We start from the raw sequence: 55,852 nt of genomic DNA, 5'->3' as shown, positions 1-55,852 counted from the left end.
CCTCTCCTTCGTCCTGGACTGCACGGACGGGCAGCTCGCCCGGTACTCCCTGCAGTACTCGACGATGGGGGCATGGCTCGACGCCACCTTTGACCGGGCCAAGGAGTACGCGTACTACGCGGGCCTCGCCCTGGGCGCCGCCCGCGGTGGCGACGACGTGTGGGTGCTGGCGCTCGGCGCGATGGTGCTCCAGGCGTGCCGCCATGTCGTCGACTTCTCGTTCAACGAGGCCAATCACGACGCCGTGTCCAACACCAGCCCGACCGCCGCGCTCTCCGACAGGCTGGACAGCGTCGGCTGGACGGTCTGGCTGCGCCGGATGATAGTGCTGCCCATCGGCGAACGATGGGCCATGATCGCCGTGCTGACCGCCGTGACCACGCCCCGCATCGTGTTCTACGCCTTGCTGATCGGCTGCGCGCTGGCCGCCTGCTACACCACGGCGGGCCGGCTCCTGCGTTCGCTGACCCGCAAGGCGCAGCGCACCGACCGCGCCGCCGGGGCGCTGGCCGACCTCGCCGACTCGGGGCCGCTCGCGCAGGGCGTGGCCGCTGTGCTCCGGCGCCCGCGCGGCGGCTTCACCGCCCCGCTGCTGGCGTTCGCCGGAGCCCTGGCCGTGGTCGCCGCCGCCCTCTTCGCCCCCTTCGGCGGCCCGCTGACCGTGGGTGCCGCGGGGGTCTACGCGATCCTCTCGGGCCTCGCGGTCTCCCGGCCGCTCAAGGGCGCGCTCGACTGGCTCGTACCCCCGGTCTTCCGGGCAGCCGAGTACTGCACCGTCCTCGTGCTGGCCGCCCGCAGCGACGTGCCGCACGCCGTTCCCGCGGCATTCGGCCTGGTTTCGGCGGTCGCCTACCATCACTACGACACGGTGTACCGCATTCGGGGCGGCACCGGCGCACCGCCCCGGTGGCTGGTGCGCACCATCGGCGGGCACGAGGGCCGGACCCTGGTCGTGGCCGTGCTCGCCGCCCTGCTGACCAGCGGTTCAGGTTTCACCACGGCGCTCACCGTGTTCGCGGTCGCCGTGGCCCTGGTGGTGCTCGTGGAATCCATCCGCTTCTGGGTGTCCTCCTCGGCCCCCGCCGTACACGACGAAGGAGAACTCGCATGATCGGCCTCGTACTGGCTGCCGGCGCCGGACGCCGTCTGCGTCCGTACACGGACACGCTGCCGAAGGCCCTGGTGCCTGTGGACGGTGAGAAGACGGTCCTCGACCTCACGCTGGCCAACTTCGCCGAGGTCGGGCTGACCGAGGTCGCGATCGTGGTGGGCTACCGCAAGGAGGCCGTCTACGCCCGCAAGGCCGAGTTCGAGGCGACGTACGGCGTGAAGCTGACGCTGATCGACAACGACAAGGCCGAGGAGTGGAACAACGCCTACTCCCTGTGGTGCGCGCGTGAGGTCCTGAAGCAGGGCGTCATCCTGGCCAACGGCGACACCGTGCACCCCGTCTCCGTCGAGAAGACCCTCCTGGAGGCCCGCGGCAAGGGCCAGAAGATCGTCCTCGCGCTCGACACGGTGAAGAACCTCGCCGACGAGGAGATGAAGGTCATCACCGACGGCGAGAAGGGTGTGCGCCGCATCACCAAGCTGATGGACCCGGCCACCGCGACCGGCGAGTACATCGGCGTGACGCTCATCGAGCCCGAGGCCGCCGAGGAACTCGCCGACGCACTGAAGGCGACCTTCGAGCGCGACCCCGACCTGTACTACGAGGACGGCTACCAGGAGCTCGTGAACCGCGGCTTCACGGTCGACGTCGCCCCCATCGGCGAGGTGACGTGGGTCGAGATCGACAACCACGACGACCTGGCCAGGGGCAGGGAGATCGCGTGCCGGTACTGACCCGCCTCATCCCGTCCCCCGTCGTCGTCGACATCCGGCGCGGCGCCATGGACGACCTGGCCGGTCTCCTCGCCGACCAGCGGATCTCCGCATCGGGCAAGCTCGCCATCGCGATCAGCGAGGGGTCCGGGCGCGCCCTGCGCGAGAGGCTCGCCCCGGTGCTGCCGGGGGCCGACTGGTACCCCGTCACCGACGGCACGATCGATTCCGCCGTGCGGCTCGCCGACGGCATCAAGGGCAACCGCTACGACGCGCTCGTCGGCCTCGGCGGCGGCAAGATCATCGACGTGGCGAAGTACGCCGCGGCGCGCGTGGGCATGCCCATGGTCGCCGTCGCGACGAACCTCTCCCACGACGGCCTCTGCTCCCCGGTCGCCACCCTGGACAACGACAACGGTCGGGGCTCCTACGGCGTCCCGACCCCGATCGCCGTCGTCATCGACCTCGACGTGATCCGTGAGGCCCCCGAACGCTTCGTGCGCTCCGGCATCGGGGACGCGGTCTCCAACATCTCCTGCGTCGCCGACTGGGAGCTCGCCCACGAGGTACAGGGCGAGGAGATCGACGGTCTCGCGGCGGCCATGGCCCGGCAGGCGGGCGAGGCCGTGCTCCGCCACCCCGGCGGGGTCGGCGACGACGCCTTCCTCAAGGTGCTGGCGGAGGGCCTCGTCCTGACGGGCATCTCGATGTCGGTCGCCGGTGACTCCCGGCCCGCGTCGGGCGGCTGCCACGAGATCAACCACGCCTTCGACCTGCTGTACCCGAAGCGTGCCGCCAGCCACGGCGAGCAGGTCGGCCTCGGCGCCTGCTTCGCGATGCACCTGAGGGGTGCCCGCGAGGAGTCGCGGCACATGGCGTCCGTCCTGCGTCGCCACGGGCTGCCCGTGCTGTCCGAGGAGATCGGTTTCACCGCCGACGAGTTCGTGCGGGCCGTCGAGTACGCGCCGCAGACGCGTCCGGGCCGCTTCACGATCCTGGAACACCTCAACCTGTCCACCGACCAGATCAGGGACGCGTACGCCGACTATGCAAAAGCCATCCATAGCTGAACTCCGCCCCGTCGTTCACCCTCCGGGCGTGAAGGACCGGCGCAGTGGCGAGCACTGGGCTGGTCGGCTCTACATGCGCGAGGTCTCGCTGCGCATCACCCGGCAGCTGGTGACGACCAAGGTCACGCCGAACCAGCTGACCTACGTGATGACCGTCGCCGGTGTGCTCGCGGCGCCCGCCCTGCTGCTCCCCGGCATCCCCGGAGCCCTGCTCGGCGTGCTCGCGGTCCAGCTCTACCTGCTGTTCGACTGCGTCGACGGCGAGGTCGCCCGCTGGAAGAAGCAGTACTCGCTGGGCGGGGTCTACCTGGACCGCGTGGCCGCGTATCTGTGTGACGCGGCGGTGCTGGTCGGCTTCGGCCTGCGCGCCGCCGACCTGTGGGGTCCCGGGCGCATCGACTGGCTGTGGGCCTTCCTGGGCACGCTCGCCGCGCTCGGCGCCATCCTGATCAAGGCCGAGACCGACCTCGTCGGTGTCGCCCGTCACCAGGGCGGCCTGCCGCCCGTCAAGGAAGCCGCGTCCGAACCGCGCTCCTCCGGCATGGCACTCGCCCGGCGGGCCGCCGGCGCGCTCAAGTTCCACCGGCTGATCCTCGGCATCGAGGCGTCGTTCGTCATCCTGGTCGCGGCCGTCCTCGACACGGTCAGGGACGACCTCTACTTCAGCCGTCTCGCGGTCGCGGTCATGGCGGGCATCGCCCTGCTCCAGACCGTCCTGCACCTGGTGTCGATCCTGGCGTCCAGCAGGCTGAAGTGAGCTCTCCCATGAAACTCGGCGCGGTCATCATCACCATGGGCAACCGCCCCGAGGAACTGCGTGCCCTTCTCGATTCGGTCGCCAAGCAGGACGGCGACCGGATCGAGGTGGTCGTCGTCGGGAACGGCGCCCCGGTCCCGGACGTGCCCCCGGGCGTGCGCACCGTCGAGCTGCCCGAGAACGTGGGCATCCCCGGCGGCCGTAACGTCGGCATCGAAGCCTTCGGGCCGTCCGGGGCCGACGTGGACGCGCTTCTCTTCCTCGACGACGACGGGCTGCTGCCGAACACGGACACCGCCGAGCTCTGCCGGCAGGCGTTCGAGGCGGACCCGAAGCTCGGAGTCGTCACCTTCCGCATCGCGGACCCGGACACCGGCGTCACCCAGCGGCGGCACGTGCCGAGGCTGCGCGCGTCGGACCCCATGCGTTCGTCCCGGGTCACGACCTTCCTGGGGGGCGCGAACGCCGTGCGCAGCCAGGTGATCGCGGAGGCGGGCCCGCTGCCCGGCGAATTCTTCTACGCCCACGAGGAGACCGACCTCGCCTGGCGTGCCCTGGACGCCGGCTGGATGATCGAGTACCGCGCCGACATGGTCCTCAACCACCCCACCACCGCGCCGTCGCGGCACGCGGTCTACCACCGCATGGTGGCCCGCAACCGGGTATGGCTGGCCCGCCGCAACCTGCCCGCGCCGCTCGTCCCCGTCTACACGGGCGTCTGGCTGCTTCTCACTCTTGTGCGCAAGCCCTCACTGCCTGCTCTGCGCGCATGGTTCGGTGGTTTCCGGGAAGGGTGGACGACGCCCTGCGGACCCCGGCGGCCCATGAAGTGGCGTACGGTGTGGCGGCTGACGAGACTGGGCCGCCCACCGGTGATCTGAGAGGCTCTTCCTCTGAGAGCATGAGCCGTATTCATTCGTACGGGGACCCTGTCCGCCTCGGCCGCGCCTGGCTGCGCATTGTGAAGACGAGAGTTCTTAACTGTGAGTGACACGACCCATGACGGCGGGATTGCGCTGAGCAGCCCACCGTCCGCCGACGCGGGACTCAGTCCGTCCCAGTTGGCCGAAAAATACGGCCTGACGGTGAGCGGCGCCCGGCCCGGGCTGTTCGCGTACGTACGTCAGCTCTGGGGCCGCCGGCATTTCATCCTGGCGTTCTCGCGGGCCAAGCTGACGGCGCAGTACAGCCAGGCCAAGCTCGGCCAGCTGTGGCAGGTGGCGACACCGCTGCTGAACGCGCTGGTCTACTTCCTGATCTTCGGGCTCATTCTCGGCACGTCGAAGGGAATGCCCCAGGAGGTCTTCATCCCGTTCCTGGTGACGGGTGTCTTCGTCTTCACCTTCACGCAGAGTTCGGTGATGGCCGGAGTGCGCTCCATCGCGGGCAACCTCGGCCTCGTCCGGGCGCTGCATTTCCCCCGGGCGTCGCTGCCCATCTCGTTCTCGCTCCAGCAGCTGCAGCAGCTGCTGTACTCGATGATCGTGCTGATCGCCGTGGCCGTGGCGTTCGGCAGCTATCCCAGTCTCTCCTGGCTGCTGGTCGTACCGGCTCTCGCCCTGCAGTTCTTCTTCAACACCGGCCTGGCGCTGATCATGGCCCGGCTGGGCAGCAAGACCCCCGACCTCGCCCAGCTGATGCCGTTCGTCATGCGTACCTGGATGTACGCCTCGGGCGTCATGTTCTCCATCCCCGTACAGCTCGCGGGCAAGCCGGCCTGGATCGCCGACGTGCTCCAGTACAACCCGGCGGCCATCTACATGGACCTGGTGCGCTTCGCGATGATCGACGGATACGGCTCGGAGAACCTGCCGCAGCACGTCTGGGTGGTCGGACTCGTCTGGTCGCTCCTGGTGGGCGGCGTGGGCTTCGTGTACTTCTGGAAGGCAGAGGAACGGTACGGCCGTGGCTGAGGAATCGTCCCAGGGGCACATCCCGACCGTGATCGCGGACGACGTGCACATCGTCTACCGCGTCAACGGCACGAGCGGCGGCAAGGGGAGCGCGACCGCCGCGCTGAGCCGCATGATGCGCCGCGGCAAGGGGGAACCGCGCGGTGTGCGCAAGGTCCACGCGGTGCGCGGTGTGTCCTTCACCGCCTACCGCGGTCAGGCCATCGGGCTCATCGGCACCAACGGCTCGGGCAAGTCCACGCTGCTGCGTGCCATCGCGGGCCTGCTCCCGACCGAGCACGGCAAGGTCTACACGGACGGCCAGCCGTCGCTGCTCGGTGTCAACGCGGCGCTGATGAGCGATCTCACCGGTGAGCGCAACGTCGTCCTCGGCGGTCTCGCGATGGGGATGAGCCGTGAGGAGATCCGCAGCCGGTACCAGGACATCGTGGACTTCTCCGGGATCAACGAGAAGGGCGACTTCATCACGCTGCCGATGAGGACGTACTCCTCCGGCATGGCGGCGCGGCTGCGCTTCTCGATCGCGGCCGCCAAGAACCACGACGTCCTCATGATCGACGAGGCGCTGGCCACCGGTGACCGCAAGTTCCGGGTGCGGTCCGAGGAGCGGATCCGCGAGCTGCGCAAGGAGGCGGGCACCGTCTTCCTGGTCAGCCACAACAACAAGACGATCCGGGACACGTGTGACCGGGTGCTGTGGCTGGAGAGAGGCGAGCTCCTGATGGACGGCCCGACCGAAGAGGTCCTCAAGGCCTACGAGCGGGAGACCGGCAAGTAGCCGTGGCGTGCGCGTGGCCCCCGCCGGGAGCATTCCGGCGGGGGCCACGCGCTGTGCCCCCACGGACATGTGCGGGCGCGAGGCGGGACCCGGGGTGATCTCCTCCCGGCGGATGACGTCAATCACCGCGCATCCGGGGAACGTTGGCGGCGGACGAAGTGTTGTATCAGGGCGCGCTGCACCCCGGCGCGGCCCTGTGAGCTGTACAACGTAAGCTGTACCGGTGCTGATTCGCGGCAATGTGGGGCGATACGCCCCCCGGCACATCACCCGTAGCGCGCATGTCGCACTCGGGAGGACTAACGGCGTGTCCGAAAAGGGATGTTTTGGGTCAGCAGTGTAGAACGGGAGATATGACGGCAACGATGGAAAATCTCCAGCTCCGACGGGGTTTCGCCGTCCCCGCGTCGGGTGGTACGCAGTGACCGGTACCCAGGAGGCGCGCGCCGATGCCGCCACGACCGGAACGCTCGCCAAGGCCGCGGACGAGAACTTCCCCGTGGCCCCCTTCTTCCTGCCGCGCGCCTGGCGCGACGACCTCATGGCGGTCTACGGATTCGCCCGCCTCGTCGACGACATCGGGGACGGCGATCTGCCGCCCGGCGGAGCCGACGCCCGCCTGCTCGGTCTGGAGTCCGGACAGCAAGCGGACCGGCCGGCCATGCTGGACGCCCTCGAAGCCGACCTGAACCGCGTCTTCGCGAGCGTCGGCGACGGCCCCCGCCACCCCCTGATGCGCGCCCTGCGTCCCACGGTGCGGCGCTGCGCGCTCACCCCCGAGCCCTTCCTCGGCCTCGTCGAAGCCAACCGGCAGGACCAGAAGATCCGCCGCTACGGGACCTACGGCGAGCTCCTCGCCTACTGCGAGCTCTCCGCCAACCCGGTCGGGCGGCTCGTCCTGCAGATCACCGGCACCGCGAGCCCCGAACGGATCCGCCGCTCCGACGCCGTCTGCACCGCACTGCAGATCGCCGAGCACCTCCAGGACGTCGCCGAGGACCTCGGTCGCGACCGCGTCTATCTGCCCGCCGAGGACATGGCCCGCTTCCACGTCGGTGAGTCCGAGCTGGCCGCCCCCTCCGCGGGCGCGGCGGTGCGTTCCCTGGTCGCCTTCGAGGCCGAGCGAGCCGGTCACCTGCTGGACGAGGGCATCCCCCTCGTGGCCGGCGTCCACGGCAGGCTCCGGCTGCTGCTCGCCGGATTCGTCGGCGGTGGACGCGCCGCGCTCGGTGCCGTCTCGGCCGCCGGTTTCGACGTACTGCCCGGACCGCCCAAGCCCACCGCGCCGAGGTTGCTGCGCGAGGTGGGAGCCGTCCTGCGAAGAGCGCACAGAGAGGGGTGAGCCGGACCGTGGAGGGACAGACGACGTACATGTCGGCACCGGTACAGGCCGCATACAGCTACTGCGAGGCCGTCACCGGACAGCAGGCCCGTAATTTCGCGTACGGCATCCGGCTGCTGCCGTACGAGAAGCGGCAGGCCATGTCGGCGCTGTACGCCTTCTCCCGTCGGGTCGACGACATCGGCGACGGCGAGCTGGATCCGGAGACCAAGCGCGTCCGGCTGGAAGGCACCCGCGAACTGCTCGACCGGATCCGTGACAAGGCGGTCGACGAGGACGACACCGACCCCGTCGCGGTGGCGCTCGCCGACGCCGCACGGCGCTTCCCGCTGCCGCTCGACGGCCTCGACGAGCTCATCGACGGCGTGCTCATGGACGTGCGCGGTGCGACCTACGAGACCTGGGACGACCTGAAGACGTACTGCCGGTGTGTCGCGGGTGCCATCGGCCGACTCAGCCTCGGTGTGTTCGGTACCGAGGAGGGCGCACCCGGCGCCGAGCGCGCGGCGGAGTACGCCGACACCCTCGGCCTCGCGCTCCAGCTCACCAACATCCTGCGCGACGTGCGCGAGGACGCCGGGAACGGGCGCACCTACCTGCCCGCCGACGACCTCGCCAAATTCGGCTGCTCCGCCGGATTCCACCGGGCCACACCGCCCCCCGGATCCGACTTCGCCGGACTGGTCCACTTCGAGGTCCGGCGCGCCCGGGCGCTCTTCGCGGAGGGCTACCGGCTGCTGCCGATGCTGGACCGGCGCAGCGGTGCCTGCGTGGCGGCGATGGCGGGCATCTACCGCCGCCTCCTCGACCGGATCGAGCGCGACCCGGAGGCCGTCCTGCGCGGCAGGGTCTCGCTCCCGGGCCACGAGAAGGCCTACGTCGCCGTGCGCGGCCTGTCGGGCCTCGACGCGCGCTACATCTCGCGCCGCACGACCAGGGGGCGCACCTGATGGCACATCCTGCGCGATACGCCGGCGCCGCGCGCGCAACCCGGCAGGGTTGCGGCGCGTCCCTGACTGCGACGACACGCCGAAGGGGGCAGCCATGAACGACCGGAGTGCACGCTCCTCCCGCGCGGTGGTCGTCGGCGGAGGCCTCGCGGGGGTCACCGCCGCGCTGCGTCTCGCCGACTCCGGGGTGGACGTGACCCTGCTCGAAGGCCGTCCCCGGCTCGGCGGGCTCGCCTTCTCCTTCCGGCGCGGCGATCTCTCCGTCGACAACGGCCAGCACGTGTACCTGCGCTGCTGCACGGCCTACCGGTGGTTCCTGGACCGCATCGAGGGTTCCCACCTCGCCCCGCTCCAGAACCGCCTCGACGTACCCGTACTCGACGTGGCCCGGCGCGCAGGGCCACGGCTCGGACGGCTGCGCCGTACCGGGCTGCCCGTGCCGCTGCACCTCGCAGGCGGGCTCGCCGCCTACCCGCACCTCTCGGTGGCCGAGAAGGCGGGCGTCGCCCGGGCGGCGCTCGCGCTGGGCCGGCTCGACCCCGCCGATCCCGCGCTCGACGGCATCGACTTCGCCACCTGGCTCCGCCGCCACGGCCAGTCCGCGCGGGCCATCGAAGCGCTCTGGGACCTGGTCGGCGTCGCCACACTCAACGCCACCGCCCCGAACGCCTCCATGGCCCTGGCCGCGATGGTCTTCAAGACCGGACTGCTCTCCGACCCGGGCGCCGCCGACATCGGCTGGGCCGCGGTGCCGCTCGGCGATCTCCACGACACCCTCGCCCGCAAGGCGCTCGAATCGGCGGGTGTCCGCATTCATGTGCGTACCAGGGCCGGATCGCTCACCCGCACCGAGGACGGACGCTGGGCCGTCGGGACGGACAGCGAGCGCTTCGAGGCGGACACCGTTGTGCTCGCCGTGCCGCAGGGCGAGACCCACCGGCTGCTGCCCGACGGGGCGCTGGACGACCCCGGCAGGCTGCTCGACCTCGAGGACGCGCCGATCCTCAACGTGCACGTCGTCTACGACCGCAAGGTGGTGCGGAGACCCTTCTTCGCCGCACTCGGCTCACCCGTGCAGTGGGTCTTCGACCGCACCGAATCCTCCGGCCTCCAGGGCGGCGGCCAGTACATCGCGGTGTCGCAGTCCGCGGCCGGGGACGAGATCGATCTGCCCGTCGCCGAGCTGCGCAGGCGCTACGTGCCCGAGCTGGAGAGGCTGCTGCCGGCCGCGCGCGGGGCAGGCATCCGCGACTTCTTCGTCACCAGGGAGCGCACGGCGACCTTCGCGCCCGCACCCGGGGTGGGCCGTCTTCGGCCCGGCACGAAAACCCGTGTCGCCGGGCTGCAGTTGGCGGGAGCATGGACCGCGACCGGCTGGCCCGCCACGATGGAGGGTGCCGTCCGCAGCGGTTTCAGTGCCGCGGACGCAGCGCTCCAGGCCCTCGGCCGGCCCCACGTACATCCGCTGCAGGAGGCGGCATGAGCAGTACCACCGGAACAAGAGGAGAGTCTGTGACCCCGGCGAATCCGGCTTCCGACACCGTGGCGGACACCACGGACGTCACCGCGCTTCTGGAGCGTGGAAGGGCCCTGTCAGCGCCGGTGCTGCGAGCTGCCGTGGACCGGCTGGCGCCGCCCATGGACACCGTCGCGGCCTACCACTTCGGCTGGATCGACGCCCAGGGCCGGCCCGCCGACGGCGACGGCGGCAAGGCCGTGCGCCCCGCGCTGGCGCTGCTGTCCGCGGAGGCCGCGGGCGCCCCGGCGGAAGCCGGCATCCCCGGCGCCGTGGCCGTCGAGCTCGTGCACAACTTCTCGCTGCTGCACGACGACCTGATGGACGGTGACGAGCAGCGCCGCCACCGCGACACCGTGTGGAAGGTACACGGTCCCGCCCAGGCTATCCTCGTCGGCGACGCGCTCTTCGCGCTGGCCAACGAGGTGCTGCTGGAGCTCGGCACCGTCGAGGCCGGCCGCGCCACCCGCAGACTGACCACCGCGAGCCGCAAGCTGATCGACGGTCAGGCCCAGGACATCTCCTACGAGCACCGCGAGCGGGTCACCGTCGAGGAGTGCCTGGAGATGGAGGGCAACAAGACGGGCGCCCTGCTCGCCTGCGCCGTCTCCATCGGCGCCGTGCTCGGCGGCGCCGACGACCGCACCGCCGACACCCTGGAGGCGTACGGCTACCACCTCGGCCTCGCCTTCCAGGCGGTCGACGACCTGCTCGGGATCTGGGGCGACCCGGAGTCCACGGGCAAGCAGACGTGGAGCGACCTGCGCCAGCGCAAGAAGTCCCTGCCCGTCGTGGCCGCGCTGGCCGCCGGCGGACCGGCGTCGGACCGGCTGGGTGAACTCCTCGCCGCCGACGCCAAGAGCACCGATTTCGACAGTTTCTCCGAAGAGGAGTTCGCCGCGCGCGCGGCGCTCATCGAGGAGGCGGGCGGCCGCGAGTGGACCGCCGGGGAAGCACGCCGCCAGCACGCCGTGGCCATCGAGGCGCTGCACGGTGTCGACATGCCCGAACGAGTGCGGGCACAGCTCACCGCGCTCGCCGACTTCGTTGTCGTTCGAAAGAGATGATCACCATCCAGATATGACTCGCAGTCGCCGGCGGGCGCCCGATACGGGCGCCCGCCGACGGAGACCCCAGCACAGCAGAGGACCAACTGCACGAAGGGGAAGCCATGACAGCGACGACCGACGGAAGCACCGGGGCCGCGCACCTCCGCGCAGTGCCGGCAAGCGATCCGGCCGAATCAACCATCGCCGCGGACGACATCTTCGACGTCGCGAGGCGGGCCGCGGAGCGCTCTGTCGAGCACCTCCTCGGCAGGCAGGACGAGCAGGGCTGGTGGAAGGGGGACCTCGCCACCAACGTCACCATGGACGCGGAGGACCTGCTGCTGCGTCAGTTCCTCGGGATCCAGGACCCGGACACCCTCCGGGCGGCCGCCCGCTTCATCCGGGGCGAGCAGCTCGGCGACGGTACCTGGAACACCTTCTACGAGGGACCGCCCGACCTCTCGGCCACCATCGAGGCGTACGTCGCCCTCCGGCTGGCCGGGGACCTCCCCGACGACCCGCACATGATGCGTGCCGCGGGCTGGGTCAGGGAACAGGGGGGCATCGCGGAGTCCCGGGTCTTCACCCGGATCTGGCTCGCCCTCTTCGGCTGGTGGAAGTGGGACGATCTGCCGGAACTCCCGCCCGAGCTGATGTTCTTCCCGAAGTGGGTTCCGCTCAACATCTACGACTTCGGGTGCTGGGCGCGGCAGACCATCGTGCCGCTCACCATCGTGTCCGCGAAACGGCCGGTGCGGCCGGCGCCCTTCGCCCTGGACGAGCTGCACACCGATCCGGCATGCCCCCGCCCGCCCAAACCCGACGCCTCGGTGGTCAGTTGGGACGGGTTCTTCCAGAGACTCGACAAGGCCCTGCACCTCTACCACAAGGTCGCGCCGCGCCGGCTGAGACGCATCGCCATGAACGCGGCGGCCCGCTGGATCATCGAGCGCCAGGAGAACGACGGCTGCTGGGGCGGGATCCAGCCCCCCGCGGTGTACTCCGTCATCGCCCTGCACCTGCTGGGCTACGACCTCGACCACCCCGTCATGCGGGCCGGCCTCGCCTCCCTCGACCGGTTCACCGTGTGGCGCGAGGACGGCGCCCGCATGGTCGAGGCCTGTCAGTCGCCGGTCTGGGACACGTGTCTCGCGACCATCGCGCTCGCGGACGCCGGCGTCAGCCCCGATCACCCCGCGCTCGTGCGGGCCGCCGACTGGATGCTCGGCGAGGAGATCGACAGGCCCGGCGACTGGTCGGTGCGCAGACCTCAACTCTCGCCCGGCGGTTGGGCGTTCGAATTCCACAACGACAGCTACCCGGACATCGACGACACCGCAGAAGTCGTTCTCGCGCTGCGACGCGTCCGCCACCCCGACCCGGCCAAGGTCGAGGCGGCCATCGAACGCGGGGTGAACTGGACCCTCGGCATGCAGTCCCGCAACGGCGCCTGGGGCGCCTTCGACGCGGACAACACCAGCCCCTTTCCCAACCGGCTTCCCTTCTGCGATTTCGGCGAGGTCATCGACCCGCCGTCCGCCGACGTCACGGGGCACGTGGTGGAGATGCTCGCCGTCGAAGGCCGCACGGGCGACCCCCGCACGCGTCAGGGCGTCGACTGGCTGATCACCGAACAGGAGCGCAACGGCGCCTGGTTCGGCCGATGGGGCGTCAACTACATCTACGGGACCGGCTCGGTGGTGCCCGCTCTCGTCGCGGCCGGGGTGCCGGCCGCGCACCCCTCGGTGCGACGTGCCGTCGAGTGGGTGAAGTCCGTCCAGAACGACGACGGCGGCTGGGGCGAGGACCTGCGCTCCTACCGCGAGGAGAAGTGGATCGGCCACGGCAGTTCGACCGCCTCCCAGACCGCCTGGGCGCTCCTCGCGCTCCTGGCCGCCGGGGAGCGGGAGACCCGCTCCGTGGAGCGAGGCGTCGCCTGGCTGGCCGAGACCCAGCAGGCCGACGGATCCTGGGACGAGCCGCACTTCACCGGCACCGGCTTCCCCTGGGACTTCTCCATCAACTACCACCTCTACCGGCAGGTGTTCCCTCTCACCGCCCTCGGCCGGTACGTGTACGGCGATCCCTTCGCCACCGCCTCCGGTATCGGTGCCGCCACCGGTGAAGGGGCCTGATCCGGTGGACGGTGCGGAGGAAGCGCCACCCGGCCCGGCCACACCCCTGCTGATCGCCTGCGCGCTCGGCATCGAACGCCTCGCCCTGCGCACCGGCAGGCGGGGCGACGCGCCGGGCCCCGTCAGCGTCATCAGCACGGGCATGGGTCCCCGGGCGGCGGAGAGCGCCGTCCGGGCCGCTCTGGGCCGCCACGGGGCCGGAGGTACGGCGGTCATCGCCTCCGGTTTCTGTGCCGGTCTCGCTCCCGGCATGCACCCCGGCGACCTGGTGGTGGCGGAGGAGACCCGCGACGCCACGGGAACGACGGCCTGCACGGGGACCGGCGTGCTCGTCGACGCGCTGACCAGAGCGGTGCCGGGCCGAACCGTCCACACCGGCCCGCTGGCCGGCTCCGCGCACGTCGTGCGGGGCCCCGAGCGGGCCGGCCTGCTGGCCACCGGGGCCATCGCCGTCGACATGGAGTCCGCGGCCACGCTCCGTACCGCCGTACGCACCGGGCCACGTCCAGTTGCGGCCGTACGGGTGGTCGTGGACGCTCCAGAGCATGAGCTCGTCCGTATCGGCACGGTCCGCGGTGGAATATCGGCATTCCGCGTTCTCCGTGCTGTCCTTCCGGCTTTCCATGAATGGCACCGATCTTTGTTGCTCCCCAGGAGGTGAGCCCAGATGGCCATGCCGCTCCGTCAGTCCATCAAGGTTGCGACGTATCTCATCGAGCAGAAGCTCCGCAAGCGGGAGAAGTTTCCGCTGATCGTCGAGCTGGAGCCCTTGTTCGCCTGCAATCTGGCATGCGAGGGCTGCGGGAAGATCCAGCATCCCGCCGGTGTGCTCAAGCAGCGCATGCCCGTCGCGCAGGCGGTGGGCGCTGTGCTCGAATCAGGTGCCCCGATGGTGTCCATCGCCGGCGGTGAGCCGCTGATGCACCCGCAGATCGACGAGATCGTGCGTCAGCTGGTGGCGAAGAAGAAGTACGTCTTCCTCTGCACCAACGCCATGCTGATGCGCAAGAAGCTCGAGAAATTCACCCCTTCGCCCTACTTCGCCTTCGCGGTGCACATCGACGGGCTGCGCGAGCGGCACGACGAGTCCGTCGCGAAGGAAGGTGTCTTCGACGAGGCGGTGGAGGCGATGAAGGAGGCCAAGCGGCTCGGCTTCCGGGTGACGACCAACTCCACCTTCTTCAACACGGACACCCCGCAGACCATCATCGAGGTGCTGAACTTCCTCAATGACGACCTCAAGGTGGACGAGATGATGATCTCGCCCGCCTACGCCTACGAGAAGGCCCCCGACCAGGAGCACTTCCTGGGTGTCGAACAGACCCGGGAGCTCTTCAAGAAAACCTTCGCCGGTGGCAACCGCCGCCGCTGGCGGCTCAACCACTCCCCGCTCTTCCTGGACTTCCTCGAAGGCAAGGCCGACTTCGACTGCACGGCCTGGGCGATCCCCAACTACTCCCTGTTCGGCTGGCAGCGGCCCTGCTACCTGATGAGCGACGGGTACGTGCCCACCTACCGCGAGCTCATCGAGGACACCGACTGGGACAAGTACGGCCGTGGCAAGGACCCGCGCTGCGCCAACTGCATGGCGCACTGCGGCTACGAGCCCACCGCGGTGCTCGCCACCATGGGATCGCTCAAGGAATCCCTGCGAGCGGCGCGGGAGACCATCGGCGGGAACCGGTGACGTCATGACCACTGGAGTACCAGTCGCCCTGGGCCTCCCCGGACTGCCGGCCCGGCCGCTCGCGGTGCGCCGCCCCTCGCGGCGCATCCAGGTCGGGTCGGTGGCGGTCGGTGGGGACGCGCCTGTGTCGGTGCAGTCGATGACGACGACGCGGACGTCGGACATCGGTGCGACGTTGCAGCAGATCGCGGAGCTGACGGCGTCGGGCTGTCAGATCGTGCGGGTGGCGTGTCCGACGCAGGATGACGCGGACGCGTTGGCGACGATCGCGCGGAAGTCGCAGATCCCGGTGATCGCGGACATTCATTTCCAGCCGAAGTACGTGTTCGCGGCGATTGACGCGGGGTGTGCGGCGGTGCGGGTGAATCCGGGGAACATCAAGCAGTTCGACGACAAGGTCAAGGAGATCGCGAGGGCGGCGGGGGACGCGGGTACTCCGATTCGTATCGGTGTGAACGCGGGTTCGCTGGACGCGCGGCTGTTGAAGAAGTACGGGAAGGCGACGCCGGAGGCTCTGGTGGAGTCGGCGTTGTGGGAGGCGTCGCTGTTCGAGGAGCACGGGTTCCGCGACATCAAGATCTCGGTGAAGCACAATGACCCGGTCGTGATGGTGAACGCCTACCGGCAGTTGGCGGCGCAGTCGGACTATCCGTTGCACCTGGGTGTGACGGAGGCGGGTCCGGCGTTCCAGGGGACGATCAAGTCGGCGGTGGCGTTCGGTGCGCTGCTGTCGGAGGGTATCGGGGACACGATCCGGGTGTCGTTGTCGGCTCCTCCGGCGGAGGAGGTCAAGGTCGGTCTGCAGATTCTGGAGGCGCTGAATCTGAAGCAGCGGCGTCTGGAGATCGTGTCGTGTCCGTCGTGCGGGCGTGCGCAGGTGGATGTGTACAAGCTGGCGGATCAGGTGAGTGCGGGTCTGGAGGGTATGGAGGTCCCGCTGCGGGTCGCGGTGATGGGCTGTGTCGTGAACGGTCCGGGTGAGGCGCGTGAGGCCGATCTGGGTGTGGCGTCCGGTAACGGCAAGGGTCAGATCTTCGTGAAGGGCGAGGTCATCAAGACCGTCCCGGAGTCGAAGATCGTGGAGACCCTCATCGAGGAGGCCATGAAGATCGCGGAGGGTATGGAGGAGGCGGGAATCCCCAGCGGGGCCCCCGCCGTGACCGTGAGCCGATAACAGGAACCGAAGAGAGGGGGCCCGGGTATGACGATGCTGGAATCGATCAAGGGACCGCAGGACCTGGAGGCGCTGAGCCTGCCGGAACTCGGTGAACTCGCGGAAGAGATCAGGGTGTTCCTTGTCCGAGCGGTGGCGAGGACGGGTGGTCACCTCGGCTCCAATCTCGGAGTGGTCGAGCTCTCCGTCGCCCTGCACCGGGTCTTCGACTCGCCTGTGGACCGCATCCTGTGGGACACGGGGCACCAGAGCTACGTGCACAAGCTTCTGACGGGGCGACAGGACTTCTCCAAACTGCGCGGCAAGGGCGGCCTCTCCGGCTACCCCTCTCGCGAGGAGTCCGAGCACGACGTCATCGAGAACTCCCACGCCTCCACGGTGCTCGGCTGGGCCGACGGCCTCGCCAAGGCCAACCAGGTACTCGGACGACCGCACCACGTCGTCGCGGTCATCGGGGACGGGGCCCTCACCGGCGGCATGGCCTGGGAGGCGCTCAACAACATCGCCGCGGCTGGCGACCGCCCGCTCATCGTCGTGGTGAACGACAACGAGCGGTCGTACGCCCCGACCATCGGCGGTCTCGCGAGCCATCTCGCGACCCTGCGCACCACCGACGGCTACGAGCGCTTCCTGTCCTGGGGCAAGGGTGTGCTCCAGCAGACGCCCGTCATCGGTCAGCCGCTGTACGGGTCCCTGCACGGCGCCAAGAAGGGTTTCAAGGACACCTTCGCGCCCCAGGGTATGTTCGAGGACCTGGGCCTCAAGTACGTCGGCCCGGTCGACGGACACGACACCGCCGCGGTCGAGGCGGCCCTGCACCTGGCCAAGCGCTTCAAGGGGCCCGTGCTCGTGCACTGCATCACCGAGAAGGGCCGGGGCTATCCGCCCGCCCTGGCGGACGATGCCGACCGCTTCCACACCGTCGGCAGAATGGATCCGCTGACCTGCGCGCCGCTCGTCGTGCCGGCCGCCCCCTCCTGGACCTCGGTCTTCGGCGACGAGATCGCGGAGATCGGCGCCGTCCGCCCGGACGTCGTCGCGATCACCGCGGCGATGCTGCACCCCGTCGGACTGACCAGGTTCGCCGAGGAGTTCCCCGACCGGATCTGGGACGTCGGGATCGCCGAGCAGCATGCCGCGGTCTCGGCCGCGGGTCTGGCCACCGGTGGGCTCCACCCGGTCGTCGCCGTGTACGCCACCTTCCTCAACCGGGCCTTCGACCAGTTGCTGATGGATGTCGCCCTGCACCGGTGCGGAGTGACGTTCGTGCTGGACAGGGCCGGTGTCACCGGCGTCGACGGACCCTCCCACAACGGCATGTGGGACATGTCCGTGCTCCAGGTCGTCCCCGGTCTGCGCATCGCCGCGCCGCGCGACGCCGACCGGCTGCGCGAGCAGCTCCGTGAGGCCGTGGAGGTCGACGACGCACCGACCGTGATCCGGTTCCCCAAGGCAGCGGTGGGGGAGCCGGTCCATTCCGTGGGGAGGATCGGCGGGATGGACGTCCTGCGCCAGGAGCCGGAACCCCAGGTCCTGCTCGTGGCCGTCGGGGCGCTCGCTCCGGTCTGCCTGGAGGCGGCGGACCTGCTCGCCGGGTCCGGAGTCCGCTGCACCGTGATCGACCCCCGCTGGGTCAAGCCGGTCGACGCCCAGCTGCCCGCCCTCGCCGCGCGGCACGCGCTCGTGGCGGTGGTCGAGGACAACAGCCGTTCGGGGGGTGTCGGCTGGGCGGTCGGGCAGGCGCTCCGGGACGCCTCCGTCGACGTACCCCTGCGGACGTTCGGCATTCCCGAGCAGTTCCTCGAGCACGCCGGACGCGACGAGGTGCTGGCGGACATCGGGCTGACCCCCGTGGAGATCGCGGGACGCATCGGCGCGGTGCTGGAGCGCCGCGGCGCAGCAGGGGAGCGCGGCACACCGAAGGAGCTCGGGGCATGACGGACGAACGGCCGGACTTCGATCTGGCGCGGCTCCTCGCCGAACGAGGAGCCGAACGCTACGAGCTGCACACCCGCCACCTCAACCACCAGCTGCCGCGGATGCTGCGCACCATCGGCTTCGACAAGGTCTACGAGCGCGCCGAGGGTGCGTACTTCTGGGACGCCGAGGGCAATGACTACCTGGACATGCTCGCCGGGTTCGGGGTCATGGGGCTGGGCCGGCACCACCCCGTCGTCCGCAAGGCGCTGCACGACGTCCTGGACGCCTCGCTCGCGGACCTCACCCGGTTCGACTGCCAGCCGCTGCCCGGACTGCTCGCCGAGAGACTGCTGGTGCACAGTCCGCACCTGGACCGGGTCTTCTTCGGCAACAGCGGCACGGAGGCGGTCGAGACCGCGCTGAAGTTCGCCAGGTACGCCACCGGCAGGCCACGGATCCTCTACTGCGGCCACGCCTTCCACGGGCTGACGACGGGGTCGCTCTCGGTGAACGGGGAGAAGGGGTTCAGGGACGGCTTCGCGCCCCTGCTGCCTGACACCGCCATCGCGCTGGGCGACCTCGACGCGCTGCGGCGCGAGCTGAAGCGCGGGGACGTGGCCGGGCTGATCGTGGAGCCGATCCAGGGCAAGGGCGTGCACGCCGCGCCTCCCGGATTCCTCCGGGAGGCGCAGGAACTGCTCCGCCGGCACAAGGCCCTGCTCATCGTGGACGAGGTGCAGACCGGGCTCGGCAGGACGGGGGACTTCTACGCGTACCAGCACGAGGAGGGGGTCGAGCCGGACCTTCTCTGCGTTGCCAAGGCGCTCTCCGGCGGGTACGTCCCCGTGGGTGCGACGCTCGGCAAGGACTGGATCTTCAAGCGTGTCTACTCCTCCATGGACCGTGTCCTCGTCCACTCCGCCAGCTTCGGATCCAACGCCCAGGCCATGGCGGCCGGGCTCGCCGTCCTCTCCGTGATGGAACAGGAGGAGACCGTCGCGAACGCCCGCCGCACAGGCGACCTGCTGCGCCAACGGCTCGCCGCGCTGGTCGGCCGCTACGAGCTGCTGCACGAGGTGCGGGGGCGGGGGCTGATGGTCGGGATCGAGTTCGGGCGGCCGTCGTCCCTGAGGCTGCGCAGCCGCTGGACGATGCTGCAGGCGGCCCGGAAGGGACTGTTCGCGCAGATGGTGGTGGTGCCGCTGCTGCGGAAGCACCGCATCCTCACCCAGGTCTCCGGCGACCACCTGGAGGTGATCAAGCTGATTCCGCCCCTGGTCATCGCGGAGCCCGAGGTGGAACGCTTCGTGGCCGCGTTCACTGCGGTCATGGACGACGCGCACAGTGGCAACGGGCTGATGTGGGACTTCGGCAGGACGCTGGTGAAACAGGCCGCCGCGAACCGTTGAGCCAGTGTTTTGCCCCTGAGGCAAATAATTTGCCTCAGGGGAAAGTTCCTGGCCCAATGGGAGTATGAATCCTCCTGACGGAGGGGTGGCCGACGACCTTCCGGGAGTCGCGCCACGCCTGCGCGAACTACGCCGCGACCGCGGTCTGACCCTGGAGAGCGCTGCCGGGCGGGCCGGACTCTCTCCGGCCCACCTGTCCCGGCTCGAGACCGGCCGCAGGCAGCCGTCGCTGCCGATGCTGCTCGGTCTCGGCCGGATCTACGGTACGACCGTCTCCGAGCTCCTGGGGGAGATGCCGCCCGAACGTGACGCGATCGTCCGTGGCGGGCCGATCGGCGATGCTCCCGGCGACGGGTCCGGCGGCTGGCTCTACCAGCAGGCGGGCGGCTCGGGACGCGCCATGCAGGCGCTGCGCGTCCACGTCCCCTACGGTACCGAGAGCGAACTCGTGCGCGTCCACCCCGGTGAGGAGTGGCTGTACGTCCTCGACGGCCGCCTCGGGGTCGTCCTCGGGGAAACCGTGCACGACCTCGATCCTGGCGACAGCGCGCACTTCGACTCCCTCACCCCGCACCGGATCGCAGCCCTCGGGCGTGGCGGGGCCCGGCTGCTGTTCGTCCACACGCTGCTCCAGAGCCCGGCCGCCGAGCTGTGCCTGGGCCCCGCCGTCCGGCTCTGATCCCGCGCACCCCTGTTTCCGTTCCGGCCCGGACTGCCCATGGCGGCCCGAGTGCCGTCGCCCCGGCCCCGAAGGGCCGCAAGGAAGGACTGTCATGTCCGATTCTGAGTACTACGACCCGCTCACCCCGCGCACCCGGCGCGGGGACGACGACGGGGACACGCAGGAGAAGCGGATGCCCCGCGGGGTGGTCATCCGGCTCATCGCCTACCTGGTGGCCGGGCACGTCGTCGCGGCATTTCTCTTTCTCCTCTTCACCGTGGCGGGCAAGGGCTGAACGCCGACGCCGGGCCCGGCCCGGCCCGCTCCTCTTCGTGCCGGGCCGGGCCCGGCCACCGCCGTCAGGCGCCCTCGACGAGGCGTACGCGCAGCTTGTCGCGCGTCTCGTGGCTGATCTTCAGCCCTTCGCGGAGATAGCGGTCGGTGCTGCCCCAGGTCTCCTCGATCGCGGCGAACGCCGCGTCGAGATATTCGCGGTGTGCGCCGAAGAGCGGGTTGAGCAGTTCCATGACCTCGTCGGACATGCCCACCGGTGACGTGTCGCTGCGGCGGACCTTGTAGCGGCGGTGGGCGTCGTTGGACTTGAGGTAGTCGGCCTCGATCGCGTCCTTCTCGACGCCGACCGCCAGCAGCGAGACCGCGACCGACAGGCCCGCCCGGTCCTTGCCCGCAGCGCAGTGCATCAGCGCGGGAACACTGTCCTCGGCGAGTGCGTGCAGGACCCGGCTGTGCTCGGCGGTCCGGTCCGTGATGATCGAGCGGTAGGACAGGACCATGCGTTCAGTGCCCTTGCCGTCGGCCAGGATCGAGCGCAGCTGCTGGATGTTCCCGTCGCGGACCAGTCGCCAGAACTCCGCGCCGTCGGCGGGGTCGGAGAGCGGAATGCTGACATTCCTGACGCCGGGCAGGTCCACGTCGTATCCGTCGAGTTTGTGGTCGGCGGCGTTGCGGAAGTCGAAGATCGTGTGCAGGCCCAGTCCGGCGAGGAACGCGGCGTCGGCCTCGGTGGCGTGGGCCAGGTGACCGCTGCGGAAGAGGCGCCCGGAGCGCACGGTGCGGCCGTCGCTCGTCGGCAGCCCGCCGACGTCGCGGAAGTTGCGGACACCGGTCAGGTCCACCTCCGTCGGCTCGGGGCCGGCCGGGGGGACCTCTGGCAGCTGCGTCACAAGGGCTCCTGGAGGGTCTGGTGCCGGCGCCGCTCGCCGACGGGGCACGCTCGCGACGATACGACATGGCTGCATCGCGCATGCGTCGCGTCCCTGTCGTATCGGCCGACGGGGGAGGGGTGGGCACGTGGTGTCCGTATTGGTGCATTTAATGGAACATGCCCCACTTGTGCGGGACGTGGGGGGACGCGGGTGAGCGGGATCATATCCGTGACGGTGTGTGGTGAAGGCGCCTGTGAGTATTCCGGACGCCTTACGGAAAGCCAAGATCCGTAATCCACGGAGTGTGACGGTAATTCTGTAACGGAATTGAATCGGGGATTCCGCTCGGGAATCCGAGGCTTGTTACCCGCGTCCTCGCTCGCCTACGGTCACGGTCAATCCGGACGGAACGCCGAATCCTGCCGCCGCCCGGAATCCGCACCGACTCACGTGTGGCAGGAGCGGGGGAACCAGGTAAGTCGCCGGCCGGAGCGATCCGGAACGGCTCGGGGTCAAGACGCGTCACCACGCGGCCGGGCATCTCCAGCCCGAACCCGACAGCTCACCTCGCAGGCGCCGGAGAGGAACTCCCCATGCCCGCAACAGGCAAGCACCGTCGCAAGAAGTCCGGTCCGCTCTCCCGCGGCATCCTTGCCGCAGGGGCCGGCGGCGCCGTACTCGCCCTCCCGCTGATCGGCGCCACCGGTGCCCACGCGGCGGAACCGGCGTCCCCCGCGGCGAAGTCCGCTGCCGTCACCCGGAGCGCGCCCGCCGCCGTAGCGAAGGACTCCCCGAAGACCTACACCGTGGTGTCCGGCGACAACCTCGCGAAAATCGCCACCGCCAAGAAGATCAAGGGTGGCTGGCAGAAGCTGTACAAGGACAACCGCGACGTCATCGGCGACAACCCCGGCCTCATCGTCCCGGGCATGAAGCTGACCCTCGGCGCCAAGGCATCCGGCACCGCCGGGAAGCCGACGGCCGCCACGCACGCGCAGGCCGAGACGAAGCCGGCCACGAAGGCCGCGCCCGCCGCCGAGAAGGCCGCCGCGTCGGAGAGCACCGCCTCCGGCTGGGCGGCCCCGGTCGAGAACCCCACGGTCACCACCCAGTACCACGTGGCAGGCGCCAGCTGGGCCAGCGGCTACCACACAGGTTCCGACTTCCAGGCCGCCTCGGGCACCAGCGTCCGCTCGATCGGCCCGGGCACCGTGGTCTCCGCCGGGTGGAGCGGGGCGTACGGCAACGAGATCGTCATCCAGCACAGCGACGGCATGTACTCCCAGTACGCGCACCTGTCCTCGCTCGAGGTCTCGGCCGGTCAGACCGTCACCGGCGGCCAGCAGATCGGTCTCTCCGGAACCACCGGGAACTCCACCGGCCCGCACCTCCACTTCGAGGTCCGCACCGGCCCGAGCTACGGCTCGGACGTCGACCCGATCGCCTACCTGCGTTCGCACGGCGTCTCCATCTGAGGGACCTGACCCAGAGGTCGAGAGAGGGGCGATGCGCCGCGGCGCATCGCCCCTCCGCTTATTCCGGCTTTACCAAAACCTGACCGGGTGGTCTTTCTCACCACCCGTCAACCCCCTATTGCGGTCGCGTAGGTCACATTCGAGGGTGCAGGATAAGCCCTTGTGGCAGACGATTCGAGAAACAAACAACACGTCATCATCGGGTCGTACGCAGCGATTGGCGACAGTTTCACCGAGGGTGTGGGCGACCCCGGCCCGGACGGGAGGCTCGTCGGCTGGGCGGACCGTTTCGCCGTCCTCCTCGCGGACCAGCTCCCGGTCCCCGACGCGATGGCCGGCCCGGTGGACGACCCGCACGGAATCTTCCGGTACGCCAATCTCGCCGTACGCGGACGACTCCTCGACCAGATAGTCGAGGAACAGGTACCCCGCGCGAAACAGCTGGCCCCCGATCTGGTCAGCTTCTGCGCGGGCGGCAACGACATCCTCCGCCCGGGCTCGAACCCGGACGACGTGGCCGAGCGCTTCGAGCGCGCGGTGGCCGACCTCACCCAGGCCGTCGGCACCGTCATGGTGACCACCGGCTTCGACACCCGCGGCATCCCGGTGCTCCGGCACCTGCGTGGCAAGATCGCCACCTACACCGCACACGTCCGGTCCATCGCCGACCGGTACGACTGCCCTGTTCTCGACCTGTGGTCCCTGAGGTCCGTTCAGGACCGGAGGGCCTGGGACAACGACCGGCTGCACCTCTCGCCCGAGGGACACACCCGGGTCGCGCTCCGCGCCGCCCAGGTCCTCGGACTCGACGTGCCGGCCGACCCCGACCAGGCGTGGCCCCCGCAGGCACAGAGGGGCACCCTGGAAGTGCGCCGCGACAACATCAACTGGGCACGGGAGTACCTCGTCCCGTGGATCGGACGACGGCTGCGCGGTGAGTCCTCCGGAGACCACGTGGAGGCCAAACGCCCGGACCTGCTGCCACTGTGACGGGCCGCCCGGATCCTCAGCGGCCGCTGACGAAGGGCAGGAGCGGCCGGGCCGGATCCGCGGACACGAGCGGAGCGGACGCGAGCCCGTCCGGAGCGGGCATTCGCACCGGGCGGGCGGGTATCCGCTCCAGAACGCCGCCCGCGAAGACGTCGTACAGCGGCAGCGTCTCCAGGTGCACGTAGCCGATGTGACAGTCGCACACGTCGAGCGGGCAGCCGCGCGGACCGAGGGCGTCACGGTAACTGCCGTCGTAGAGGTTGCCGAGCTCGGCGCGGACGAAGTGGCAGCGCCGTACCGTCCCGTCGCCGTCCACCGAGACGACCGACTCACCGGTCCGGCAGGGCAGACCCGCCGAGCGGTGGGGGTGCCTGCTGTACGGGAACAGCGGGTCCAGTGCCGTCCAGTCGGCCGCCTCCTCGTCCGTATAGGTGTGCCCCTCGGCGGCGTTGACCCAGAGGTAGACCTCCGGAGGCAGCGCGGCGCGCAGCCGGCGGGCCTCGGCCAGGTGCTCGTGCAGACCGACGATCCCTACGCTGTGGCGCACCCCCAGTGCCGTGAGCTCCCGGCACCGGCCGAGGAACCGCTCGTACGGCGTCTGGCCCGGGTGGTAGGTGCACCACAGAGCGACCTTGTCCCGCTCCGCCTCCGCCAGCCACGCCGTACGGCCGCTCAGATTGGTCTGGACGGCGACCCTCGCGATGTGCGGCAGGCGGGACAGCTCGACGAGTGCCCGCCGGTACCAGGAACGGACCAGCGCCTCGCCCCACGGCGTGAACAGCACCGACAGCCGGTCGCCCGACTGCGCGGCGGCCCAGCCGGTGAAGCGCTCCAGGGCCGCACGGTCCGCGCGCAGCCGCTCACCGCTGTCCCGACGCTTGGCGAACGGGCAGTACGGGCAGTCGTAGTCGCACGAGGCCAGCGGGCCCCGGTACAGGATGGTCAGGTCCTTGCCCACCGGCCGGCTCACTTCGCCTCGTACGCGGCCATCGCGGCCCGTACCTCCGGGGAGAACAGCTCCGGCCCGAGCGCGTCGGAGTGGGCCAGCCCCTCGGGGGAGAGACGCAGCAGGCCAGGGTCCGTGGTGCCGTCGAGCCAGCCGCGCGTGGCGAAGAGTTCCAGCTCGGCGCGGAAGTCGGCGTACGGATCGGCACCGAATCGGTCGCGGTACTCGGCGGTCCTCATGCCCCGGGCCTGGAGGAGCGACTGCAGCAGATGCCGCCTGCGTGCCTCGCCCTCGTCGACGTAGCGGCCGACCTCCGCCCGGGAGAAGTCCGCCGTGGCGGTGAAGCCGTCGATGATGCCCCTGACCTCCCGCATCTCCACGGCGTAGTCGAAGGAGTAGTGGAGGGAGGAGGTGTACGACCGGGCCCCGCAGCCCAGCCCGATCATGCCGTCGGTCTGACAGGCGTAGTCCTCCGGCCCCGTCGGCGTGGCGTCCCCGCGGCGGAACATCCGCATCGACACCTGCTCGTAGCCGTGCGCCAGGAGGTGGTCCCGGCCCGAGCGGTACAGCCGGAGCCGCTGTTCGTCCCAGGCGGCGTCCGGAGCGGGCCCCGTCCCGGCCACGGTTCCGGCGCTCCGGCGCCCGAGGCCGGTCAGCGGCCGCACGTACAGCGGGTAGAGGTACAGCTCCTCCGGGCGCCAGGCGAGAGCTGCGTCCAACGAGGTGCGCCAGCTCGTCTCCGTCTGGCCGTCCATGCCGTAGATCAGGTCGATGTTGAGTACCGGGACGCCTGCCTCACGGATGCGGCCGAGGGCGGCCTCCACCTCGGACCGGTGCTGAGGGCGCACCGCCGCGCGAGCCTCGGCATCCACGAAACTCTGTACGCCGATGCTGATCCTGGTGGCTCCACGGTCGGCCAGGACGGACAGCCGGTCCGCGGTCGCGGTCGACGGTGAGGTCTCCACCGACAGGGGAATGGAGCGGAGATCGGCGCCCATCCTCTTCTCCGTGATGTCGCAGAGGCGCTCCAGCTCCCCGGCGTCGAGGTAGGTGGGAGTGCCGCCGCCGAACGCCGCCGCCGCGAAACGCACCGGAGTGTCGTCGCCCAGCGCGTCACGGACGGCCACGGCCTGCCGGTCGAGTGCGTCGAGGTACCGGGTCGTCAGCTCGCCGGGTGCGCCGATCCTCGTGAACAGGTTGCAGAAGCCGCAGCGGACCTCGCAGAAGGGTATGTGCGCGTACAGGGAGAGCGCGTCCTTGTTCTCCTCGGCCCACAGCCCGCTCAGAAGCGGGCGCCCGGCGGGATGGGAACCGAGCGGGCGGTAGGCGGTCTTGTGGGGATAGGCGTACACGTAGCTCACGTAGGGGCTCGTGGTGGTGACGGTCATCGTGCTGCCCCCGGGTCGAGGAAGAAGTGGGCGTAGGGCACGGTCCACACGGCTTCGTGCCCGAGCCGGTGTCCGGTGTAGCCGTCGTCCCCGTACGCCGTGCCGTGATCGGAGCAGACGATCGCGAAACACCTGCGGCGGCTGCTCGCCGCGTCGAAGAGCCGGCCGATGTGCCGGTCCACGTACTCCAGGGCGGCGGCGTGGGTGGCTTTCGAGTCACCGGCTCCGGCCGTGGCACCCGACAGGTGGAACCAGTTGGGCTGGTGCAGCGCCGACACGTTCACGAAGAGGAAGAGCGGCTGCTCCTCGGGAAGTTCGGCGACGACCTGTTCCGCACGCGTGACCTGTGCCTCGAAGGACGTGGGTGAGCCGACACCGAACTCCGGCTCCCAGTGGCTCTCCTGGAACATGCCGGGCAGCACCGAACCCAGCGGCGGTCGGCGGTTGAAGAAGCCCACGCCGCCCACGCAGACCGTGCGATAGCCGACCGCGGCAAGGCCCGAAAGGATGTCCGGAGTCTCGTGCACGAAGGTGCCGTCCGCGGTCGACTCGCTGCCGGCGAAGCGGGCGGCGAACAGGCGCGGGTGGGGGCCCGGGGCGGCGGGCGTCGGCAGGAAACCCGCGAAGATCGCCTGGTGGGAGGCGTAGGTGAAACTGCCCGGTGCGTGCCTCTTCTCCCAGACCCCACCGGGGAGATGACGGGCGAGATTCGGGATGCGCCCCGCCGCGGCCAGATCGCGGGCGACGTCGAACCGCAGCGTGTCCAGGGTGACCAGCAGCAGATCGTGGCTCCCCACGACCGCGTTCATGTCCGGGTTCGGGCTCTCCACGCCGGTGTGCGTGGGATCAGGGTGCGTAGGTGACACGGTCGTTCCTCGTCCGGTCCAGTACGGCGGCGATCTGCGCGCCGTAGGTGTCCAGGTCCTCCGCGCCGCTGCCCGGAAGTCCGGTCAGACGGGGCAGGAGGTCCCCGAAGGCGTTGACCTCGCCGACGGTGAAGCGCCGCCAGCCGGTGGCGGGCAGCAGGTCGACCCCCACGCAGAGCGTGCCGGGGAAGCAGGCGGCGGCCCGCTCGCAGACCGCCAGGGCGGCGTCCCAGCTTCCACCGGCCGTCTTCACCGCGGCCCGGACCTGGTCGAGATCACCCCGAGCCCCTCCCAGGTGCAGGTTCGTCATGGGGTGCCTGCTGGTCCGCACGACTGCATGCGTCGCCCGGCCCGCGACCACCACGACCCGGAGGTCGGCGACCCGGCCCCGCTGGGATGCCTTGGGCAGCCAGCGCTCGATGTGCAGCCCGTCGGGCGCCAGAGCGTCGATCAGAGCCGCCACCTCGCGCTCCGTCGTGCACCTGCGCACCCGCAGCGAGTTGAACAGCCGGCCCTCGGCGTCCCGCTCCACCGACGTGGCCGCGCGGACCCTTCCGGGGCCGGCCGTCTCCAGTGCGACCACGCCGGAGGCGGACGAACCGTGGGCCGGCTTCACGAACACCCGCGGCATTCGGTGATCAGTCATCAACGCCCTTACGTCCGCCCAGCCCCGCACCGGCCCGGCAGCGGGCCCGGAAGTGGGGGAGTCCGGTACGGGCACACCCCCGCTGACCAGGACACCGTGGCAGATCCGCTTGTCGAACAGCACCGCGATGTCCCCTGGATCGTCCAGCAGGTCGGCACCCGCGGCGCCTGCGGCCCGGGCGACATCCCGCACGGCCGCGGTGAAACGGACGTACCAGCGGGCCGAACCCTCCACCCTCGTCGGATCGTCCGTCCCGCGCAGGAGCCTGTCCACCTCGGCGTCTTCACCCGGGGAGTCGACGCGCACGGTCTCCCCTGGCAGGAAGCGGACATCGCCCCGGAGCACATCGAGCCAGGAGACCGTGCGCGCGGCCGGAAGCCCGGCGGCGCGCACGGCGTCCTGGAAGAGGCCGACCCTGCGGTTGCCGGGGATGCCGACGACCGCGAGGCGCGGGAGCGCGCTACTCACTGACTGCGACATAGCGCGACTCGTCGTCCTCGTCGTCCCAGTCCTCGGCTCCCTCGAGATCGACCCGCACACCCGCCCGGGCGCACACCTCCTCGATACGGGAGACGTACGGGCCACTGAGGTAGTGGTGGTGCAGATCAAGGGCGGAGAGGTGGGTGAGCGGCTGCCCGCCCAGCAGGGCCTCGGCGCCCGTGTCGCTGAGGGTGCCCATCGCCAGGGACAGGGAGTCGAGCCGCGCGACGACCGGCGCCGAGGCTACCGCGACGGCTATCTCGTCCTGGATCTCGCTGTTCTGCAGACCGAGATGGCGCAGCGCCGGGTACGCGGCGCCGGACAGCACGGGTGCCAGGTCGGCCACGGAAGCGTCACCGCCGTACCACTCGGAGCCCAACCAGAACTCCAGGTGTTCCAGCGACGGGAGTTCGGAGGCGCCCACCGCTCGGACGATGTGCCCGGGCAGGCCACCGGACTCGAAGCGCAGCGACTTCAGCGCCGCGTGCCGGACAGGGCGCAGCCGGAGGTTCTCCCCGTCGGGAACGGCCTCTCCGCAGCCGCGCACGGTCAGTTCCTCCAGAAGCGGAAAGACTTCGAGAACCGGGGTGATGTCGCACATCTGCAGCCAGGACAGCTCGCACTCCTCGCTCTCCACATCGGCGAGGAACAGCGCGCGCAGGGCCGGGAAACGGTGTGCGTCCGCGACGATGGCGTCGACCACGGGCTGGAAGGAGGAGTACTCGTCCTCCCACCAGGGCCCGATCAGCAGCGCCCGCACCCCGGTCGGGTCGACCTCCGTGAGGAAGCGCCGCCAGTGCTCCGCGAAGGTCTCCCCGCCCCAGGCGCACTCCAGCCGCCAAGCCACGGATCCGGGTGCGGAGGGTGTCCCGGGCTCCGGGGCGTCGGCAGCGGGCAGGGTGAGGACCGGCAGGCCGTGGAAGACGTCCGGGTGAATGATGTCGGTCATCGCGCGCCCCTACTCCGCGACCGCGGTGTAGCGTCCGGCGGCCCCGCGGTCGTCCCAGGGTTCGCAGCGCTCGGACAGGTCGACGGTGACGCCGTGCGGGGCGAGTGCCTCGGTCAGCCGACGCTCCATCGGTTCGGACAGGAAGTGGTGGTGCAGGTCGAGTGCTTCGAGATGGATGAGTGGCTGGCCCTCCAGCAGGGCGGCCGCGCCCTCGTCACCGAGCGTGCCGTTCGACAGGTCGAGCGTGTGGAGCCGGGCGACGATTGGCGCCGAGCCTATCGCGGCCGCGATCTCGTTCTGCAGTTCGCTGTTGCGCAGACCGAGGTGCCGGAGCCGGGGGAAGCGGGTACCCGTGAGCAGCGGCGTCAGGTCCGGGACGACGGCGTCGCCGCCGTACGAGGACACGCCCAGCCAGAGGTCCAGCCTTTCCAGTGCGGGCAGTTCGCTGTCCAGCACACCGCGCAGCGCCTCGGCCGGAAGTCCGCCGCTCTCGATGGTGAGCTCACGCAGCGACGCGTGCGCGACGGGTGGGAAGAGCAGCCCCGTGCCCCCGCGGACACCGAGATGGGTCAGGGCAGGGAAGGCCGTGAGGAGGGCGGTGACGTCGGACTGCTCGATCCAGGAGATCTCCGCCTCCTCCATCACCAGGTCTCCGACGAAGATCGCCGTGAGCGAGGTCAGCCGGCCGGCCGCGGCGACGACGAGCCCGATCGGATAGGACGAGTCCTCCTCGTACGACTCGCCCCACTGCCCGATGATCAGGGCCCGGACGCGGGACGGGTCGACGGCGTCGAGAAAGGCGTTGAACTCCTCCTCCCAGCTCACGTCCCCCTCGGGGCCGAACGGGTCGACGCTGATGCGCCAGGCCGCGGCTTCGGCGGCTGGGCGCGCCGGCTCCTCGGTCTCACGCTGGAAATCGACGGCCTGAAGGCCGAGCAACTCGTGCAGACGGTCCGCGTCGGACATGGCACTGAGCTCCTGTTGCTGGGGACGGCTGATGTCCGCAAAGGTTTATCAAGAGCCACTGACAACACCGTGACCGGGGCCGCGCCCGCCGACGGATTGTCAGACCCCTCTCGTAGCGTTTCATCTGTGACCGGCACAGGGGGTGCCGGGGCGGAGGGGAGACGTCTGTGTACCGGCAGGGCGACGTACTGATGGTGGCGCTGGACGAGTCGGAGGTGCCCGCGCACTTCCTCGACGCGCCGGGTGAACTGCGGGACGGCCGGGGGAGGCTGGTCCTGGCGCTCGGCGAAGTCACCGGCCACGCCCACGCCGTGCAGGGACCCGGCAGGCTGATGCGGGAGGCGGGACCCTTCGGTCCGATGCTGCTCCACCTTCCCGACGGCGGACGTGTGGTGCACGAGGAACACGCGGCGATAGCGCTGCCGAAGGGCTGGTTCCGCGTCGTCCGACAGCGCGAGTACGCACCGGGCGCGGTCCGGATCGTTGCGGACTGACGGGTCCGGGTCCGTCGGGTGCCGGCCGTGAGGTGCGGACGCCCGGCCGGCACAGCAGTGACAGCAGGTATGACAGGCAGAGCGGGATCAGAGGACGGGGAACAGCGATGGAGTGCGTGAACGCGTGGCGGGCGGTCGCGGCGGCGACCGGCCGGGCGGACCGGGGTGCGGCCGAGGACGGTGTGCGGCTGGCCTACCGTCGTGCGGGGCTCGCCGAGCCCGAGCGCGTCATCTGGGCGGACTCGCCCAAGGCGGCGGTCGAGGTGGTGGAGAAGCTGGTCGGTGCAGGCCGCTCCGTCCGCGAGGAGGTGCGCACGCGCCCATGGGCACAGGAGCGCCGCAGGATCTACGACGAGCTGGGCCCTGCCGGGTGGTCCGCGCTGTGGTCCGCCACCGGTGCCCAGTTGTGGGAGACCACCGCCGCACTGGCCGACCGGATCCGGACGGGGGTCGTCGCCGAGCTCGCCCCCCGGCCCGAGGACGAGTCCGACGTCCGCCTCGTCCTGCTGGACGCGGTTCTTGGCCAGCACGACGCGGCCTGGCTCGCTGCCTTCGACGGCCGGGGCGACCGGCTGACCGGACTGGCGGAGGTCGCCAGGAACGCGGGCTGGTGGTGGCCCTATGAGCACGCCGTGGTGATCAGCGAGCGGCCCGAGGCGCTCCACCGGGACGAGGCGGGACGGCTCGATCGGGGTGACGGGCCGGCCCTCGCCTACCCCGACGGCTTCGCCCTCCACGCCTGGCGCGGAATGCCCGTGCCCGCCGAGTTCCTCGACTCGCTGGGAACCCTCACCCCCGAACGCATACGTGCCGAGGAGAACGCGGAGCTGCGGCGCGTGATGCTCGAGTTCTACGGCTACGACCGCTACCTCTCCCAATCGGGTGCCCAGCCCGTGCACCAGGACGAGACCGGAGTCCTGTGGCGCATAGCAATGGAGGGCGACGAGGACGTGGCGATGGTCGAAGTGGTCAACTCCACGCCGGAGCCGGACGGAACGCACCGCACCTACTGGCTCCGGGTCCCGCCGAGGACCGGGACCGCGAAGGAAGGCGTCGCGTGGACCTTCGGGCTCGACGGGGAGGCCTACGCACCGATGCGGCAGACCTGACCGGATCGCGGCGCCGGCGGCACCCGTGGAAGGCGTTCCACGCGGCCGTGCCGGGTTCGGACGGTCGGCACCTCCTGCGCGCCGGCCGTCAGGCGGTCAGTGCCTCGTGGTCGATGCCGAGTTCGCGGGCGAGCGCCTCATCGGTCCACCGCAGCATGGTCGCTCTGGACAGCGGACCCGCGTACGACGTCATCTGGACCGCCAGGCCGTCCAGCAGCGCGGTCAGTCGCCAGGCCACCGACATGGGGTCGTCGCACCGGAACTCACCCGCCGCGGCGCCCTCCTCGATGACCTCCGCCAGCTCCGCCTTCCACTGCTCGTCGAGATCGCCCGCCACCTCCCGGAGCACCGGATCCCGCAGGGAGGACGCCCAGCCCTCGATCCAGAGCCGCCACCCCTTGGCCTGGCCGGTCGGCGCGTACCAGCGCACGGCGGCGCGCAGCCGCCGTACGGCGCTGGTGCGGCGGGTCAGCAGCCTGCGCAGATGAGCCAGATCGGCCTCCGCGGCGTAGGCGAACGCGGCGGCCACCAGCTTCTCCTTGGACGAGAAGTGGTACAGCACCAGTGCGTTGCTCACGCCGAGGACGGAGGCCACGTCGGCGATCCGGACCGCGGCCACACCCCGCACCTCGATCTGCTCGACGGCAGCACGCAGGAGCTCTTCCCGACGCTCCGCCACGCTCAGCCGTACTCTCGCCACGGAGTCACCCTAACCAAGCCGACTCCCCGACCGGACCACCGGGCCACCCGGGCGCTCATACCTGTGCGTACCAGCCGAACCTCTCCGCCATCACCGGGAGCCGGTCCGCCACGAGCGCGTGCGCCGCGGCCCGCGGGGTACAGCCGTCCGCCTCCGCACGCTCCAGGACGCGGCCGATCAGGGACCGCATCGAGCGGCGCGTGTGGGCGAACGCCTCGTCGGCGTCGGCTCCGATGTCCCCGAACAGTGTCCACCACCACCAGGCGTTCGTACCGGAGTTGACGACCACGTCCGGCAGCACCGTGATCCCGCGCCGGGCGAGCAGCGCCTCCGCGTCGGGCAGTACCGGCATGTTCGCCGCCTCGACGATCCAACGAGCCCTGACCGACGCCTGCTTCACGGTGTCCACGGCGTACGACACCGCGGCGGGGACGAGTACCTCGGCGTCCGCCGCCAGCCATGCGTCGGCAGGCAGCTCCTCATCCCCCGGGCGCAGTGCCCCCCGGTCCACCGTCCCGAACGCGTCCCGCGCGGCGAGCAGGGACTCGACGTCCAGCCCCGCCGGATTGGCGATGGTGCCCTTCACGTCGGCGACCGCGACCACCGCGAGCCCGGCGCGGGACAGGAATCGCGCCGTCGCTCCGCCCATCGTGCCGAGACCCTGAAGGGAGACACGCGCATCGCCGTGGGCCACGCCGGCCCGGTCGAGTGCGACGAGAGCGGACTCCGCGACGCCGCACCCGCCGACCAGCTCGTCCAGTCCGATCCCGTCCACCGTGACCGCGAAGGCGTCCGCCAGGCGCCGGCGGGCCGCCGTCTCGTCGTCGAGCAGGGGAAAGACCGCCTGCACGGTGGAGACGAGGCCTGCCTCCACGGCCGCCCGGTCCACCAGTTCCTGGCTGAGCCCGAGATCCTCGCCGGTCGTCCAGACGTTCTCCACGTACGGACGCATGGCCCGCAGGAAGCGAACGAGAATCCCGTATGCCTCGGGCGCGCGCGGATCACAGTCGAGGCCGCCCTTGGCGCCGCCCAGCGGGATGTAGCGCGCCCGGGTGTCGTCCGCGTCGAAGTGCAGGGCTTCCTTCATGGTCATGCCCCGAGCCAGGCCCGCCACCTCTGCGAGGGTGCAGCCCTGCCTCATACGCAGCCCTCCGCTCGACACACCGCGCACCAGGCGGTCCACGACCAGATAGCCCTCGGTCCCGGTGATGTGGTCCGTCCAGGTCAGGGAGATCAGCGGGGCGGTGGAAGGGGGTGTCACAGGGCGGCTCCGGGCGGGTCGGTGTGGATTTACTGAACCGTGAGTCAGTATCGAGAGATGCGCACTGCCTGTCAACGCGCGAAATCCGGCCGGATGCGACCGGTCGGCACCTCGTTTGCGGAATCCTGGAGCCCGTACGGACGTTGGAGTCGGCATGACGGACTTCGAACCAGGGCACGAGGCGCTTCTGCGGCTCCTCGGCGAGCACGACGGCGGCGTGCTGGTCACGATCAAGCGTGACGGCAGGCCCCAGATGTCCAATGTGAACCATGCGTACGATCCGGGCGAAGGGGTGATCCGGGTGTCCGTCACCGAGGGGCGGGCGAAGACTCGCAACCTCCGCCGGGACCCGCGGGCGAGCTATCACGTGACCGGTCACGACCGGTGGGCATGGACCGTGGCGGACGGCTCCGCCGAACTGACCCCGCCGGCCGAGGACCCTCACGGCGAGACCGTGGAGCAGCTGGTGCGGCTCTACAGGGACATCCGGGGAGAGCACCCCGACTGGGACGAGTACCGGCGTGTGATGGTCGAGGACCGCAGGGCCGTCCTGACTCTCCGGATCGAGCACGTGTACGGGCAGCCGCGTGCCTGAGGTGTCACCCGCAACCGGCGGGGCGTCGGCCGAGCCTGCGGAATGCTCCGTTCACCGTCGATCCCTCGCTCCGTTCCGCACCCCGACCATAATGAGACGACACCCACTCCCTCAGGAGAAGCTGTGACCGGCGCCGACAACCAGCCCTCGCTCCGTACCCGACTGCGCTCGTTGCGCCCGGACGCCTTCGGGGCGGATCCGGCCGGGGCGAGGATGGAGCGGATCCGCCGCTCGCCCAACTTCGCCGACGGGGTGTTCCAGAATCCCGAGGGGGCCAGGACCAAACCGTCGGGCTCGATGCTCGAATTCGCCAAGGTCTTCTTCCGCAAGGAGGAGCGCGTCCGTCGGTCGCCCTCGGGCACGGTCCCCATCCATGCCACGACGCTGGCCGACCTGGCCACCCCACCGGAGTCAGGCCTCCGGCTGACCTGGCTGGGCCACTCCAGTGTGCTCACCGAGATCGACGGTCGTCGGGTGCTCTTCGACCCGGTCTGGGGTGAACGCTGCTCGCCGTTCGCCTTTGCCGGGCCCAAGCGCGTGCACCCCGTGCCGTTGCCGCTCGCCTCCCTCGCCCCCGTGGATGTCGTGGTGATCTCGCACGACCACTACGACCACCTGGACCTGCCCACCATCAAGGCGCTGGCGGGGACGGACACGGTCTTCGCCGTTCCCCTCGGCGTCGGCGCGCACCTGGAGCGCTGGGGAGTGCCCCTGGAGCGCATCCATGAACTCGACTGGAACGAGACCGCGCAGATCGCGGGAATCAGCCTGACCGCCACCCCGGCCCGCCACTTCTGCGGACGAGGGCTGCGCAACCAGCAGCACACGCTGTGGGCGTCGTGGGTCGTCGCGGGGCCGGACCACCGCGTGTACCACAGCGGGGACACCGGCTATTTCTCCGGGTTCAAGGATATCGGTGCCGAGCACGGCCCGTTCGACGCGACCATGATCCAGGTGGGCGCCTACTCCCAGTACTGGCCGGAGAACCACACCGGCCGGACGCCGCTTCCCGGGGCGTGGCCGGACATCCACATGTCACCTGCCGAGGGGGTCCAGGCGCACCTCGACCTGCAGGGCGGGCACCCGCACGGAGTGCTGCTGCCGATCCACTGGGGCACCTTCAACCTTGCGCTGCACGCCTGGGCCGAGCCGGGGGAGTGGATGATGGACGCTGCCGAGGAGGTGGGTCAAGCTGCCGTGTTCCCTCGGCCGGGCGAGCCTTTCGAACCGGCGGGGAAGCTTCCGTCGGACCCCTGGTGGCGTGCGGTGTCGGCACCGGTCGCTCGCCCGTGGCGCGGCCCTGCGACGGGCGACGCGGTATCGGTTCGCAAGGCGGAAGTCGACCTGGCCGGAGAGCGCTGACCGACGGGGGCACGAGGCTCGCCGCACCCGGCCCTCGTCGCCCCCCCGGCCCTGGCCGTCCCATCCTGGCTGCGTTCGCTGCCCGTTCGAGCGAGTGACACGGGATCCGGCGCTGCCAGGACGACATCAAATTCGAACATGCGATCTAATATGGGAATGGATGACAGCACCTTCCCCCACGAACTCGTCCAGGCCCAGCGAGACTGGAACGCCGCGTACGCGGAACTGGCCCGGCCCCGCGTCCGCCGCTCGACAACCGAAGTGCGTCGGACCCTTCTGCGGCTTTCGGCGTGGATCCGGTGGCACCCGTACTGGACCACCAGTGGCGCCGGCCCGGCCGCCCGGGTGCGGCTGCGTGAAGCCGCACGTACCCGGACAGGGCGTCAGGACGTGAGGTCGGCCTGACGCCGCGCCGCCCACGCACTCATCCAGCCGTGATCCGCAGGACCCCGGTCACGGTGCCCTGGAGGTAGGCCCCGTCCCGTGTGACGGTGCCCGCCATCTGCAGGGAGTCGTAGAGCGATCCCATGCCCACCTTCACGGAACGCGTGACCTGACCGCTGTCGGGGTCGATCTGCACGTACCGGTACGGATCGAGGAAGCTCGTCCCCCTGGTGCCGGGGATGGGTGGATCACGTACCACCGTGTGGAGCAGCCCGTCGCCCGTCGACAGCTTGGGTACGGCGGCCGAACGCAGGGTGTTGTCCCACTTCAGCGAGCAGCCCGGTCCCGTCCGACCGTACGTCCACCCGGGTGAGGCCACCGGCGAAGTCGGCCGAGGCGGGCACACTGGCGCCGACGCCCTCGGGGACGGCGGGGTACGGGTACCCGTAGGTGCCGGCCACGAAGACGCTGCTTCCGGCACCCACGGGCGAGTTCTCGCTTCAGGCCCGGGGTCCGGGCGGTCCGACGCGAATGGACGCGGTGTGCCGGGACCGATGTCAGGAGCGAGGTGCGGGCGACGGTGAGCGCCGGTAACGCTGCGCGGAGAAGGCGAAACGGTGTCCGGGCCGTCGAGGAGCAGCGGTCGTGGGCACCAGGTCGCTGCCCATCGGGGTGCTCAGAGCGCGCGGAGACAGAGGGCGCCGGCGGTACGCGCGAGATCGACATGGAGTCGTCGCGTGAGTTCCCGGCTGCGCTTCAGGATTCGGCGGACGGTGTGGACGGCGCGGCCCGAACCGGAATGATGGGCGGAGCGCCGTACGTTCACAGTCGGTGCCGTCCGGCACCCCGTGAGACCCAGAGGACCTGATGACCGACGCGAAGCGCTACATCATCGAGTCGTTGGACACCGGACTGCGCCTCATGCGCCTCTTCCTCGTCCATGACAGCCTGTCGGTCACCGGAGCGGCCAGGGAACTCGGAGTGGCGCGCTCCACCGCGCACCGGGTGCTCACCACCTTGGAGGTGCGCGGATTCGCCACCCGCGACATGTCGGGTCGGGGCTATTCCGCAGGACCCGAACTGGTCACTCTGGGACGGCCGGCAGGCTACGGACCGGGGATCGCGGCCCGTCTGGAGCGCGTGCTCGACTCGGCGGCCGAAGCCACGGGCGAGACGATCAGTACCGCTGCCCTCATCGGTGACCAGGTGATCATCACGGACGGCCGGGAATCCTCGCACGCGGTACGGGCGGTTCTGGAGACCGGCCGCGCCCACCCGGCCCACGCCACGTCGGCCGGCAAGGTGCTGCTGGCCCAGCTGACGACCGAACAGGTCTGCGCCCTCTACCCGAACGAGCGGCTGCCGGGGGTCACCGAACGCACCCTGACCTCGCGCACCGCCCTCCTCGCAGAACTGGAACGCACCCGGGCCCTCGGCCGGGCCGACTGCACGGGTGAGGCCGCACGGGGGATGAACGAGGTGGCCGTGCCCCTGATGGGCAGCAGTTGGCGGGACCGCCTGGCCCTGACGGCTTCCATGCCCGTGGACCGGGGGAGCGAACCCGAGCTCTCCCGGCACGCCGTGGCGTTGCTTGCGGCCGCGACGTCCCTGCCCCCGGCGGCTTCGTGATCCACGCCGTCCCGGCGATCCTGCCCATGGGGGCTGCCTGATCCAGGCCGGGGGACGCTCATGCCGCTCCCGTGCCCGCACCGCTCCGGGGACGCCCGTACCGCCACCAGAGGGAAATCGCACGCGCGGCCGAGGTTCGGACCTGCGGGCGGGGGTGGTGGCGTACGTAATCGGCTGCCCGTGCGAGGTGTCATACCAGAGCGGGACGCCTGGCGGGCAAGTTCGACAACTGCACGTCGAGCATGGGCGATTGGCGACTACCGTGTGTGGTCGGTGATCAACGGTGGGCTCATATCGGTCGAGCCTGCCCCAACCGTTGACCCGGGCCTGACCGACCACCGTAGGTGTCACCACACGAATGCCGATTCCTGGTGCCCCCACGTACCGAGGACGCTGATGTCTCAACTTCGCGCACCCACCGCGCGACCGGAACGCCGCGAGGGCGGACGGCACGGCCGTCCGGGTGGCCGTTCGCACTCGGCCCCGAGCCGGCCGCGTGCCGCACAGCCCACCGCACCCGAGGGACGGCTGCGACCGCAGTTGCTGCGTACCGCCCTCCTACCGACCGTGGCCGCGGTGCTCAGCGGGGCGGCAGCCGTCATCTTCACCATCAGGGCCTCCGGCGTGCGCCCGTCAGGCAGTCTTGTCGCGGCCCTCGGAGGTTCCGGGGCGCTTGCCGTGGCAGCCGTGGCGGCGGCCTTCATCGGCGCAGGCCGCGTCGCCACCGGAGTGCTCGACCGGTGCCTCGCGCTGCGCCGCACAAGTGCCCGGCACCACGCGGAACTCAAGGGCCTGGTGGAGCAGCTCCGCGACGGCGAACCCGTGCCCGCACGCCCGGCCACGCCTCCCGCCGCTCCCGACGCCGACGCCTTCGAGCTGCTCGCCCACGAGATGGGACGCGCGCAGGACGAGGCGGTGACCGCGGTCGTCCAGGCTTCCCAGTTGTTCCGGGGCAACGGGAACGACCAGAAGGTCGAGGTCTTCGTCAACCTCGCCCGGCGCCTTCAGTCCCTGGTGCACCGCGAGATCCAGATCCTCGACGAACTGGAACACGAGGTCGAGGACCCCGACCTGCTCAAGGGCCTCTTCCACGTCGACCATCTCGCCACCCGCATCCGGCGGCACGCCGAGAACCTCGCCGTACTGGGCGGCGCCGTGTCGCGGCGCCAGTGGAGCAGCCCGGTGACCGTGACCGAAGTGCTGCGCTCGGCGATCGCCGAGGTCGAACAGTACCCGCGCGTCGAGCTGGTCCCGCCCATCGACGGCACCCTGCGCGGACACGCCGTGGCCGATGTGATCCACCTGCTCGCCGAACTCGTCGAGAACGCAACGGTGTTCTCCGCTCCGCACACCCAGGTGCTGCTGCGCGCCCAGCGCGTCACCGCAGGGCTCGCCCTGGAGGTCGAGGACCGCGGCCTCGGCATGCCAGGACCCGAGCAGAAGCGGATGAACACCCTGCTCTCGGACCCGGACCAGGTCAACGTGGCCCACCTGCTGCAGGACGGCCGCATCGGGCTCTTCGTCGTCGCCTCACTGGCGCGCAGGCACGGCATCGCCGTGCGGCTGCAGAGCAACATCTACGGGGGCACACAAGCCGTACTCGTACTGCCCCAGGTCCTCCTGGGCATCGACATCGATGCCACGGCCGCACCTGGCGCGGCGGCGGTCGCACCCGGCACAGCGCCGGTGGTGCCGTCCGGGACCGCGCCCCTGCCCGCCGGCGACGTCCAGCGCGCCGACTCCGCGCCGCAGCCGACTCCCGGGCGGGGGCAACAGCCGCCACCCAGCCGGCTCCAGGAGCAGGGACCGCCACTGCCACTGCGCGCGGAGCGGGTCGACCGTCCGAACCTCGCCGCCTTCCCCCCGGTCGCCCGGACCGCCGAGCCCCTGGGTCCTCCGGGGGCGGCGCCGCCCGAGGCGACGATGCCGCCGGCCGTGTCCGCCGAAGGCTCCGGCACTCGCTCCCCGGCGGCCGCCCCGGCGGCCCCGGCACCCGCGCACGACGGCGCGGGCCGCCCGCAGCTCCCGCGGCGCAGCAATCAGGAGCATCTGGTTCCGCAGCTCCGCGAGGCACCTGTCCCCAGAGCGGAGGACGACAACGCCCTGCACGACCCGGGCCTGATGGCCGCCTTCCGGCGCGGGGTCGATCTGGCGGAGGCCCAGACCGCCGACGAGGTGGAACTCGCCGAGGCGTCCGGCGCAGCGGGTACCGAGCCCGCGACCACGGCCGTGACCGTCGGCGCACAGCGTTCCCACGGCCTCGCTCCGCTCCCCTTCCGAGGATCGGCCGGAACCGTGGTGGCGGGAGCGGACCCGAGAGGCCCGGGTCATCCGGCACCGCAGCCGCCCGATCAGGATCCCCGAACCGAGAACATGTTCAAGGAGTAGATACACCATGACCAGCGAAATGCCGTCCGGACAGGTCTCGGACCTCGACTGGCTGCTGAGCGGCCTCGTCCAACGTGTGCCCAACACGCGCAGTGCGGTCCTCCTCTCCGCGGACGGGCTGGTGAAATCCGTCCACGGCATGGACGCGGACAGCGCCGACCACATGGCCGCACTGGCTGCCGGTCTGTACTCGCTCGGCCGCAGCGCGGGTGCCCGCTTCGGTGACAACGGGGACGTGCGGCAGGTCGTCGTCGAACTCGACTCGACTCTGCTGTTCGTCTCGACCGCGGGTTCCGGCACCTGCCTCGCCGTCCTCGCCGGCCGCGAGGCGGACGCCGCCGTCCTCGGCTACGAGATGGCCATGCTCGTCAAGAGCGTGCGGCCCTACCTGATGACGCCGCTCCGGCAGCCGGCCGGAGCGCCGTTCACTCCGGGGCTGTGAGGATGCCGGCTCCGCAGGACGGGCCGTTGCTCGACGACGCGGCCGGCCGGCTCATCCGCCCGTACACCGTGAGCAACGGCCGCACGAGGCCGACCACCGTTCTTGATCTGCTCTCCCTGGTGATGGCCACGGGGAACACCCCTCGGGCACACCTCGGCCCGGAACACACCGTCGCGCTGGAACTCTGCGGCGGTCCCACGTCCGTGGCCGAGGTCGCCGCCCACCTCCGGCTGCCCGCGGTCGTCACCAAGGTCCTCCTGTCCGACCTGGTCGACTGCGGAGCGGTCACCGCACACGCCCCCGCATTTCATGACATGCCCACCGACCGATCTCTGCTGGAGGCAGTGCTCGATGGTCTACGACGACAGCTCTGACAGCTCCGAATACTTTCCCGTGGCCCTCAAAATCCTGGTCGCGGGCGGGTTCGGTGTCGGCAAGACGACGTTCGTGGGCGCCGTCAGCGAGATCGCGCCGCTGAGCACGGAGGAGCTTCTGACGCAGGTCAGCGCTGCTACGGACAGTCTCGAGGGCATCGAATCCAAGACCGCGACGACCGTGGCCATGGACTTCGGGCGCATCACGCTCTCCGAACACCACGTTCTCTACCTGTTCGGCACCCCCGGTCAGGAGCGGTTCTGGTTCATGTGGGACGAGTTGTCCAAGGGGGCGCTCGGTGCGGTCGTGCTGGCCGACACCCGGCGGCTGGCCGAGTGCTTCGCGGCCGTGGACTTCTTCGAGCGGCGCGGCATCGGCTTCATCGTCGCCGTCAACGAGTTCGACGGCGCCTACCGTTACGAGCCGGACGAGGTGCGAGCGGCACTCGACCTCGGGCCGGAGGTTCCGGTGGTGCTCTGCGACGCCCGCATCGCGAGCTCCGGGACCGGTGCGCTGGTCACCCTCGTCCAGCACCTCATCAACGCCACCGCGCCGGCCCCGCTGTCCGGTTCCGGGGCCGCCCAGGTGTGACCCCGGTGCGTCCCGTCGAGCGGTGGTAAGTGATCGGGTCCTCCCTCCGCCGTTGCCCCCAGCGGCGGACCGCACCGGTGGCGGCTTGCCTGCAGCCTTCCCCCGGCGCGTTTCGCGATCCCGGCGTGGTCATGTCAGCGCGAACGCGTCCGCGAGCTGGTCGAGCTGGGTGGTGAGCAGGGTGTCGCCGCTGTGCCCCATGCCCGCGAACTGTCCCGCCGCCTCCAGCCCCACCGAGCCGTGCAGCTGGGCCCACACGAGAACGGCGCCCGCCAGTCCGTACGCCGCGCGCCGCTGGTCGGTGGCGGCATCCGGCGCGTACTCGGCGACCCACGAGGCCACGCCCGCGGTGTCGGCGCCGAGCCAGGCCCTCATCTCGGCCACCAGGGCGGAGTGGCTCGTCCCCGGTGACCCGTCCGCGAAGAGCGGAAGGAACGGGCCGAGAACCGCCCGCGCCCGGTCGCGTGTGTCGTCCGGAGCGATGTAGCCCGGGACGGGAGCGCCTTGGATCAGCAGGTAGCGGTGCGGCTCGGCCACCGCCCAGGCCCGGTAGGCCGTGGCCAGCGCGTGCAGACGGGCACGCGGGCTCAGCTCCCCGGCCTCGGCCTCGGCGGCCGCGTGGGCGACGGCCGAAGCCGCGTCGTCGTACGCATCTCTGATCAGTGCGCTCAGGAGATCGTCCCGGCTGGCGAAGTAGCGGTAGAGCGCAGGTCCTGAGAGGCCCATCTCCTTGGCGATGCGGGTCAGCGCCAGAGCCCCGACCCCCGATTCGGCCAGCTGCCGCAGTGCGGTGTCCTTGATCTCCGCCCGGGTCTGCTCCCGGTACCTGGCGCGTGGGCCTTCCTGTGCTCGGACCATCACCGCTCCTCCAGTCGATCGACGACGCGCGCAGGGAACTGCAAGGCGCGCTCACTTTTGTTACGGAGTCTAACGCGGCCCCTTGCGACGCCCCATTGCAGGAGTTACAGTCTCTAACAGAAAATAGAAGGCATCACATCGCTTGAATCGAAGGGGCACATCATGACCACCGCATCCGCTCTCCACGTCGTGCTCGGTGCAGGTCCTGCCGGCACCGCCCTCGCACGCGAGCTCTCCGGGCGGGGTCATCGCGTCCGCCTCGTCGACCGCAAGGGACAGGGCCCTGCCATCGGAGGTGTGGACCGGTTCGCCGGCGATGTGTCGACCTTCGAGGGTGCGCGCGCGGCTGTCGAAGGTGCGGACGTCGTGTACCACTGCGTCAACGTCGGTTACCACCTGCAGGTCGAGGTCATGCCCCGCATCCAGGCGGCGGTCCTGGCGGCCGCCGAAGCGACGCGCGCACGCCTGGTCGTCCTCGACACTCTCTACCCGTACGGCGAGACCCATGGTGCCGTGATGACCGAGGACACTCCGTGGCGCGCGACCAGCCGCAAGGGCGTGATGCGCGCCGAGCTCGACGGCCGCTACCTCACGGCGCACGCGGAGGGCAGGCTGCCCGTCGTCCTCGGCCGATCCGCCGACTTCGTGGGCCCCGGTGTGCTCAGTTCGACGCTGGGAGGAGCTGTCTTCCCTGCGGCGCTCACCGGGGGAGAGGTTCCCGCCCTCGGCGACATGGATCTGCCTCACAGCTACACGTACATCGGTGACGTCGCGGCGGGACTGGCCACGCTCGGCGAGAACCCGGACGCGGACGGACGCGTGTGGCACCTTCCCACGGCTCCCGCGGTCACCACCCGGGAGATATTCGCCATGATCGAGGAGCGCGTCGGCCGACCCCTGGACCTCACCGTGATCGCTGAGCCGCGCCCCTTCGGGCCCTTCGACGAGGTGTTCATGGCGGAGTACGCCGAGATGTTCTACCAGCACACCGAGGGACAGACCGTCGACTCCTCCGCCATCGAGAAGGCGTTCGGGCTGTCGCCCAACCCGCTCCCCGACAGCGTGGACGCGACGCTCGCCTGGTACCGGGACTTCCTGGGCGGTCGCTGAGTGCCCCATCAGGGGCGGTCGCGGTGGACGAGGGGGCGCGTCGTGTCCGCCGACCGGCCTGGCCCCAGGCGCGCAGGAAGGGCGTCGGTGCCGTCGCGGTGTCGGGCCCGCCCGCCCGGCGCTGCTTTGCCGGCGGGCTTGACCGGCCCGTTCTTCCCGTTCGTGGACCGGTCGGTACATCGCCCCGCCCCTGGCGTGGTGGTAGACGCCGGGCAAGGTCGAGGTCGGCGACCGGAAACGGGTTCGTGAGCACCGGTGCAAGTGCGGTATTGTTCTCATGCGCGTTCGGCCCAGGGGAAACCCCAGGTCAGACGGTCAGCGGGACGTGGCGCAGCTTGGTAGCGCACTTGACTGGGGGTCAAGGGGTCGCAGGTTCAAATCCTGTCGTCCCGACTCGTGAGAGTCGTAGTTCGAGGGGCTGGATCGGAGCATTCCGACCAGCCCCTCGAACGTTTTCGGGCGGGTGCGTGCTCGGGGGTCGCACCTGAAGCGTCCGGTGCGACCCCCGAGAGGCGTTGGAGTGATCAGGCGGTCTCGCCGGCGCCGGCCCCGGCCGCCTTCTTGATGCCCTTGGTGATGTCGTCGAGGACCGAGAGTTTTGGTGCCTTCGCATTGACGTCGAAGCCGGAGCGAATGACGACCAGCATGCTCTTCAGGTTGGGTGAGGGGAACGCGAGCGACTCGACGTAGCCGTCGTCGCCGTTCTTCGTCACCACCTTCCAGCGCACCTTGTAGCCCTTCTGGCCGGCGACCGTGACGGCCTCGGAGACGAGCTCCTCGTGCGACGTGATACCGCCGTAGATCTTCTCGCCGTAGGACTCCTCGGCGTTCACCTTGATGTCCGCCTCGGCCGCTGCCTTCGCCGTGGTCGAATTGATCTTCAGGGCCTGCGCGGGCGCGGAGAAGATTCCGCCCCGGACGCACTTCTGGGCCGTGTCACCGGGGCAGGCGTAGTCGCCGGTGGTCAGGCCGGCGCCGATCGGGCCGGACTGGCCCTTCCAGCCGTCCGGTACGGGGATGCTGATGCCGCTGGCCGCGTCGGTCGCGTACCCCTTCTCGGTTTCCGGCATCTGGCCCGGGTTGTGGTCCCGGCCGCCGTCCTGGCCGCCGTCCTGGCCGCCGTCTCCCTGGCCGCCGTCCGGTGCGCCCGGGAGGCGAGGACTGTCCGAGGGGTTGCGGGGCGCCGTGGCCGAGGCGTCGTCCGTGTCGTCGGAGCTACTGCCCAGCATGTAGGCGCCGCCACCGACGGCCGCGAGGAGGACGACACCGGCGGCTATACCCGCCCCGATGCGTATCCGGCGACGTCGGACAGTCGCCGGGGCGATCCGGAGCTGGTCGGTCCAGCGGCTCCCGTCCCACCAGCGTTCCTGTGCGGGGCCGATTCCTGAGTGCCCGGGGTCTGCGTGCCAGCCGGGCGGGGTCGTCTGGGTCACGAGAGCACCGTAGGCGCACTGACTGAGAATCGTATGAATCGCACAGCGTGGTCGTGGTCACGTCCCAGGCGCTCGGGCCGTCGGAACGGGGCACGGGCCGGTGCGTGTGCTGCGCCGGGCCGGCAGCCCTCGGCGTGAGGGGATGGGGTCCGCACCCACTGGCTCCTACGGTTCGATCAGTCCGGCCCGGATGGCGTACCGGGTGAGCTCCAGTCGGTCGCGGAGGCCGAGCTTCCGGAGCAGGTTGGCCCGGTGCCGTTCCACCGTCTTCACGCTGATCACGAGCAGGCCCGCGATCTCCTTCGGCGAATGCCCCTCGGCGACCAGCTTGAGGATCTCCTCCTTCCGCTCCGTGATCGCCCGCGCGGGCAGGTCCCCACCCTCCCTGGCCCGGTCCAGGTAATGCCGGATGAGGGCGGTCACCGCGCCGGTGTAGGGGAACGGCTCGTCGCGCATGGCCGCCCGGCACGCCTCGACGAGGTCCCGGTCGGCATGCTGTTGATCGTCTCGATCAGGGCGGCGGCGGCCTCCCCTTCCCCGGCGACCTCGGGACGGGGCCGCGGGCTGAGGAGGCCGATGGTCGTCATGGCCCTGGTGACCCTTTGCAGCGGAGCGAGCCCCAGCCGCAGCAGGAGGGCGTTCGCGCCGAGCATCAGCGCCATGCCGCCGGCCAGGATGAGGGCTTCGGTCAGTACGACGGGAGCCGAGACGGTGATCGGGCCGAGCAGCAGGAGTGCCCCGGCGGCCACCGGTACCGCGGCGTTGAGCAGGAAGATGCGCCAGAACAGGGGCAAGGTCGCTGGGCTTCCTTCGGGCGGGTTTTGCGGGCGGCTTGTCCCCCACTATCGCGGGTTCGTGGCGGCGGACGGCTGCACGAGGGCTCCGCAGCCGCGTCTGCATGGCGGACCCCGCGAAAGATGGGTGCCAACCCCTATGGTCCTGGGCCCCCGTTCGCCCCGACGATGGAATCGGCCCAACGGGTGCTGATCCGGGAGGGAGTCACCATGTCCAACGACCACGAGGGGCTGAGCGGTCTCGAGCGCGGGCCCCGGGAGGCCGGGCCGGAACACGCGGGCACACCTGCCGGGGACACCCCACGCGCACGCGGCTACGGCTCCGCATGGCTGTGGCTGGCGATCGGCATCGCAGGGCTGGGGGCGGGGATCGTCATCGGTCACGGTCTGCTCATCGCCGGGGGCCTGGTGCTGGCCGGCATGGCGGGCCAGCTCTTCGACCCGGACCGGCGCAGGGCCCGGAGGCGGTTGTCCCGCCCTCGGTGAATCGAGTGGTGGCAGGCAGCCTGCCGGTGGCGTCCGGCGTGGCGTCCGGCCCTGCGTGACAGCCCTGGCCAGTGTGCCCTCCCCAGCTTCCGGGTTTGGTCCGACCACACACTCTGTGTGACATAGTCGGTCCATGTGTATCGCTCGGAACAGGGAGTAGCGGATGCCCGTCGAGTGGCAGCCCGTGCGGCAGTCGCGCACCCATGAACTCGTGCTGCAGAGCATCGAGGAGCAGGTTCTCGCCGGGGAGCTCAAGGCAGGCGACCGTCTGCCGCCCGAGCGGGAGCTGGCGCCGGTACTGGGAGTCAGCCGGTCCGCGCTGCGTGAGGCCCTCAGGGTGCTGGAGACCATCGGAGTACTGGTCGCCCAGCCGGGCCGCGGCCCCGACTCCGGTGCGCGCATCGTGCGCAACCCCGACGATGCCCTCGGCCGCCTGCTGCGTCTGCACTTCGCGCTCGGCAGCTACAGCCTGCACGACGTGCTGGAGGCGCGCGTCGTGCTCGAGCGGTCGAGCTGGGAGGCCGCCGCGCGGCATGCCCGGGCCGAGGATGTCGACGCGGCGGAACAGCTCGTGAGCCGGATGGGGCAACCGGACGTCGGCGTGGCCGAGTTCAACGACCTCGACACGCGCTTCCACGTCCTCATCGCGGGCAGCTCGGGCAATGCGCTGACCTCGACACTCACCTCGGCCGTGCGCGAGTCCGTGCGCCCGCTGATCCTCCACGCGCTGGAGAACGTCGATGACTGGGCGGCGACGGCGGGCGCGCTCAACACCCAGCACGCGCAGCTTCTGAGGCTGGTCCGGGAGGGGCGGGGCGGCGAGGCCGCGGACCTGGTCGAGGAGCACATCCGCGGCTTGCACGGGACGCTGGTCGACGAGAACGACGAGAACGACGAGAACGACGAGAACGACGGTTGCAACGGGATCGACGGGCGCGATGTGCGGCCGGCGTGACGGGCGCGGTGTGACCGGGGCGCACAGTCCGCCCGCAGGGGAGCGAGGGCGGGAGCGGACGAGGCGGAAACGGGAGCGGGGACGGTGCGTGGGCACCGTCCCCGCTCCCGCGCGTTTCAGCGCGTTTCACGCGTGCCGACCTGGTTCCACATTCGGACCGAGGCTAGTATGGTCGGACCATAAACCGAGGAGGGCCCATGCGTATCGGACTCTTCGCCACCTGTCTGGGAGACACGCTCTTCCCCGAGGCGGTGAAGTCGACCGCGCTGCTGCTCGCACGCCTGGGCCACGACGTCGTGTTCCCGCCCGGCCAGACCTGCTGCGGCCAGATGCACGTCAACACCGGCTACCAGCGCGAGCCTGTTCCGCTGGTGCGCAACTTCGCGGAGCAGTTCGGGGACGCCTCGATCGACGCCGTCGTCATGCCGTCCGGGTCGTGTGCCGGCTCCGTACGTCACCAGCACGAGATCGTCGCGAAGCGCTACGGTGACGCCTCGATGCGCGCCGGGGTCGCCGCGGTCAAGGCCAAGACATACGAGCTCTCCGAACTCCTCGTCGACGTCCTCGGCGTCACGGAGGTCGGGGCGTACTTCCCGTACCGCGTCACCTATCACCCCACCTGCCACTCCCTGCGCATGCTCGGAGTCGGCGACAAGCCGCTGCGGCTGCTGCGCGCCGTCGAGGACATCGACCTCGTCGAGCTGCCGGAAGCCGACTCGTGCTGCGGATTCGGTGGCACTTTCGCCGTCAAGAACGCCGAGACGTCCACCGCGATGCTCCAGGACAAGATGCGCCACATCTCGGAGACCGGGGCCGACGTGTGCACCGCCGGGGACTCCTCCTGTCTCATGCACATCGGCGGAGGACTCTCCCGCATCAGGTCCGGCGCGCGCACCCTGCATCTCGCCCAGATCCTCGGCTCCACCCGGACCACGCCCTACACCCTGCTGGAGGCCGCCCGATGAGCACGTTCCTCGGCATGCCCGCCGCCCCGCCCCGCTCGCCGTACGGTACGGGAAACCTGCGCGGTGACCGCACGTTCCCGGAGGCGGCGCACGACGATCTGCGCAACGAGCAGCTGCGCCGGAACCTCGGCAGGGCCACCCGCACCATCAGGGCCAAACGGCTGCACGTCACCGGCGAACTCCCCGACTGGGAGGCCCTGCGCGACGCCGGATCGGCAGTCAAGACGGACACCATGAACCGGCTTCCCGAGCTTCTGGAGGAGTTGGAGCGCAAGGTCACCGAACACGGCGGCACCGTCCACTGGGCGCGTGACGGCGCAGAGGCCAACGAGATCGTCACCCGGCTGATCAGGGAGACCGGCAGCAGCGACGTCATCAAGGTGAAATCGATGGCCACGCAGGAGATCGGCCTCAACGAGCACCTCGAAGCGGCAGGCATCACACCGTACGAGACCGACCTCGCCGAACTCATCGTGCAGCTCGCCGATGACAAGCCGTCGCACATCCTCGTGCCCGCGATCCACCGCAATCGCGACGAGATCCGGCAGATCTTCCTCGAAGAGATCCCCGGTGTCGACCCCGGACTCGACAACGTGCCCGCGCACCTCGCGGCCACCGCCCGCACCTACCTGCGCGAGAAGTTCATGACGACGCGGGTGGCCGTGTCCGGCGCCAACTTCGGCATCGCCGAGACCGGGACCCTCGCCGTCGTCGAGTCGGAGGGCAACGGCCGCATGTGCCTGACTCTTCCCGACACCCTCATCACCGTGATGGGGATCGAGAAGGTCCTGCCGCGTTATCAGGACCTGGAAGTCTTCCTGCAGTTGCTGCCGCGTTCCTCGACCGGCGAGCGGATGAACCCGTACACCTCGATGTGGACGGGCGTGACCCCGGGGGACGGGCCGCAGAACTTCCACCTGGTCCTCCTCGACAACGGCCGTACCGCGGCCCTCGCCGACGCGATCGGCCGTGAGGCCCTCAACTGCATCCGCTGTTCGGCCTGCCTGAACGTCTGCCCCGTGTACGAGCGGGCCGGCGGCCATGCCTACGGATCGACGTATCCCGGTCCGATCGGCGCGGTCCTCACCCCGCAGCTGGCGGGCATGCACGAGGCCAAGGACGACCCCAACAGCTCATTGCCGTACGCCTCAAGCCTCTGCGGAGCCTGTTTCGACGCCTGCCCCGTCAAGATCGACATTCCCTCGATGCTCGTCGAACTGCGCCATCAGCACACCGAGGAGTCGGGCACGACCGCGGAGAAGCTGGCCATGAAGGCCGCTGCCGCAGTGATGAGCAGGCCCAAGCTGTTCATGGCAGCGCAGAAGGCCGCCGCCCTCGGCCGGGTCGTCGGCGGACGCGACGCGACGATCTCCCGTCTGCCCGCCCCGTTCGACGGCTGGAGCGACAGCCGCGACACAGCCGCCCCGCCCAAGCAGTCGTTCCGCGCGTGGCTCGCGTCGGGCGAGGGCGCGGCGGCCATGCGCGCCGCCGCCGACGAGGGCGTCCGGGGCACCGCCCAGGACCAGAAGGAGGACCGGTGACCACCACGGAGGCACGCGACACCGTGCTGGGCAGGATCAGGGACGCCCTGTCTCTGGCGCCCGCCCCCGAGGCGGCGATCCCCCGCGTGTACCGAACCGGGCGTACGCTGCCGGACGACGAACGCCTCGGGCTCCTGACCGACCGGCTCGTCGACTACAAGGCGCAGGTCCACCCCTGCACCGCCGACCGCACGGCCGACGTCATCGCCGCCATCCTGCGGGAGCGCGGCGCCCGGCGCATCGGGGTGCCGCCCGCCCTCGACGAACAGTGGCTCACCGGGTACGACGGCGAGACGCAGCGGGACTCCGCGGACATTCCCGCACCGGCTCTCGACGTGCTGGACGGGGTCGTGACCGCCTCGGCGGTCACCTGCGCGGAGACCGGCACGATCTTCCTGGACGGGTCGCCGGACCAGGGCCGGCGGGCGCTGTCACTCGTACCCGACCTCCATGTGTGCGTCGTCGACCTCTCCTCCGTCGTGGCCGGGGTGCCGGAGGCGGTGGCCAGGCTGGTGCCGGAGCGGCCGACCACCCTGATCAGCGGGCCCTCGGCCACCTCCGACATCGAACTGGAACGGGTGGAGGGCGTCCATGGACCCCGCACGCTCGCGGTGGTGATCCGTACGGACGTCTGAGGGCGGGCTCCGCACATGACGGCCACCCCCGCCGGTCCGTCACGCGTGGAGCCCGCTCCGGCGTGCCACCCGGTAGCGGAGATAGACGACCCCGGAGCCGTAGGGGCGCGTTTCGACGAGTTCGAGGTCGACCCGGCGCTCGTGCCGGGGGAGGAAGGGAATGCCACCTCCGACCAGCACCGGATAGACCATGGCCTGGTACTCGTCGATCAGATCCAGCGCGGCAGCATCGGCGGCGAGAGACGCCCCGCCGATCGCGATGTCGCCGTCCCCCGGCTCGGCCCGCAACCGCTCGATCTCCTCCGCCAGACCGCCGGAGGCCAGACGGGCGTTGCCCTGCACCGCCGACAGCGTGGTGGAGAACACCACCTTCGGGAGCGGCTTCCAGAGCGAGGCCCACTCGAGCATCGCGTCGTCGAGCGCCGGATCCTGGTCGGCGGTCTCCCAGTACAGCATCGTCTCGTACAGCCGCCGCCCCAGCAGATGGGTGCCGATCTTCCGGATGTCGTCGATCCAGAATCGAAAGACCTCCTCATCGGGCTCCGTCCAGTCGAAGTTGCCGTCCGGTCCCACGATGTAGCCGTCCAGGGAGACGCCCATGGAGTAGGTCACGCTGCGCATCAGAAGTCCTCCTCGGTTGGGATCCGACAGTACGGCTGCCGGGCGGCGGCTGCCGCAGGACTCGTCATGGATCGCGGGATTCCCTCAGATCCGTCCCTCCCCGTGAAGCGGATGCGTGCGGCGAGGGGCGGAGACCCGACCGGAGTCGACGGCCGGGTGGCGGCCGGCAGGATCCCGTCCCTACGGCGTATGGGTCACCTCCAGCGGAGCGAATGACACATGGGACACCGCGCCGTCATCGGCCCAACGGACTTCGACGGTCTCCCCGTTCACGTCCACCGCGCCCACCGCCGTGACGAGCGGGGTGGCGCCCGGATCCGCCGTCAGCGAGGCCACGGCCACCAGCACCTCCGTGCCCTCCACCTCGGCGGACAGCCGGGGCAGCACCGCCCACCGCGCGAACGCCGTGCCCTGCGGCGCCCGTACGGTCTCCTCCTCCGCCCAGCCGTGCAGGGGATGCAGCGCCGAACGCACCTCGCCCGCAGGATCTGTCGCCCACCCCGTCTGTTCGGCCCGGGCACCCGCCGGGGCGCCGAGTATCCGGTGCACCCGCAGTTCGTACGGCCCCCGGACCAGGGTCACGCTCTCCACCCGCAGCCCCGGCGCGGTGGGCGCGCCCTCCGGGAAGACGGGGGTGTGCCAGGAAGCCGCCCAGCCCCAGCCGTCCCCGTGCCCCGCGCCCAGCGGGTGGATACGCACCCGCCGGCTGCGCGAACCCGCGACCCGGATCGACAGGTGGTTGTCCGCGGCGTTGCCGGACGCCGTCGGGCCGGTGGCCGTCGAGTACGCGAGGCGGGCGTAGAGGGGGTCCGACACCTGCGCCGTCTCGGCTTCATGGGGCCGGACGTGGTCGCTGCCGTGGTTGTGCAGGCGCACGATGCCGTCCGCCCGCGTGGTCTGCACCAGCAGTCCCGGCGACGGCAGGGACAGCACCCGGTCGGGACCCTCGCTGGGCGCGGGTTGCTCGGCCGCCGTCCACAGCGGGTGCTCCGCCGGGGCGAGCAGAGCCACGAACGCCTTCGACGCCCAGTACGGCGACGAGGGACCCGAGTACTCCTGGAGCGTGGCGTCGTGCGGCCCGTGCCAACCCAGGCTCAGCAGGCCGTCGTTCCCAGCCGCACCCCGCTCCAGGAAGTACCTGAGCGAGCCGCTGATCAGCCGGCGCGAGACGCCGTGGGGCAGTGGTGTGTGCCCGGAGACCGCGCCCATGGCGACGGCCGCTCCCGCCGCGAAACGGTAGGTGAGCGAGCGGCCGAAATGCAGTGGAGCACCGTCCGCGCCGAACATCAGCGAGAAGCTCTCCAGATGCTCGCGCAGACGCGCGCCGTGGTGTGCGGACAGCTCCGCTTCCCCGGACAGGTACCCGTCCAGTACCGGATACAGGTGCAGCGCCCAGCCGTTGTAGTGGTCGAAGGCGCGCCCGTCCCCGTCGGAGTACCAGCCCTCGCCGCGATACCACCCCTCCAGCAGGTCCAGTGCCCGCTGCCGCGCCCGCGCGGTCTCTCCGTCGCCGCGGCCGACCGACTCGAGGAAGCCGGCCACGGAGTAGGGGAAGAGGTACCAGTTGTTCGGGGCGGGCGTGTGCCGCAGCGCGCCGCGCAGCCACGCCTCCGCCCTGTCCTGGGTACCCGCGTCCAGCCGGTCCCACAACCAGGGCCGGGTGAGCCGCAGGCCGATGGCGACGGACGCCGACTCGACCATCGGCTGCCCGTACACGGTGTGATCCAGGATCAGGGGCCAGGACTCGGCGTCGTCCCTCCCGGCGGTGCGGGTACCGGCGGTGAGGCCGTCGGCGTAACGCTCCAGCCAGTTGCGCGGGTCCTTGCCGTCCGCGCCCGCGACCCGGAAGGCGGCGGTGAGGAACGTGCGCGCGTAGCCCTCCAGGCCGTCGGAGCGGACACCGGAGCGTGAGGGGCGGCCCGGCAGGTCGAGCATGGCGCTGCCGGGCGTGGCCCACTTCCAGGCGGCGTCCAGCAGACCGTCCGCCACCGCCTCCCAGTGCGCCCGGGTGAAGCCGGTGCGGGGGCTCGATTCACGGTCGTCGGAGGGGAGCCGGAAGGGAGTGGAGGTCATGCGAGGAACGCCAGCCTTTCGCGTCGTACGGGATGGGCGAAGCCGTCGCCCGCCGCCCAGCGGGCGACCTCACCGACGGCCAGGTCGGCCAGCCGCCGCAGTTCGTTGCCCTGGGACCCCGCGAGGTGCGGGGTGATCAGGGCGTTGTCGCAGTCCCACAGCGGATGGTCCGCGGGCAGCGGGTCGGGGTCGGTGACGTCGAGCACCGCCCTGATCCGTTCGGCCCGCAGGACGTCGGTGAGTGCCTGCTGGTCGACGACCGCGCCCCGGGAGGTGTTGACGAGGACGGCGTCGGGCCGCATCGAGGTGAGCAGGTCCCGGTTCACCAGCCCCGTGGTCGCGGGCAGCAGCGGGGTATGGACGCTGACCACGTCGCTCCCGGCGAACAGGGCGGGCAGGCCGACGGGGTGGGCGCCGAGTGCGGCCGCCTCCGCGTCCGTGACGTACGGGTCGTGCAGAAGAATCCGCAGGTCGTAGGGGCGCAGGAGCTCGATCACCCGCCGGCCGATCAGCGAGGCGGACAGAATGCCCACCGTGCGCCGGTAGTTGCCCACATCCGGGGGCGTGGCGAGCCAGGCGTCGCGTGCCCGCGTGGCGCGGTAGTCCCGGGCCCGTTCCAGGACGCGCTTGCCGGACAGCAGGATCATCGCGACCGTGTACTCCGCGACCGGCAGGGCGTTGGCCGCGGCGGCCGACGACACCTCGATGCCCCGGTCCCAGCAGGCCTCCGTCACGTGGCCGCGCACCGTGCCCGCGGTGTGGACGACGGCCCGCAGCGCGGGCGCGGCGGCCAGGACACCGGCGTGGATCGGCGGGCAGCCCCAGCCGGTGACAAGGACCTCCGTCTCCGCGAGCACGGCACGGGCCGCTCCGGTCGTGAAGTCGTCGAACGCCGGCAGCGGCGCGAGTGCGCACACCTCGGCCAGGGCTGCCAGAGTGTCGGGGGAGAGCACCGCGGCGGCGGCGTCGGCTCCCATGGCGAGTGCGGCGCGCGGCCGGCGGTGGGCGGGGGGAGTGCTGGGCATGGTTCTCCTGAGCGGTCGTCCGGGCGGGGCGGGGCGGCTACTTGACGGCGCCCGCCGTCAGTCCGGAGCGCCAGAAACGCTGGAGCAGGGCGAAGGCGAGGATCAGCGGCAGCACCGCGAGAAGCGAACCCATGATCACCACGGGGTAGTACTCGGGCGACACGGACGCCGCGCTGTTCCAGGTGTAGAGGCCGAGGCTGACCGGATAGAGGTCCTGGTCGGAGAGCATCACCATGGGCAGGAAGAAGTTGTTCCAGATGGCGGTGAGCTGGAACAGGAACACGGTGACCAGTCCGGGTCCCAGCATGCGGAGCGCCACCCGGAAGTAGGCGGTCAGCTCGCCCGCGCCGTCCATCCGTGCGGCTTCCAGCACCTCGTCCGGCACGTATCCCTGGCTGAAGATCCGGCCGAGGTAGACCCCGAAGGGGTTGAACAGGACAGGGATGAAGACCGCCCAGAAGGTGTTCACCAGCCCGGCGCCGGACGCCATCAGGTAGAGCGGCAGGGCGAGCACCGTCTGCGGCACCATCACGGCCGCCAGGACCGTCCCGAACAGCTTCTCCTTGTGCGCGAAGCGGTACTTGTCGAAGGCGTAGCCGCACGCGACGCTGATCAGCGCGCCGAGCGCGGCCCCGACGACCGCGTACAGCAGGCTGTTGGCGTACCAGCGCCCGTACAGCCCGCCGTCGATGGCGAAGAGGTCCTTCATGTTCCGTACGAAGGAGAAGTCGCCCAGCGACAGGATGTTGCTGCTGAACAGCGCGTCCCGGTCCTTGGCGGAGGCGAGCACCAGCCAGAGGACGGGCAGCAGGGTGTAGAGCACGGACACGAACACCACGAGGTTCACGACGGAGCGCCCCAGCAGGCGGGGACGCAGGGGTGAGGCGGTGCGGGATGCGGTCGGCGCGCTCATTATCGGGCACCCTCCTCGGCGTCGGAGCGGTTGGTCCAGCGGGTGACGCCGTAGGAGAGGGCGATCGTGCACAGCAGCAGGATGACCGAGGCAGCCGCCGCGAGGCCGTAGTTGTTGCGGGTGAAGGCGGCGTCGTAGATGTACATGCTGGGTGAGAACCGGGAGTTGATCATCGGGGTGGACTGACTCAGCAGCATCGGCTCGGTGAAGAGCTGGAGCGCGAAGATCAGGGTGAACATCGCGACCATCACGATCGACGACCGCACCAGCGGGGCCTTGACCCGCAGCGCCGTGCGGACCGGGCCCGCGCCGTCGACGACCGCCGCCTCGATCACCTCGCGCGGCACGGCCTGCAGTGCGGCGTAGAAGACGACCATGTTGTAGCCCAGGTTGCTCCACAGTGCGATGTTCACGATGGACGGGAGCACGGTGTGCACCCCGAGGAAGTCGACCGTGATGTCGGCCTCGGCGAGCAGGCCGATCACCGGGCTGATGCCGGGGGTGTAGAGGTACAGCCAGATCAGGGCGGCGATGATGCCCGGCACGGCGTGCGGCAGGAAGAGCGAGAGCTGGACGGTGCCCCGGAGCCGGACCACGCCGGAGTCCAGGAGCAGCGCGAGCACGAGCGCGCCGATCACCATCAGCGGGATGTAGACCAGGCAGTACAGGGCGACGATGCCGAGCCCGCCGAGGAAGGTCGGGTCGGCCAGTACGGCGGTGTAGTTGCGCAACCCGGCGAAGACCGTGCGTTCCGGGCCGAAGCCGAGCCCCGGCTGGTCGTCGCTGAAGAAGCTCAGGTGGACGGCGGTGGCCACCGGGATCAGGAAGACGGTCACCAGGAGGACGAAGAAGGGCGTCATCAGGACGCCGCAGGCGCCGAGTTCACGCCGCCTGGCGGACCTGCGGGTGGACGCGGGCGCTGCCTCGGCCGGACTCCGCGGTGACGGCCGGGCGGGGGCGCCCGGGGCATCCGCCGGGACGGACACGGGGGTGGCGCTGGTCAAGGGTGTCACCTGCCTCTCTGCTGATGGTTACGGGATGCCGGACTCCGGTCAG

General features: G+C 70.7%; 55 protein-coding genes, 1 tRNA gene, 3 pseudogenes and 1 riboswitch (2 of these 60 only partly in view). Of the genes and pseudogenes, 38 read left to right on the top strand and 21 right to left on the bottom strand.

The window, feature by feature from the left end; all coding sequences use genetic code 11:
- The 19 genes from OG206_RS04325 to OG206_RS04235 form a co-directional block, all read left to right on the top strand.
- A protein-coding gene (locus OG206_RS04325) for a DUF5941 domain-containing protein (protein WP_327112340.1) crosses the window boundary here: on the top strand, positions 1-1,111 show its 3' portion. It extends 659 nt beyond the left edge of the window; the window shows 1,111 of its 1,770 coding nt (coding positions 660-1,770); its start codon lies beyond the left edge, outside the window; its stop codon occupies positions 1,109-1,111.
- Positions 1,108-1,845: a phosphocholine cytidylyltransferase family protein gene (locus OG206_RS04320; protein WP_327112338.1), complete on the top strand. Its 738-nt coding sequence runs from the start codon at positions 1,108-1,110 to the stop codon at positions 1,843-1,845. The genes OG206_RS04325 and OG206_RS04320 overlap by 4 nt, the downstream gene beginning before the upstream one ends.
- Complete coding sequence (locus tag OG206_RS04315) at positions 1,833-2,894, top strand: iron-containing alcohol dehydrogenase family protein (protein ID WP_327112336.1); 1,062 nt, start codon at positions 1,833-1,835, stop codon at positions 2,892-2,894. Before OG206_RS04320 ends, OG206_RS04315 begins: the two co-directional genes overlap by 13 nt.
- Entirely contained in the window at positions 2,872-3,651 is a 780-nt protein-coding gene (locus OG206_RS04310) for a CDP-alcohol phosphatidyltransferase family protein (RefSeq protein WP_327112334.1), read from the top strand. The genes OG206_RS04315 and OG206_RS04310 overlap by 23 nt, the downstream gene beginning before the upstream one ends.
- Positions 3,652-3,659: 8 nt before the next feature.
- A complete protein-coding gene (locus OG206_RS04305) occupies positions 3,660-4,532 on the top strand; it encodes a glycosyltransferase family 2 protein (protein WP_327112332.1) in 873 nt (290 codons plus the stop codon).
- A 102-nt stretch (positions 4,533-4,634) separates the two neighbouring features.
- Complete coding sequence (locus OG206_RS04300; protein WP_327112330.1) at positions 4,635-5,564, top strand: ABC transporter permease; 930 nt, start codon at positions 4,635-4,637, stop codon at positions 5,562-5,564.
- Entirely contained in the window at positions 5,557-6,342 is a 786-nt protein-coding gene (locus OG206_RS04295) for an ABC transporter ATP-binding protein (protein ID WP_327112328.1), read from the top strand. Before OG206_RS04300 ends, OG206_RS04295 begins: the two co-directional genes overlap by 8 nt.
- A 421-nt stretch (positions 6,343-6,763) precedes the next feature.
- A complete protein-coding gene (gene hpnC, locus OG206_RS04290; RefSeq protein ID WP_327112325.1) occupies positions 6,764-7,684 on the top strand; it encodes a squalene synthase HpnC in 921 nt (306 codons plus the stop codon).
- A 29-nt stretch (positions 7,685-7,713) separates the two neighbouring features.
- Positions 7,714-8,634, top strand: coding sequence for a presqualene diphosphate synthase HpnD (gene hpnD, locus OG206_RS04285; protein ID WP_327112323.1), 921 nt, complete (start codon positions 7,714-7,716; stop codon positions 8,632-8,634).
- Between the two features lie 94 nt (positions 8,635-8,728).
- Entirely contained in the window at positions 8,729-10,117 is a 1,389-nt protein-coding gene (gene hpnE, locus OG206_RS04280) for a hydroxysqualene dehydroxylase HpnE (protein ID WP_327112321.1), read from the top strand.
- Entirely contained in the window at positions 10,114-11,217 is a 1,104-nt protein-coding gene (locus OG206_RS04275; protein ID WP_327112319.1) for a polyprenyl synthetase family protein, read from the top strand. The genes hpnE and OG206_RS04275 overlap by 4 nt, the downstream gene beginning before the upstream one ends.
- A gap of 104 nt (positions 11,218-11,321) precedes the next feature.
- Positions 11,322-13,334 (top strand): squalene--hopene cyclase, encoded by a 2,013-nt coding sequence (gene shc, locus OG206_RS04270; RefSeq protein WP_327112317.1) that lies wholly within the window; start codon positions 11,322-11,324, stop codon positions 13,332-13,334.
- A 4-nt stretch (positions 13,335-13,338) separates the two neighbouring features.
- Positions 13,339-13,995, top strand: coding sequence for a phosphorylase family protein (locus OG206_RS04265; protein ID WP_327112315.1), 657 nt, complete (start codon positions 13,339-13,341; stop codon positions 13,993-13,995).
- 6 nt (positions 13,996-14,001) lie between these two features.
- Positions 14,002-15,021, top strand: coding sequence for an adenosyl-hopene transferase HpnH (gene hpnH / locus OG206_RS04260; RefSeq protein WP_327112312.1), 1,020 nt, complete (start codon positions 14,002-14,004; stop codon positions 15,019-15,021).
- 4 nt (positions 15,022-15,025) lie between these two features.
- A complete protein-coding gene (gene ispG / locus OG206_RS04255) occupies positions 15,026-16,195 on the top strand; it encodes a flavodoxin-dependent (E)-4-hydroxy-3-methylbut-2-enyl-diphosphate synthase (RefSeq protein WP_327112310.1) in 1,170 nt (389 codons plus the stop codon).
- A gap of 27 nt (positions 16,196-16,222) precedes the next feature.
- Complete coding sequence (gene dxs / locus OG206_RS04250) at positions 16,223-18,133, top strand: 1-deoxy-D-xylulose-5-phosphate synthase (protein ID WP_327112308.1); 1,911 nt, start codon at positions 16,223-16,225, stop codon at positions 18,131-18,133.
- The gene (locus OG206_RS04245; protein WP_327112306.1) at positions 18,130-19,524 is read left to right on the top strand and encodes an aspartate aminotransferase family protein; all 1,395 of its coding nucleotides are present in this window, start codon (positions 18,130-18,132) and stop codon (positions 19,522-19,524) included. Before dxs ends, OG206_RS04245 begins: the two co-directional genes overlap by 4 nt.
- Before the next feature lie 64 nt (positions 19,525-19,588).
- A complete protein-coding gene (locus tag OG206_RS04240; RefSeq protein ID WP_327112304.1) occupies positions 19,589-20,203 on the top strand; it encodes a helix-turn-helix domain-containing protein in 615 nt (204 codons plus the stop codon).
- 94 nt (positions 20,204-20,297) lie between these two features.
- Positions 20,298-20,480: a DUF6126 family protein gene (locus OG206_RS04235; RefSeq protein ID WP_327112302.1), complete on the top strand. Its 183-nt coding sequence runs from the start codon at positions 20,298-20,300 to the stop codon at positions 20,478-20,480.
- Positions 20,481-20,544: 64 nt separating this feature from the next.
- Here OG206_RS04235 and OG206_RS04230 read toward each other — a convergent pair whose 3' ends face one another.
- A complete protein-coding gene (locus tag OG206_RS04230) occupies positions 20,545-21,369 on the bottom strand; it encodes a tyrosine-protein phosphatase (RefSeq protein ID WP_327112300.1) in 825 nt (274 codons plus the stop codon).
- A 411-nt stretch (positions 21,370-21,780) separates the two neighbouring features.
- Positions 21,781-21,940: riboswitch (cyclic di-AMP (ydaO/yuaA leader) on the top strand.
- A gap of 4 nt (positions 21,941-21,944) precedes the next feature.
- Here OG206_RS04230 and OG206_RS04225 point away from each other — a divergent pair.
- Entirely contained in the window at positions 21,945-22,826 is an 882-nt protein-coding gene (locus tag OG206_RS04225; RefSeq protein WP_327112298.1) for a M23 family metallopeptidase, read from the top strand.
- A gap of 162 nt (positions 22,827-22,988) precedes the next feature.
- The gene (locus tag OG206_RS04220; protein ID WP_327112296.1) at positions 22,989-23,816 is read left to right on the top strand and encodes an SGNH/GDSL hydrolase family protein; all 828 of its coding nucleotides are present in this window, start codon (positions 22,989-22,991) and stop codon (positions 23,814-23,816) included.
- A gap of 16 nt (positions 23,817-23,832) precedes the next feature.
- On the opposite strand, the gene OG206_RS04215 is transcribed toward OG206_RS04220, so the two are convergent.
- The 6 genes from OG206_RS04215 to OG206_RS04190 are packed head-to-tail and all read right to left on the bottom strand — an operon-like array spanning position 23,833 to position 30,057.
- Positions 23,833-24,774, bottom strand: coding sequence for an STM4011 family radical SAM protein (locus OG206_RS04215; RefSeq protein ID WP_327122179.1), 942 nt, complete (start codon positions 24,772-24,774; stop codon positions 23,833-23,835).
- An 8-nt stretch (positions 24,775-24,782) separates the two neighbouring features.
- Positions 24,783-26,150: an STM4012 family radical SAM protein gene (locus OG206_RS04210; RefSeq protein WP_327112294.1), complete on the bottom strand. Its 1,368-nt coding sequence runs from the start codon at positions 26,148-26,150 to the stop codon at positions 24,783-24,785.
- Positions 26,147-26,959 (bottom strand): STM4013/SEN3800 family hydrolase, encoded by an 813-nt coding sequence (locus tag OG206_RS04205; RefSeq protein WP_327122178.1) that lies wholly within the window; start codon positions 26,957-26,959, stop codon positions 26,147-26,149. Before OG206_RS04205 ends, OG206_RS04210 begins: the two co-directional genes overlap by 4 nt.
- A 37-nt stretch (positions 26,960-26,996) precedes the next feature.
- Positions 26,997-28,142 (bottom strand): STM4014 family protein, encoded by a 1,146-nt coding sequence (locus OG206_RS04200; protein ID WP_327112292.1) that lies wholly within the window; start codon positions 28,140-28,142, stop codon positions 26,997-26,999.
- Positions 28,123-29,091: an STM4015 family protein gene (locus OG206_RS04195; RefSeq protein WP_327112290.1), complete on the bottom strand. Its 969-nt coding sequence runs from the start codon at positions 29,089-29,091 to the stop codon at positions 28,123-28,125. Before OG206_RS04195 ends, OG206_RS04200 begins: the two co-directional genes overlap by 20 nt.
- A 9-nt stretch (positions 29,092-29,100) precedes the next feature.
- On the bottom strand, positions 29,101-30,057 hold the full coding sequence (locus OG206_RS04190) for an STM4015 family protein (protein ID WP_327112288.1): 957 nt from the start codon (positions 30,055-30,057) through the stop codon (positions 29,101-29,103).
- 167 nt (positions 30,058-30,224) lie between these two features.
- Between OG206_RS04190 and OG206_RS04185 the strand changes: the two genes are divergently transcribed.
- On the top strand, positions 30,225-30,551 hold the full coding sequence (locus OG206_RS04185; RefSeq protein WP_327112286.1) for a hypothetical protein: 327 nt from the start codon (positions 30,225-30,227) through the stop codon (positions 30,549-30,551).
- A 107-nt stretch (positions 30,552-30,658) separates the two neighbouring features.
- Positions 30,659-31,660 (top strand): DUF6745 domain-containing protein, encoded by a 1,002-nt coding sequence (locus tag OG206_RS04180; protein ID WP_327112284.1) that lies wholly within the window; start codon positions 30,659-30,661, stop codon positions 31,658-31,660.
- Positions 31,661-31,748: 88 nt separating this feature from the next.
- On the opposite strand, the gene OG206_RS04175 is transcribed toward OG206_RS04180, so the two are convergent.
- Together OG206_RS04175 and OG206_RS04170 are read right to left on the bottom strand one after the other, a co-directional pair.
- On the bottom strand, positions 31,749-32,360 hold the full coding sequence (locus tag OG206_RS04175) for a TetR/AcrR family transcriptional regulator (RefSeq protein WP_327112282.1): 612 nt from the start codon (positions 32,358-32,360) through the stop codon (positions 31,749-31,751).
- Positions 32,361-32,415: 55 nt separating this feature from the next.
- Positions 32,416-33,621: a Glu/Leu/Phe/Val dehydrogenase dimerization domain-containing protein gene (locus OG206_RS04170; RefSeq protein WP_327112280.1), complete on the bottom strand. Its 1,206-nt coding sequence runs from the start codon at positions 33,619-33,621 to the stop codon at positions 32,416-32,418.
- A gap of 154 nt (positions 33,622-33,775) precedes the next feature.
- Here OG206_RS04170 and OG206_RS04165 point away from each other — a divergent pair, with 154 nt between their 5' ends.
- The 3 genes from OG206_RS04165 to OG206_RS04155 all read left to right on the top strand — a co-directional run bounded on the left by OG206_RS04165 (position 33,776) and on the right by OG206_RS04155 (position 35,983).
- On the top strand, positions 33,776-34,216 hold the full coding sequence (locus tag OG206_RS04165; RefSeq protein WP_327112278.1) for a PPOX class F420-dependent oxidoreductase: 441 nt from the start codon (positions 33,776-33,778) through the stop codon (positions 34,214-34,216).
- Positions 34,217-34,339: 123 nt separating this feature from the next.
- Complete coding sequence (locus OG206_RS04160; protein ID WP_327112276.1) at positions 34,340-35,578, top strand: MBL fold metallo-hydrolase; 1,239 nt, start codon at positions 34,340-34,342, stop codon at positions 35,576-35,578.
- Between the two features lie 156 nt (positions 35,579-35,734).
- Complete coding sequence (locus tag OG206_RS04155; protein WP_327112274.1) at positions 35,735-35,983, top strand: hypothetical protein; 249 nt, start codon at positions 35,735-35,737, stop codon at positions 35,981-35,983.
- A 19-nt stretch (positions 35,984-36,002) separates the two neighbouring features.
- Here the strand turns inward: OG206_RS04155 and OG206_RS04150 are convergent.
- Positions 36,003-36,462, bottom strand: a pseudogene (locus tag OG206_RS04150) (hypothetical protein); the annotation flags it as partial.
- A 176-nt stretch (positions 36,463-36,638) separates the two neighbouring features.
- On the bottom strand, positions 36,639-36,788 hold the full coding sequence (locus OG206_RS32570) for a putative leader peptide (RefSeq protein ID WP_442805797.1): 150 nt from the start codon (positions 36,786-36,788) through the stop codon (positions 36,639-36,641).
- 41 nt (positions 36,789-36,829) lie between these two features.
- Between OG206_RS32570 and OG206_RS04145 the strand changes: the two genes are divergently transcribed.
- From OG206_RS04145 to OG206_RS04125, 5 genes are all read left to right on the top strand, one after another.
- On the top strand, positions 36,830-37,591 hold the full coding sequence (locus OG206_RS04145; RefSeq protein ID WP_327112270.1) for an IclR family transcriptional regulator: 762 nt from the start codon (positions 36,830-36,832) through the stop codon (positions 37,589-37,591).
- A 396-nt stretch (positions 37,592-37,987) separates the two neighbouring features.
- Positions 37,988-39,979 (top strand): sensor histidine kinase, encoded by a 1,992-nt coding sequence (locus tag OG206_RS04140; protein ID WP_327112268.1) that lies wholly within the window; start codon positions 37,988-37,990, stop codon positions 39,977-39,979.
- A gap of 7 nt (positions 39,980-39,986) precedes the next feature.
- Positions 39,987-40,421 (top strand): roadblock/LC7 domain-containing protein, encoded by a 435-nt coding sequence (locus OG206_RS04135; protein WP_327112265.1) that lies wholly within the window; start codon positions 39,987-39,989, stop codon positions 40,419-40,421.
- A 2-nt stretch (positions 40,422-40,423) separates the two neighbouring features.
- The gene (locus OG206_RS04130) at positions 40,424-40,795 is read left to right on the top strand and encodes a DUF742 domain-containing protein (protein ID WP_327112263.1); all 372 of its coding nucleotides are present in this window, start codon (positions 40,424-40,426) and stop codon (positions 40,793-40,795) included.
- Positions 40,773-41,387: a GTP-binding protein gene (locus tag OG206_RS04125; RefSeq protein WP_327112261.1), complete on the top strand. Its 615-nt coding sequence runs from the start codon at positions 40,773-40,775 to the stop codon at positions 41,385-41,387. The genes OG206_RS04130 and OG206_RS04125 overlap by 23 nt, the downstream gene beginning before the upstream one ends.
- Positions 41,388-41,516: 129 nt before the next feature.
- Here the strand turns inward: OG206_RS04125 and OG206_RS04120 are convergent, their stop codons facing one another.
- Positions 41,517-42,245: a TetR/AcrR family transcriptional regulator gene (locus tag OG206_RS04120; protein ID WP_327112259.1), complete on the bottom strand. Its 729-nt coding sequence runs from the start codon at positions 42,243-42,245 to the stop codon at positions 41,517-41,519.
- Positions 42,246-42,407: 162 nt separating this feature from the next.
- On the opposite strand from OG206_RS04120, the gene OG206_RS04115 reads away from it, so the two are divergent.
- Positions 42,408-43,355 carry an NAD-dependent epimerase/dehydratase family protein gene (locus OG206_RS04115; protein WP_327112257.1) on the top strand — a complete coding sequence of 316 codons (948 nt, stop codon included), beginning with the start codon at positions 42,408-42,410 and terminating at the stop codon, positions 43,353-43,355.
- A 319-nt stretch (positions 43,356-43,674) separates the two neighbouring features.
- Positions 43,675-43,748: transfer RNA gene (locus tag OG206_RS04110), tRNA-Pro, on the top strand.
- A 131-nt stretch (positions 43,749-43,879) separates the two neighbouring features.
- Here OG206_RS04110 and OG206_RS04105 read toward each other — a convergent pair.
- From OG206_RS04105 to OG206_RS04095, 3 genes and pseudogenes are all read right to left on the bottom strand, one after another.
- Positions 43,880-44,788, bottom strand: a complete 909-nt coding sequence (locus OG206_RS04105; protein WP_327112255.1) for a DUF2510 domain-containing protein — start codon at positions 44,786-44,788, stop codon at positions 43,880-43,882.
- 165 nt (positions 44,789-44,953) lie between these two features.
- Positions 44,954-45,280 (bottom strand): annotated as a pseudogene (locus tag OG206_RS04100) (response regulator transcription factor); the annotation flags it as partial.
- Positions 45,253-45,582: pseudogene (locus OG206_RS04095) on the bottom strand (sensor histidine kinase); the annotation flags it as partial. The pseudogenes OG206_RS04095 and OG206_RS04100, both read right to left, overlap by 28 nt.
- Positions 45,583-45,792: 210 nt before the next feature.
- Between OG206_RS04095 and OG206_RS04090 the strand changes: the two are divergent.
- The 5 genes from OG206_RS04090 (at position 45,793) to OG206_RS04070 (ending at position 50,164) form a co-directional block, all read left to right on the top strand.
- Positions 45,793-46,068 carry a hypothetical protein gene (locus tag OG206_RS04090; protein ID WP_327112253.1) on the top strand — a complete coding sequence of 92 codons (276 nt, stop codon included), beginning with the start codon at positions 45,793-45,795 and terminating at the stop codon, positions 46,066-46,068.
- 163 nt (positions 46,069-46,231) lie between these two features.
- Positions 46,232-47,023 carry a FadR/GntR family transcriptional regulator gene (locus tag OG206_RS04085; RefSeq protein WP_327112251.1) on the top strand — a complete coding sequence of 264 codons (792 nt, stop codon included), beginning with the start codon at positions 46,232-46,234 and terminating at the stop codon, positions 47,021-47,023.
- A gap of 197 nt (positions 47,024-47,220) precedes the next feature.
- Positions 47,221-47,988 carry a (Fe-S)-binding protein gene (locus OG206_RS04080; RefSeq protein WP_327112249.1) on the top strand — a complete coding sequence of 256 codons (768 nt, stop codon included), beginning with the start codon at positions 47,221-47,223 and terminating at the stop codon, positions 47,986-47,988.
- Positions 47,985-49,529 carry a lactate utilization protein B gene (locus tag OG206_RS04075; protein ID WP_327112247.1) on the top strand — a complete coding sequence of 515 codons (1,545 nt, stop codon included), beginning with the start codon at positions 47,985-47,987 and terminating at the stop codon, positions 49,527-49,529. Before OG206_RS04080 ends, OG206_RS04075 begins: the two co-directional genes overlap by 4 nt.
- On the top strand, positions 49,526-50,164 hold the full coding sequence (locus OG206_RS04070; RefSeq protein ID WP_327112245.1) for a LutC/YkgG family protein: 639 nt from the start codon (positions 49,526-49,528) through the stop codon (positions 50,162-50,164). The genes OG206_RS04075 and OG206_RS04070 overlap by 4 nt, the downstream gene beginning before the upstream one ends.
- 39 nt (positions 50,165-50,203) lie before the next feature.
- Here the strand turns inward: OG206_RS04070 and OG206_RS04065 are convergent, their stop codons facing one another.
- The 6 genes from OG206_RS04065 to OG206_RS04040 form a co-directional block, all read right to left on the bottom strand.
- On the bottom strand, positions 50,204-50,785 hold the full coding sequence (locus tag OG206_RS04065; protein WP_327112243.1) for a dihydrofolate reductase family protein: 582 nt from the start codon (positions 50,783-50,785) through the stop codon (positions 50,204-50,206).
- 180 nt (positions 50,786-50,965) lie between these two features.
- A complete protein-coding gene (locus tag OG206_RS04060) occupies positions 50,966-52,858 on the bottom strand; it encodes a DUF2264 domain-containing protein (protein WP_327112241.1) in 1,893 nt (630 codons plus the stop codon).
- The gene (locus OG206_RS04055; RefSeq protein ID WP_327112239.1) at positions 52,855-53,883 is read right to left on the bottom strand and encodes a hydroxyacid dehydrogenase; all 1,029 of its coding nucleotides are present in this window, start codon (positions 53,881-53,883) and stop codon (positions 52,855-52,857) included. The genes OG206_RS04060 and OG206_RS04055 overlap by 4 nt, the downstream gene beginning before the upstream one ends.
- 37 nt (positions 53,884-53,920) lie before the next feature.
- Entirely contained in the window at positions 53,921-54,796 is an 876-nt protein-coding gene (locus tag OG206_RS04050) for a carbohydrate ABC transporter permease (protein ID WP_327112237.1), read from the bottom strand.
- Complete coding sequence (locus OG206_RS04045) at positions 54,796-55,800, bottom strand: carbohydrate ABC transporter permease (RefSeq protein ID WP_327112235.1); 1,005 nt, start codon at positions 55,798-55,800, stop codon at positions 54,796-54,798. The genes OG206_RS04050 and OG206_RS04045 overlap by 1 nt, the downstream gene beginning before the upstream one ends.
- 48 nt (positions 55,801-55,848) lie before the next feature.
- A protein-coding gene (locus OG206_RS04040; RefSeq protein WP_327112233.1) for an ABC transporter substrate-binding protein crosses the window boundary here: on the bottom strand, positions 55,849-55,852 show its final stretch. The gene runs 1,373 nt beyond the window's last position; 4 of the gene's 1,377 nt are visible here — the last part of the coding sequence; the start codon falls outside the window, past its right edge; the stop codon is at positions 55,849-55,851.

The organism is Streptomyces sp. NBC_01341 (assembly GCF_035946055.1).
Taxonomy (GTDB): Bacteria; Actinomycetota; Actinomycetes; order Streptomycetales; family Streptomycetaceae; genus Streptomyces.
This window is presented reverse-complemented; position numbering and strand designations above follow the sequence as displayed.

Excerpts from the sequence above, each read along its gene's own strand:
- OG206_RS04320 (WP_327112338.1), top strand. The coding sequence starts at position 1,108 with ATGATCGGCCTCGTACTGGCTGCCGGCGCCGGACGCCGTCTGCGTCCG.
- OG206_RS04310 (WP_327112334.1), top strand. The coding sequence starts at position 2,872 with ATGCAAAAGCCATCCATAGCTGAACTCCGCCCCGTCGTTCACCCTCCG.
- OG206_RS04305 (WP_327112332.1), top strand. The coding sequence starts at position 3,660 with ATGAAACTCGGCGCGGTCATCATCACCATGGGCAACCGCCCCGAGGAA.
- hpnD (WP_327112323.1), top strand. The coding sequence starts at position 7,714 with ATGTCGGCACCGGTACAGGCCGCATACAGCTACTGCGAGGCCGTCACC.
- hpnE (WP_327112321.1), top strand. The coding sequence starts at position 8,729 with ATGAACGACCGGAGTGCACGCTCCTCCCGCGCGGTGGTCGTCGGCGGA.
- OG206_RS04275 (WP_327112319.1), top strand. The coding sequence starts at position 10,114 with ATGAGCAGTACCACCGGAACAAGAGGAGAGTCTGTGACCCCGGCGAAT.
- shc (WP_327112317.1), top strand. The coding sequence starts at position 11,322 with ATGACAGCGACGACCGACGGAAGCACCGGGGCCGCGCACCTCCGCGCA.
- hpnH (WP_327112312.1), top strand. The coding sequence starts at position 14,002 with ATGGCCATGCCGCTCCGTCAGTCCATCAAGGTTGCGACGTATCTCATC.
- ispG (WP_327112310.1), top strand. The coding sequence starts at position 15,026 with ATGACCACTGGAGTACCAGTCGCCCTGGGCCTCCCCGGACTGCCGGCC.
- dxs (WP_327112308.1), top strand. The coding sequence starts at position 16,223 with ATGACGATGCTGGAATCGATCAAGGGACCGCAGGACCTGGAGGCGCTG.
- OG206_RS04245 (WP_327112306.1), top strand. The coding sequence starts at position 18,130 with ATGACGGACGAACGGCCGGACTTCGATCTGGCGCGGCTCCTCGCCGAA.
- OG206_RS04240 (WP_327112304.1), top strand. The coding sequence starts at position 19,589 with ATGAATCCTCCTGACGGAGGGGTGGCCGACGACCTTCCGGGAGTCGCG.
- OG206_RS04235 (WP_327112302.1), top strand. The coding sequence starts at position 20,298 with ATGTCCGATTCTGAGTACTACGACCCGCTCACCCCGCGCACCCGGCGC.
- OG206_RS04225 (WP_327112298.1), top strand. The coding sequence starts at position 21,945 with ATGCCCGCAACAGGCAAGCACCGTCGCAAGAAGTCCGGTCCGCTCTCC.
- OG206_RS04210 (WP_327112294.1), bottom strand. The coding sequence starts at position 26,150 with ATGACCGTCACCACCACGAGCCCCTACGTGAGCTACGTGTACGCCTAT.
- OG206_RS04205 (WP_327122178.1), bottom strand. The coding sequence starts at position 26,959 with ATGAACGCGGTCGTGGGGAGCCACGATCTGCTGCTGGTCACCCTGGAC.
- OG206_RS04200 (WP_327112292.1), bottom strand. The coding sequence starts at position 28,142 with ATGTCGCAGTCAGTGAGTAGCGCGCTCCCGCGCCTCGCGGTCGTCGGC.
- OG206_RS04195 (WP_327112290.1), bottom strand. The coding sequence starts at position 29,091 with ATGACCGACATCATTCACCCGGACGTCTTCCACGGCCTGCCGGTCCTC.
- OG206_RS04190 (WP_327112288.1), bottom strand. The coding sequence starts at position 30,057 with ATGTCCGACGCGGACCGTCTGCACGAGTTGCTCGGCCTTCAGGCCGTC.
- OG206_RS04180 (WP_327112284.1), top strand. The coding sequence starts at position 30,659 with ATGGAGTGCGTGAACGCGTGGCGGGCGGTCGCGGCGGCGACCGGCCGG.
- OG206_RS04165 (WP_327112278.1), top strand. The coding sequence starts at position 33,776 with ATGACGGACTTCGAACCAGGGCACGAGGCGCTTCTGCGGCTCCTCGGC.
- OG206_RS04155 (WP_327112274.1), top strand. The coding sequence starts at position 35,735 with ATGGATGACAGCACCTTCCCCCACGAACTCGTCCAGGCCCAGCGAGAC.
- OG206_RS04145 (WP_327112270.1), top strand. The coding sequence starts at position 36,830 with ATGACCGACGCGAAGCGCTACATCATCGAGTCGTTGGACACCGGACTG.
- OG206_RS04140 (WP_327112268.1), top strand. The coding sequence starts at position 37,988 with ATGTCTCAACTTCGCGCACCCACCGCGCGACCGGAACGCCGCGAGGGC.
- OG206_RS04135 (WP_327112265.1), top strand. The coding sequence starts at position 39,987 with ATGACCAGCGAAATGCCGTCCGGACAGGTCTCGGACCTCGACTGGCTG.
- OG206_RS04130 (WP_327112263.1), top strand. The coding sequence starts at position 40,424 with ATGCCGGCTCCGCAGGACGGGCCGTTGCTCGACGACGCGGCCGGCCGG.
- OG206_RS04125 (WP_327112261.1), top strand. The coding sequence starts at position 40,773 with ATGGTCTACGACGACAGCTCTGACAGCTCCGAATACTTTCCCGTGGCC.
- OG206_RS04120 (WP_327112259.1), bottom strand. The coding sequence starts at position 42,245 with ATGGTCCGAGCACAGGAAGGCCCACGCGCCAGGTACCGGGAGCAGACC.
- OG206_RS04115 (WP_327112257.1), top strand. The coding sequence starts at position 42,408 with ATGACCACCGCATCCGCTCTCCACGTCGTGCTCGGTGCAGGTCCTGCC.
- OG206_RS04090 (WP_327112253.1), top strand. The coding sequence starts at position 45,793 with ATGTCCAACGACCACGAGGGGCTGAGCGGTCTCGAGCGCGGGCCCCGG.
- OG206_RS04085 (WP_327112251.1), top strand. The coding sequence starts at position 46,232 with ATGCCCGTCGAGTGGCAGCCCGTGCGGCAGTCGCGCACCCATGAACTC.
- OG206_RS04080 (WP_327112249.1), top strand. The coding sequence starts at position 47,221 with ATGCGTATCGGACTCTTCGCCACCTGTCTGGGAGACACGCTCTTCCCC.
- OG206_RS04075 (WP_327112247.1), top strand. The coding sequence starts at position 47,985 with ATGAGCACGTTCCTCGGCATGCCCGCCGCCCCGCCCCGCTCGCCGTAC.
- OG206_RS04065 (WP_327112243.1), bottom strand. The coding sequence starts at position 50,785 with ATGCGCAGCGTGACCTACTCCATGGGCGTCTCCCTGGACGGCTACATC.
- OG206_RS04060 (WP_327112241.1), bottom strand. The coding sequence starts at position 52,858 with ATGACCTCCACTCCCTTCCGGCTCCCCTCCGACGACCGTGAATCGAGC.
- OG206_RS04055 (WP_327112239.1), bottom strand. The coding sequence starts at position 53,883 with ATGCCCAGCACTCCCCCCGCCCACCGCCGGCCGCGCGCCGCACTCGCC.
- OG206_RS04050 (WP_327112237.1), bottom strand. The coding sequence starts at position 54,796 with ATGAGCGCGCCGACCGCATCCCGCACCGCCTCACCCCTGCGTCCCCGC.